52 protein-coding genes (1 of these 52 running past the window's edge) are annotated in these 57,671 nt (G+C 63.2%); 22 read left to right on the top strand and 30 right to left on the bottom strand.

Annotated features, from left to right (window positions below):
* Positions 1-614, bottom strand: partial view of an Atxe2 family lasso peptide isopeptidase gene (locus B0E50_RS01640; protein WP_139350712.1) — the beginning only. 1,537 nt of this gene lie to the left of the window's left edge; 614 of the gene's 2,151 nt are visible here — the first part of the coding sequence; the start codon lies at positions 612-614; its stop codon lies off the left edge, out of view.
* On the bottom strand, positions 614-3,004 hold the full coding sequence (locus tag B0E50_RS01635; RefSeq protein ID WP_077439348.1) for a TonB-dependent receptor: 2,391 nt from the start codon (positions 3,002-3,004) through the stop codon (positions 614-616). Before B0E50_RS01635 ends, B0E50_RS01640 begins: the two co-directional genes overlap by 1 nt.
* Positions 3,005-3,409: 405 nt before the next feature.
* On the opposite strand from B0E50_RS01635, the gene B0E50_RS01630 reads away from it, so the two are divergent.
* From B0E50_RS01630 to B0E50_RS01620, 3 genes are all read left to right on the top strand, one after another.
* Entirely contained in the window at positions 3,410-3,733 is a 324-nt protein-coding gene (locus B0E50_RS01630; RefSeq protein WP_256364082.1) for a helix-turn-helix transcriptional regulator, read from the top strand.
* A gap of 545 nt (positions 3,734-4,278) precedes the next feature.
* Positions 4,279-4,680: a hypothetical protein gene (locus tag B0E50_RS01625; protein ID WP_077439530.1), complete on the top strand. Its 402-nt coding sequence runs from the start codon at positions 4,279-4,281 to the stop codon at positions 4,678-4,680.
* A gap of 72 nt (positions 4,681-4,752) precedes the next feature.
* Positions 4,753-5,649 carry an RES family NAD+ phosphorylase gene (locus tag B0E50_RS01620; RefSeq protein ID WP_139350710.1) on the top strand — a complete coding sequence of 299 codons (897 nt, stop codon included), beginning with the start codon at positions 4,753-4,755 and terminating at the stop codon, positions 5,647-5,649.
* 211 nt (positions 5,650-5,860) lie between these two features.
* On the opposite strand, the gene B0E50_RS01615 is transcribed toward B0E50_RS01620, so the two are convergent.
* The 5 genes from B0E50_RS01615 to B0E50_RS01600 all read right to left on the bottom strand — a co-directional run bounded on the left by B0E50_RS01615 (position 5,861) and on the right by B0E50_RS01600 (position 8,327).
* On the bottom strand, positions 5,861-6,904 hold the full coding sequence (locus tag B0E50_RS01615) for a hypothetical protein (RefSeq protein WP_077439345.1): 1,044 nt from the start codon (positions 6,902-6,904) through the stop codon (positions 5,861-5,863).
* 84 nt (positions 6,905-6,988) lie between these two features.
* A complete protein-coding gene (locus tag B0E50_RS17800; RefSeq protein WP_139350709.1) occupies positions 6,989-7,171 on the bottom strand; it encodes a hypothetical protein in 183 nt (60 codons plus the stop codon).
* 263 nt (positions 7,172-7,434) lie between these two features.
* Entirely contained in the window at positions 7,435-7,731 is a 297-nt protein-coding gene (locus B0E50_RS01610; protein WP_256364084.1) for a DUF6232 family protein, read from the bottom strand.
* Positions 7,732-7,901: 170 nt separating this feature from the next.
* Positions 7,902-8,087 (bottom strand): DUF3606 domain-containing protein, encoded by a 186-nt coding sequence (locus B0E50_RS01605; protein WP_077439343.1) that lies wholly within the window; start codon positions 8,085-8,087, stop codon positions 7,902-7,904.
* Between the two features lie 9 nt (positions 8,088-8,096).
* Positions 8,097-8,327, bottom strand: a complete 231-nt coding sequence (locus B0E50_RS01600) for a hypothetical protein (protein ID WP_077439342.1) — start codon at positions 8,325-8,327, stop codon at positions 8,097-8,099.
* A gap of 584 nt (positions 8,328-8,911) precedes the next feature.
* Here B0E50_RS01600 and B0E50_RS01595 point away from each other — a divergent pair.
* Positions 8,912-9,205, top strand: a complete 294-nt coding sequence (locus B0E50_RS01595; protein WP_077439341.1) for a hypothetical protein — start codon at positions 8,912-8,914, stop codon at positions 9,203-9,205.
* 15 nt (positions 9,206-9,220) lie between these two features.
* Here B0E50_RS01595 and B0E50_RS01590 read toward each other — a convergent pair whose 3' ends face one another.
* From B0E50_RS01590 to B0E50_RS01575, 4 genes are read right to left on the bottom strand one after another with little or no spacing between them, the layout of a single operon-like run.
* Positions 9,221-9,784: a GNAT family N-acetyltransferase gene (locus B0E50_RS01590; protein ID WP_077439340.1), complete on the bottom strand. Its 564-nt coding sequence runs from the start codon at positions 9,782-9,784 to the stop codon at positions 9,221-9,223.
* A complete protein-coding gene (locus B0E50_RS01585; RefSeq protein ID WP_077439339.1) occupies positions 9,784-10,314 on the bottom strand; it encodes a tail fiber protein in 531 nt (176 codons plus the stop codon). Before B0E50_RS01585 ends, B0E50_RS01590 begins: the two co-directional genes overlap by 1 nt.
* Positions 10,315-10,368: 54 nt before the next feature.
* Positions 10,369-10,902 (bottom strand): tail fiber protein, encoded by a 534-nt coding sequence (locus B0E50_RS01580; RefSeq protein WP_077439338.1) that lies wholly within the window; start codon positions 10,900-10,902, stop codon positions 10,369-10,371.
* 38 nt (positions 10,903-10,940) lie between these two features.
* The gene (locus B0E50_RS01575; RefSeq protein ID WP_077439337.1) at positions 10,941-11,471 is read right to left on the bottom strand and encodes a tail fiber protein; all 531 of its coding nucleotides are present in this window, start codon (positions 11,469-11,471) and stop codon (positions 10,941-10,943) included.
* 313 nt (positions 11,472-11,784) lie between these two features.
* Here B0E50_RS01575 and B0E50_RS01570 point away from each other — a divergent pair, with 313 nt between their 5' ends.
* Positions 11,785-16,974, top strand: coding sequence for a putative Ig domain-containing protein (locus tag B0E50_RS01570; protein ID WP_168170772.1), 5,190 nt, complete (start codon positions 11,785-11,787; stop codon positions 16,972-16,974).
* A 278-nt stretch (positions 16,975-17,252) separates the two neighbouring features.
* On the opposite strand, the gene B0E50_RS01565 is transcribed toward B0E50_RS01570, so the two are convergent.
* Together B0E50_RS01565 and B0E50_RS01560 are read right to left on the bottom strand one after the other, a co-directional pair.
* A complete protein-coding gene (locus B0E50_RS01565) occupies positions 17,253-18,005 on the bottom strand; it encodes a LytTR family DNA-binding domain-containing protein (RefSeq protein WP_077439335.1) in 753 nt (250 codons plus the stop codon).
* On the bottom strand, positions 18,002-19,201 hold the full coding sequence (locus B0E50_RS01560) for a histidine kinase (RefSeq protein ID WP_168170771.1): 1,200 nt from the start codon (positions 19,199-19,201) through the stop codon (positions 18,002-18,004). Before B0E50_RS01560 ends, B0E50_RS01565 begins: the two co-directional genes overlap by 4 nt.
* A 153-nt stretch (positions 19,202-19,354) precedes the next feature.
* Here B0E50_RS01560 and B0E50_RS01555 point away from each other — a divergent pair, with 153 nt between their 5' ends.
* The 9 genes from B0E50_RS01555 (at position 19,355) to B0E50_RS01515 (ending at position 25,187) form a co-directional block, all read left to right on the top strand.
* Positions 19,355-20,266 (top strand): rhodanese-like domain-containing protein, encoded by a 912-nt coding sequence (locus B0E50_RS01555; protein WP_077439333.1) that lies wholly within the window; start codon positions 19,355-19,357, stop codon positions 20,264-20,266.
* A 2-nt stretch (positions 20,267-20,268) separates the two neighbouring features.
* Complete coding sequence (locus B0E50_RS01550; RefSeq protein WP_077439332.1) at positions 20,269-20,778, top strand: YeeE/YedE thiosulfate transporter family protein; 510 nt, start codon at positions 20,269-20,271, stop codon at positions 20,776-20,778.
* A complete protein-coding gene (locus tag B0E50_RS01545) occupies positions 20,775-21,314 on the top strand; it encodes a YeeE/YedE thiosulfate transporter family protein (RefSeq protein ID WP_077439331.1) in 540 nt (179 codons plus the stop codon). Before B0E50_RS01550 ends, B0E50_RS01545 begins: the two co-directional genes overlap by 4 nt.
* Positions 21,284-21,895, top strand: a complete 612-nt coding sequence (locus tag B0E50_RS01540; protein WP_139350707.1) for a rhodanese-like domain-containing protein — start codon at positions 21,284-21,286, stop codon at positions 21,893-21,895. The genes B0E50_RS01545 and B0E50_RS01540 overlap by 31 nt, the downstream gene beginning before the upstream one ends.
* Before the next feature lie 8 nt (positions 21,896-21,903).
* Positions 21,904-23,265, top strand: a complete 1,362-nt coding sequence (locus tag B0E50_RS01535; protein WP_168170770.1) for an aminotransferase class V-fold PLP-dependent enzyme — start codon at positions 21,904-21,906, stop codon at positions 23,263-23,265.
* 64 nt (positions 23,266-23,329) lie between these two features.
* Positions 23,330-23,578 (top strand): hypothetical protein, encoded by a 249-nt coding sequence (locus B0E50_RS01530; protein WP_077439328.1) that lies wholly within the window; start codon positions 23,330-23,332, stop codon positions 23,576-23,578.
* A gap of 238 nt (positions 23,579-23,816) precedes the next feature.
* On the top strand, positions 23,817-24,152 hold the full coding sequence (locus B0E50_RS01525) for a hypothetical protein (RefSeq protein WP_077439327.1): 336 nt from the start codon (positions 23,817-23,819) through the stop codon (positions 24,150-24,152).
* Positions 24,153-24,219: 67 nt separating this feature from the next.
* Positions 24,220-24,555 (top strand): antibiotic biosynthesis monooxygenase, encoded by a 336-nt coding sequence (locus tag B0E50_RS01520; protein ID WP_077439529.1) that lies wholly within the window; start codon positions 24,220-24,222, stop codon positions 24,553-24,555.
* Positions 24,552-25,187, top strand: a complete 636-nt coding sequence (locus B0E50_RS01515) for a hypothetical protein (RefSeq protein ID WP_077439326.1) — start codon at positions 24,552-24,554, stop codon at positions 25,185-25,187. The genes B0E50_RS01520 and B0E50_RS01515 overlap by 4 nt, the downstream gene beginning before the upstream one ends.
* Positions 25,188-26,106: 919 nt before the next feature.
* Here the strand turns inward: B0E50_RS01515 and B0E50_RS01505 are convergent.
* The 3 genes from B0E50_RS01505 to B0E50_RS01495 form a co-directional block, all read right to left on the bottom strand.
* Positions 26,107-26,847: an NrdJb gene (locus tag B0E50_RS01505; RefSeq protein ID WP_077439324.1), complete on the bottom strand. Its 741-nt coding sequence runs from the start codon at positions 26,845-26,847 to the stop codon at positions 26,107-26,109.
* Positions 26,848-26,945: 98 nt separating this feature from the next.
* Positions 26,946-27,578 (bottom strand): hypothetical protein, encoded by a 633-nt coding sequence (locus tag B0E50_RS01500; protein ID WP_077439323.1) that lies wholly within the window; start codon positions 27,576-27,578, stop codon positions 26,946-26,948.
* Positions 27,579-27,672: 94 nt separating this feature from the next.
* A complete protein-coding gene (locus B0E50_RS01495) occupies positions 27,673-29,799 on the bottom strand; it encodes an adenosylcobalamin-dependent ribonucleoside-diphosphate reductase (protein ID WP_077439322.1) in 2,127 nt (708 codons plus the stop codon).
* On the opposite strand from B0E50_RS01495, the gene B0E50_RS18110 reads away from it, so the two are divergent.
* From B0E50_RS18110 to B0E50_RS01475, 5 genes are all read left to right on the top strand, one after another.
* Positions 29,798-29,956, top strand: a complete 159-nt coding sequence (locus tag B0E50_RS18110) for a hypothetical protein (RefSeq protein ID WP_168170768.1) — start codon at positions 29,798-29,800, stop codon at positions 29,954-29,956. The genes B0E50_RS01495 and B0E50_RS18110 overlap by 2 nt on opposite strands.
* A 319-nt stretch (positions 29,957-30,275) precedes the next feature.
* Positions 30,276-31,676: a Do family serine endopeptidase gene (locus B0E50_RS01490; protein WP_077439321.1), complete on the top strand. Its 1,401-nt coding sequence runs from the start codon at positions 30,276-30,278 to the stop codon at positions 31,674-31,676.
* A 227-nt stretch (positions 31,677-31,903) separates the two neighbouring features.
* The gene (locus tag B0E50_RS01485) at positions 31,904-33,121 is read left to right on the top strand and encodes a substrate-binding domain-containing protein (RefSeq protein ID WP_077439320.1); all 1,218 of its coding nucleotides are present in this window, start codon (positions 31,904-31,906) and stop codon (positions 33,119-33,121) included.
* A 12-nt stretch (positions 33,122-33,133) separates the two neighbouring features.
* On the top strand, positions 33,134-33,832 hold the full coding sequence (locus B0E50_RS01480; protein ID WP_077439319.1) for an HAD family hydrolase: 699 nt from the start codon (positions 33,134-33,136) through the stop codon (positions 33,830-33,832).
* Between the two features lie 88 nt (positions 33,833-33,920).
* Complete coding sequence (locus B0E50_RS01475; RefSeq protein ID WP_077439318.1) at positions 33,921-35,300, top strand: leucyl aminopeptidase family protein; 1,380 nt, start codon at positions 33,921-33,923, stop codon at positions 35,298-35,300.
* Here B0E50_RS01475 and B0E50_RS01470 read toward each other — a convergent pair.
* On the bottom strand, positions 35,288-35,905 hold the full coding sequence (locus tag B0E50_RS01470) for a DUF4126 domain-containing protein (protein WP_077439317.1): 618 nt from the start codon (positions 35,903-35,905) through the stop codon (positions 35,288-35,290). The two genes, B0E50_RS01475 and B0E50_RS01470, sit on opposite strands and share 13 nt — an antisense overlap.
* 438 nt (positions 35,906-36,343) lie before the next feature.
* Here B0E50_RS01470 and B0E50_RS01465 point away from each other — a divergent pair, with 438 nt between their 5' ends.
* Together B0E50_RS01465 and B0E50_RS01460 are read left to right on the top strand one after the other, a co-directional pair.
* Positions 36,344-39,274, top strand: coding sequence for a TonB-dependent receptor (locus B0E50_RS01465; RefSeq protein ID WP_254427137.1), 2,931 nt, complete (start codon positions 36,344-36,346; stop codon positions 39,272-39,274).
* Between the two features lie 100 nt (positions 39,275-39,374).
* Positions 39,375-41,237, top strand: a complete 1,863-nt coding sequence (locus B0E50_RS01460) for a sulfotransferase family protein (protein WP_077439316.1) — start codon at positions 39,375-39,377, stop codon at positions 41,235-41,237.
* A 63-nt stretch (positions 41,238-41,300) separates the two neighbouring features.
* Here the strand turns inward: B0E50_RS01460 and B0E50_RS01455 are convergent, their stop codons facing one another.
* The 12 genes from B0E50_RS01455 to B0E50_RS01400 form a co-directional block, all read right to left on the bottom strand.
* Positions 41,301-43,553, bottom strand: a complete 2,253-nt coding sequence (locus B0E50_RS01455; RefSeq protein ID WP_077439315.1) for a carboxy terminal-processing peptidase — start codon at positions 43,551-43,553, stop codon at positions 41,301-41,303.
* Between the two features lie 8 nt (positions 43,554-43,561).
* Positions 43,562-44,566, bottom strand: a complete 1,005-nt coding sequence (gene lipA / locus B0E50_RS01450; protein WP_077439314.1) for a lipoyl synthase — start codon at positions 44,564-44,566, stop codon at positions 43,562-43,564.
* A gap of 9 nt (positions 44,567-44,575) precedes the next feature.
* The gene (lipB, locus tag B0E50_RS01445) at positions 44,576-45,244 is read right to left on the bottom strand and encodes a lipoyl(octanoyl) transferase LipB (RefSeq protein ID WP_077439313.1); all 669 of its coding nucleotides are present in this window, start codon (positions 45,242-45,244) and stop codon (positions 44,576-44,578) included.
* Between the two features lie 47 nt (positions 45,245-45,291).
* Complete coding sequence (locus B0E50_RS01440) at positions 45,292-45,582, bottom strand: DUF493 family protein (RefSeq protein ID WP_077439312.1); 291 nt, start codon at positions 45,580-45,582, stop codon at positions 45,292-45,294.
* Positions 45,582-46,862 (bottom strand): D-alanyl-D-alanine carboxypeptidase family protein, encoded by a 1,281-nt coding sequence (locus B0E50_RS01435; protein WP_077439311.1) that lies wholly within the window; start codon positions 46,860-46,862, stop codon positions 45,582-45,584. Before B0E50_RS01435 ends, B0E50_RS01440 begins: the two co-directional genes overlap by 1 nt.
* Before the next feature lie 73 nt (positions 46,863-46,935).
* Entirely contained in the window at positions 46,936-47,853 is a 918-nt protein-coding gene (locus B0E50_RS01430) for a septal ring lytic transglycosylase RlpA family protein (protein ID WP_077439310.1), read from the bottom strand.
* Positions 47,850-48,860 carry a lytic murein transglycosylase B gene (gene mltB, locus B0E50_RS01425; protein WP_077439309.1) on the bottom strand — a complete coding sequence of 337 codons (1,011 nt, stop codon included), beginning with the start codon at positions 48,858-48,860 and terminating at the stop codon, positions 47,850-47,852. The genes B0E50_RS01430 and mltB overlap by 4 nt, the downstream gene beginning before the upstream one ends.
* A gap of 109 nt (positions 48,861-48,969) precedes the next feature.
* Complete coding sequence (gene rodA / locus B0E50_RS01420; RefSeq protein ID WP_077439308.1) at positions 48,970-50,085, bottom strand: rod shape-determining protein RodA; 1,116 nt, start codon at positions 50,083-50,085, stop codon at positions 48,970-48,972.
* On the bottom strand, positions 50,082-52,070 hold the full coding sequence (gene mrdA, locus B0E50_RS01415; RefSeq protein ID WP_077439307.1) for a penicillin-binding protein 2: 1,989 nt from the start codon (positions 52,068-52,070) through the stop codon (positions 50,082-50,084). The genes rodA and mrdA overlap by 4 nt, the downstream gene beginning before the upstream one ends.
* Positions 52,071-52,086: 16 nt before the next feature.
* The gene (gene mreD, locus B0E50_RS01410) at positions 52,087-52,572 is read right to left on the bottom strand and encodes a rod shape-determining protein MreD (protein WP_077439306.1); all 486 of its coding nucleotides are present in this window, start codon (positions 52,570-52,572) and stop codon (positions 52,087-52,089) included.
* Complete coding sequence (gene mreC, locus B0E50_RS01405; RefSeq protein ID WP_077439305.1) at positions 52,569-53,570, bottom strand: rod shape-determining protein MreC; 1,002 nt, start codon at positions 53,568-53,570, stop codon at positions 52,569-52,571. Before mreC ends, mreD begins: the two co-directional genes overlap by 4 nt.
* A gap of 9 nt (positions 53,571-53,579) precedes the next feature.
* Positions 53,580-54,626 (bottom strand): rod shape-determining protein, encoded by a 1,047-nt coding sequence (locus B0E50_RS01400; RefSeq protein WP_077439304.1) that lies wholly within the window; start codon positions 54,624-54,626, stop codon positions 53,580-53,582.
* A 273-nt stretch (positions 54,627-54,899) separates the two neighbouring features.
* On the opposite strand from B0E50_RS01400, the gene B0E50_RS01395 reads away from it, so the two are divergent.
* Positions 54,900-55,835 (top strand): carbohydrate kinase family protein, encoded by a 936-nt coding sequence (locus B0E50_RS01395; RefSeq protein WP_077439303.1) that lies wholly within the window; start codon positions 54,900-54,902, stop codon positions 55,833-55,835.
* Positions 55,836-55,887: 52 nt separating this feature from the next.
* On the opposite strand, the gene glpK is transcribed toward B0E50_RS01395, so the two are convergent.
* Positions 55,888-57,387: a glycerol kinase GlpK gene (gene glpK, locus B0E50_RS01390; RefSeq protein WP_077439302.1), complete on the bottom strand. Its 1,500-nt coding sequence runs from the start codon at positions 57,385-57,387 to the stop codon at positions 55,888-55,890.
* Between the last annotated feature and the right edge of the window lie 284 nt (positions 57,388-57,671).

Below are 57,671 nucleotides of genomic sequence, written 5' to 3'. Positions count from 1 at the left end.
GTGGATCGGTCGACACGAATGCCGCGGTCGTACTCAGCCTGTTCCGCCGCAACCACCTCCTCGCGGGTTGGTCCGATGCTGTACTTCAGCGTCTTGCCGTCATCGCTCAACGCAAAGTCCCGCACATCGGCGTCGCCACCGGTCACGCGTTCGGCGGCACCAACGACCGAAGCGCGCCAAACGTCGATGCGGCCATCCATACGGGCGCGGTAATAGATCGCGTGCCCGTCCGGCGACCAGATTGCCGTAGCCGGCAATGCGACACCGGCCGAATCGCGCAGGGGAACACCACCGTCGCTCACGCGCTGCGGTGGCAACGATCCATCCATCAGCTGGATGTACCACGTGCTGTCGTACGTGTTGCGGTCGATCGATGCCCGAGACACCCGAAACGCCACATGCGTGCCGTCGGGCGACACCAAAGGACTGCTGAAATCCGCAACCTCCACCAGCTGCCGTGGTGACGTCGCAAACACTTGATGGACAACAGCAAGCCCGCTCAGCAACATCCCGACGCTCAAGATGCGCCTGACGGCGGCGTAGAAAGGAAAAGACATCATGACCTCACTCCCGTATCGGTATGGCAGTGCACGGCTTTGCTCACCGCGCGGCATCACCAGTGCTTGGATACGGAAAGGCTCAGGAAGCGACCGACCGCTGAATAATTGGTCGAGTCATAAGGGGCATTGGTCAACGAGGTGACCACATACAACGGCGGCGCACGGTTGAGCAGGTTCTGCGCCGACAACTCCAACGCCACGTTCGACCAGGCGTCATCGCGTGCGCCGGTGTCGTAGCGCAGCGCAGCGTCGAAGGTGGTGAACGAGGCACCCTTCCTGCCATCGGCCGTGTCGGTCACTCCGCTCTTGTAATTCCCGAACAGCGAAGCGCTGAACCCGCCCTGCTGCCAGACCGCCCCTATTCGGCTGTTGATCCTGGCTGGGTAGAACAACGTACCGGCCAGGTTGTAAGGGCTCTGCGCCACCGTCAGGGATTGTGCGCTGTTCAACCAACTGACCGAGCCACGGACCGTCAACCCTCCTACCCCCAAGTCGACGTGGTACGACCCCGACAGATCGACCCCATTGATCCGCTGCCGAGCCGCATTGACATACCGGCCATCGACGATCGCCACGACCTTGCTGGCGTCGTAAGGCGTGCCCACGTAGTTGTAGAAGTTGCTGGCGTTTGCAAGCGCCGCCGCCTGCGCGGCCCCGGTGGGATCGTAATCGACGAACTCCGCATAGATCGGATTGCCGAGGACAGCGCTCCCGGTGATGGGTTGCAGGACCCGCTGGGTGTAGTCGATATCGAACCAGGTCAGCTCCGTCTCGAGTCCGGTCAGGCTCTCCGGATGGAATGCCAGCGAGGCACTCCATGTCCGGGCCCGTTCCGGACGCAGGTCTGGCCTACCTCCCGACAGAAACAACGCCGTAGCATCCGTCGGATAACCAGCACCAAAGTGCCCCGCGGGGTAATAGAGAGCGTTCTGGGCTAAATAGCGTTGCAGGAGTGTGGGTGCCTTGAACGACTTGCCCCATGAAGCCTTCAACGAGAAATCGGTACTGGGCGAATAGATCACCCCCAGCTTGGGCGTGGTCACCCTCCCATAATCCCCATCCTCGGTGCGGGCGGCGCCTGTCAGCGCAAGTCGCTCAATCCCGCCAATGCCCTGCTCTGGCCCGACCAACGGCAGGCTCAACTCGGCATAGGCAAAGCGGCCGCTCTGGCCATCATCGGCGTAGGTTGTGTTACCGCTCTTGTACAGAAAATCGTTGTATCGATAGCCTGCGCCGGTAGCCAGCCTTGCTTCACCGCCAGGCAGTGTGAACAACGGCCCTTCTGCACCGATCTCGTAAGTCAGGCTCTTATTGCGGTACTCGCCGAGGCCGCTGGCGGTGACCGCCCCGCTTGCACTGCTCACCGTCGGCTGAGCATAAGACGTATGGTCTTTTCCGACCGCCCCGCCAAGCGTGAGCGTCCAATCTCCCGGCAGCCATACTTCGATACTGGGCGCCGCCAAGGTGGTATTGGTCTCCGCCTTGCGGAGATAGTAGACGCTGCCGTAGCCCGTCGCTGTATCCATATCCCGCTCGCTACTGAGCGCATCCAGATGCAGTTCAACGGCATCGCCCAACGACTGATGCAGGCTGAACAAACCGCTGCGAAGATCGTTGCCCTGCCACAGCGTGGAAGGCCGATACATCGACTGGGTGTAGTCGCGCTGGTCCGAGTAGATCGGATCGTTGGAGGTTTTCTCTCCCGTCACAATCAAGCCACCCGTGGTCCAGGTGGTGCCGGCGGTAGCGTTGTACTCGCGTGTGGTCAGTCCACCACCAGTGGCACCGCCATAGCGCGTGCCCACGGTCACACCATCGAAGTCGCGCCTGAGGATCACATTGGCTACGCCCCCCACCGCATCGGAGCCATAGATGGCCGAAGCACCATCCGGGACGATCTCAAGGCGTTCTATCGCATCAACAGGAATGGCACTGATATCGACCGCCTGCACAGCCCCGCCATAGGACATGCGACGACCATCGAGCAGGGTCAAAGTGGCATCCGGCCCCAGACCGCGCAGATTGAGGCCCGAGCCACCCGTCAGGTTTTGATTGCTTTGCCCACCTTGCCCTGCGCCTGCCGCAACACCCGGGTTCTGCCCACCCGAGAAGTTCTGCGGCACGCTCCGGATCACGTCCCCGAGATCCGCGAAACCTTCCTGCTGGATCTGCTCGCTATTGATCGTGATGACCGGCGATGGCGTGGTGCCACCGCGGATGCGTGTGCCGGTGACGGTCACGGTCTGCAGATTGGTTGCCGTCGGCGCTGCGGACGTGTCGGTCGGCTTTTTCGGCTGCGCCTTGGCCGGCGCCTTGGTCATCGGCGCCCTACTCTGCGTGGCCGTGTCTGTCGTGGCGTCCTGGGCCATGGCCCACTCGCCCGTGCCGGGGCCGGCGATGAGCAAGGCGATGGAAATGGCGTTGCGTAGCGTGCTTGTCTTCATGCTGCGTCCTTTGCTTTCCCCTGGGTTGGCCCTCTTCGCGTGTCTTCCGGTCCTGTTCCGGCGTTGGCACGGTCGTCGGGCGAAATCTGTCTCGCGTTTGGCTTGCGCAGGCGACGGGTGCGGCATCACCGACGAGGAGTACCTGGCGTTGCGCCATCCCGCCGCCGTTGTCGAAAAGCTCTGCGGAGAATCATCCTCACAGCTACATTAAATGTAGCAATTCAGATAAAGCTACGCTCCTCTGTGCTCAGCTGACCATTACTAGAATCCCGGCTTCAACATGGCGGGCGCCTCAGCATTGCTCCTGAAAGCCGCCACACACGAAATGCTACATATAATGTAGCATACGATCTAAGCTAAGCAAGCCATTCTGTAAGGAATTACAGGAATGGCTTTCTACGGCTCATGTCGCCTCCCAACTCCCGCAGCATGTTCACCAAGCGCCTGAAGGAGGCGCGCTTGGCTTTGGACATCTCCCAGCGAGAGCTTGGCAGGAGAATTGGGCTTTCGGAGGACGTCGTGTCCAGCAGGGTTACAAGGTACGAACTCGGAACTTCTGAGCCAGATTTCGTGACGGCGAGCAAGCTGGCCAAGGAACTTGGTGTCCCGTTGGCCTACCTACTGGCAGACAACGATGCACTGGCGGACATCATTCTTGCAGTAGCAGGTATGTCGCCGGCAGAGCAACGACGGATGGCTGCCGAGCTGAAGGCGAAGGCAAAGCGCTGAGCTATCTGCACGTATTCCAAGGGTTCGAACAAACGCAAGCGCTGATGGAACAGATATTTGCGAGAATGACTAAAATTCCTGCGATTCCACGCGCCATCGCTGAGTGCAGATTGCCAGCTTGTTAACCAATCATTCTCAGCACAACTGACCAGGCTCGCCATACAACTCGACCGGCATCGCCAGCCAATTGACCGTCCGATTGAAGGTCGTTTGTCGACCCTTAGCAGACTAACGAAATTTGTCTTCGGCTCTGCAACGACGAGGGAATCGACCTTTAAGTTTGAGGTCGGCTCGAAGCGTATTGCCACACTGATTGGCAAGATCCTCTCCCAGCGCGAAGCCCATCGAACCCCTAGCTATCCCTTCACATTCCGCATACAACTTGGGATCCCATGGGGCAAGGTTTGGGCATAGCCCACTAGACATGTTGACGGGCTGGTTCGGTATTGGTTAAAATGTGGTCGACCTATGGTTCGTATTAACGAATTCGTCAGCATCGAGTGCTAGACTTTATGGCCCCCAAGTAGATAGATATGTCCTTAGTCATGAACGCAGCCAGCCTGTTCAGCAATATCCCTGACACGGACGCCCTGCAGTTCGGTATGGGGGCCGAATTCAAGCCAGAACTCGTCTCGAAGTGGCTCGACCTCCGAAAAGCGGACGTTGCCAAGGTAGCCGATGTATCTCCATCGTCCGTCCGCTACGACAAGAACGCCCCCGCAGCGGTTATCGAACGCCTCCAGGAGATTGCCATCACCATCAACCTGGTCGCCAAGATCTTCGACGGCGATGTGCAAAAGACGGCGGTGTGGTTCAAAGCCAAGAACCCGAACCTTGGCGACATCTCACCGCGAGACATGGTGCGGCTAGGTCGATTCGACCGCTTGCGCAAAGTCATCGTCAACGCCATGGCTGACCCGAGCAACAAGTCGGTCGGCGCCCGCTAAGTGACCAAGCGTAAGCTGCAACCCCTCCCGACAACGCTATCAGCGAGCTCTGGAGTAAGGGCCAGCCTGCACGTGCTCGATCGCTTCTCCGAGGTGGATCTGAAGCATTGGCGGCGCGTCTCGTCCGACTTGGACGAGCTCAATAACGATCTGTACTTCGGAATCGAGCCGCAGCGCCGACGGTACCAGCCCGAGATGCTTGCTGCACTGCAGAGCGTGGCGCCCGTACAAGTCGCCATTAATAGTTGGGTGCGCAACGTCAGCTTTCGCTTTAGCAATTCGCCCCTGTCTGCAGCGGGGAGCCTCACTGGGTTCGGCGGTCGGTTCAACATCGGCACCGATGTCGAACAAGCGCTCTACAAGCCCTGGCCAGCGCTCTACCTGGCCGAGGATCTGGAGACAGCATTTCGCGAGAAATTTCAGCTCGATCGCGGCGAACGCGTGGATGGACTCACGCCTGAGGACTTGGCCCTAGTACCGAAGGACGATTTTTCGGTCATCCATTTCAATGGCTACCTTGACCGCGTCTTCGACCTTGATCAAAAGGACTGTCTTAAGGCGTTATGCGCAGTGCTAGGGAAAATGCGGCTGCCAGCTGAGGCGCGCAAGATTCAGAGGCGCCTGCAGATCCCGGAGAAATCTATCTTCATGATCCGCACGCCGAGTCAACTGCGTAAAGAGGTCCTCGACAAGAATTGGCGCGTGTCGCCAGCACAATTCGGTCTGCCCGCCGTCAGCCAAATCTTGGCGGGGCTCATTCTTGATGCCGGGTTCGAAGGCATTCTCTACCCGTCGACCAAAGCCGGCGGCCGATGCCTCGCCGTGTTTCCACATAACTTGGCCAGCGACCGTTCCCGTGTCGAGCTGACCAACCCGGGACCCGCGAATGTGATCCTTACACGCCTCGATCTCAATACAGCCGACCAACTATGCGGATGGGAAATGCTCCGGCCGAGCCAGCGGCCCTAGGTCCCCTTTCGACGACAATAGCAGACGCTCAGCCTCTCGCTTAATCGCTGACTCCATCGGCAGAGGCGTCCATCTCGAAAGAAGAATACAACGGACTCTAGAAAAATAGGGGCAGGTTCACTTTCTGACAAAGGCGAGTGGCCAGCACGCACAGAGCGCCGCGATCAGGAAAACTACCGCAGCGGCATGCTCAAAGAGCGCACACACCGTATTAGACGATCGAAGGTTCATCGATGTGCAGTCGGCGCGTCAAAGCGGCATAAGCTTCGCTGGAGCGAAACCTCGCCATGGTGAGCGAAGCGTCTTCGACCACTGAGTAGTCGCGCGCGCCTGCAGCCAGAAACGAAGCCACCATGCGCATGACCCCGATGTCCGGAATCATGTCTTCCAGAAACAAGAATTGCCCGGCCTGATTGATTTCCAGGAACTGATACGCACCATCGGCATCGACCACAAAGTCGAGGCAACCGAAAACCAACCCTAGCGACGCCATCAAGGCTTGAATGCCCTGCTCCAGCGCAGCGGGCAGCGTTATCCGCTCGGCGAAAAAATCCTGCTCAAGCACATGCATGCGCCAATCGACGTAGGCCTCTCCGGAACGTCGCTGCAGGCGGACCGCCAGCAACCGGTTACCGGCCACCGTGACGCGAATATCGGCGGTCTTCTCCACATAGCGCTGGTAGATGCCCGGGCAAAACTCGATTACCTGAGCATCGGGCAAGTGGTCGTTATCCAGTATGGTCGTCCCCGCGCTGAGCCCGCCCTCTTCCTGCCATGCGTTCGGACGAAATGGCTTGAATACGACGCGACCTTCTTGCGCCAGCCGCCGCACCGCACCCGCGTTGTTGCCCATCACCGTCTCGGGAAACGTCAATCCGATCTCACGCGCCGCTACCAATTGCACCAGCTTGTTCTCGGCACGCCAAGCTGCGGCTGGTGCATTGATCCATAACGAAGGCAGCAGCTGCGGCGCAGTCGCGACGAGGTTATCGTAAAAAGAGCGCCACTCGCCGGCGAGGAAAGCCTGATCCTCCGGCAAGCCGGGCTTGGGCTTCGGCGCTTGCGGGCGGCGATTCCACACCGAGACAGGCGCGTTGCCCATGTCGCGCAGCCCCGCGTGTCCGGGCCCTATTTCGACGGCGACGTCATGGCCCCGCCATTGCGCCAGCCCAGGGCTGAGCGCGACCTGCACGCCCATCCTTTCAAGCGCCCAGCGCAATGCCAAAGCATGCGGATCGTCCTCCCAGGCAAGCATGTGGACTGTATGTGTCACAAATGGAGATCTCCTGATACGACAAAGCGCCTCGTCGCCAAGGCGCTTTGAGTCAGCCGGTTGAAATCACAGAGGATCGTAATCCAGAGCGCCATCCGCCGGAGAGTGAATGGTTGCCGTCATGGTTATCATTGTAAGGAAGTGGCCTCTACCCGGATCCGCCCACTCCGAACCGAAGGCGGTGGCACAAAGCCGCGCCAGTGGGCGAATCGTTGGTGCCAGTTCGGTTTCGACGTTGAGTTGACTCATGATCATCTACTCCATCATTGGCCGCGCATCGCGGCTCGGTCAATGTGTCATCAGAAGACATGTCGAAGAACTGGCAGAACCTACAGGTTCGTCCGAAAGATCATTTCCATGCCAAAACATGGTCCAAAACCAGGGTCAGAGTGGACTTCTAAAGTCGTAGTATCGAGAAAGTGCTTTCTGACTCCGGCTTACCCACTTCTTCGTGAGTCCGATCAGCACTTGGCAGCGCCATGAACGCGAGACGATCGCGTTGTTGACGGCAGTCAGGGTATCCCGTCCTGCGAACTGATCGCCCGCACCTCGCCCGATGAGCTGTGCAGAATCAGATGATGCGTTGCCTTCTGGGACTTGGCGACCAAGATGCCAGCCACCAAGACGATCACTCCCCGAGCAATACCAAGCACCCACGCATTCAATAACGCGATCAACAGAACGATGGCGCCGAGAATCGCCCAACCCACTGCGGTTGATTTAGCTGGTTCCACAATCGCCTTAACCGAAGTAACCCCAGCGATGGCGTATGTGTGCCCGCTTGATACGAGCCTGGCATTAGCGACCAGTACGTCACTTTAGGAAAAAACGTGCACTCCGCGATCGGTGGCGGCGGCATTGCATCTGGCATGTGATCCCCTGTGGCATTCCCTTGCTCCCCTCGACCAGCACACGACAACCGATGGCACACGACATATCGGGCATATCAGAGCGTGGAACGCGCAAAGGTCATTCAGCCTCAGGAATCACCCGAAGTCTCGAAGGCCTCCAGTGAGTGCCGGGTGGCGAGGTACAACCCGACCGCACCGACTTCGTCGCTATCCGTGGCCCGTACTGCCTCCATCAACTCCTGATCGCTGCAGCTGAAGCAGCCGCACCAGTGCGCGCGGCTCAGGGGGTCGCCAAGGTCGATCCTTTCATCCATGGCAAGCGCTCATGCCGCGGTGGTGCCCGCGGCCCGGTCGAAGTGCGCCAATCTCATCAGCGAACCCAGCCCACGCATTTCGACGCTGGTCGGCTGGCCGTTGCGGTGATGCTCGTCGCGGGCCACTTCGCGCGCCAGCTTGATGGCGGGACTGAGCTGCATCTGGGTGAACAGCGGCATGCCCAGGCGGCAGATGCTCCACTGTCCGTCATCGGCTTGCTTGAGGGTATAGACGACCATGCAGGGCACCACGGCATAGAGAAAGGCCCCCTTTCGGGGGCCAGTGAGCCGTGCAAGGGGGTTGCGGCAGCTCGGGGCGCTCGGTGCATCGGCGAGGAACCAGACTTCCCGGGCCACATCAATGTGCAGCCAAGGCGACAGGACGGCTATCGGGAAATGGCTGGCGGCTGTGTAGGCGAACGCTGATGCATGTCGGCGAGCGCTGGCTATATTGCTTTGGGTTCTGGAACATGCGCTGGCCGGAGCCTAGGCGCGAAGGCGATCGGTTCGAACGCCAACTGTGTCGCCGGGACGACGCCCCACTCGCCAAAATGCAGCTGAGCTGGCTCGGTGATTAGTTGTTCATGGTTCGAGAGATAGGTGCAATCCTGACAAGCGATTTCGTATCCTTTGACGGTGACAGAGCATGTCAACATGCATGGCGTATTGGCAGCTTGCGGCCATCTTGTTGGCCGGCCAAACTACGAGCACTCTGTACCACGAGCGCTCTGTTGTGAGGTGGCCGACTTTGGGTTCCACCCTGCATCATGATCTCTATGCTGTTATGTGAAACTTTGCAGGGAAGGGGCTGAGGGCGGGGGCGTATGCAGATTTTGACGTTGGAGCATTTCGCGTCTCGTCTCAACGAGACGTTCGTCGTGGATGTGGGGCATGGCAATTCGCCATTCACGTTGGTCGAAGCGCGACCCTTGCCGATACAGGCCATGCCTGGCATGACGCGCGCGCCGTTCTCGCTGCTTTTTCATCATGCGTCGGCTGTGCTTTTTCCGCAGCGGATATATCAAATGACGAATGCGAATCTCGGCGAGATCGGCATTTTTCTCGTACCCGTAGCCCGCAACAGCGACGGCTTCATCTATCAGGCCGTTTTCAACTAACCGCACTGCCTGCGGTCAGGCCTGGGCAGCGGTTTGCCAGCGCATGGCGATATACACGCCTTCTCGCGCCGTCTCGACAAAGCCGATGCGCGCGTAAAGGCGACGTGCGCCTGCGTTGCGTTCGTCGACATGCAGATCGATGCCCGCGGCACCCACCGCCCGCGCCTGTTCTTTCGCCCAGTCCATCAATGCATGACCGATACCGCGTCCGCGCCAGCCCGGAACCAGCGCGATGTCCACGACCAGAAAATACGGGGCAGCACGCAGCAGGTAAAACCGGCCGATCGTCACACCGTCATGCTCCACCATCAGGAAATCCGCGTCGGCGTAGTACGTGACGAAGTGCCGATGCTGCAACGCGAACTGACTGTCGAGAAAGGCCCGCTTGACCGCGTCCGGCCACCCGGTCTGATGCAGCTCTTCGGCGCGCAGATCGCCATAGAGCTGCCGGATGAAAGCCATGTCCTCGATCGTGCCGGCACGGACGCGAATGCCTTGCGCCGCCAGCCGTGCATGATGCAAAACGGTATCGGCACGTGCCGGCGGGAATGAGGCCAGGGGCGGGCTAACCGGGTCCATCAACCGAAGCTGGGGAAAGCCCCCGATAACGCCATGCAGAAATTGAGCGCCAGATACGGCTGCTCGTTTTCATGCGGTTGGTTGCCGCCGTTGCTCGCAAGCATGTTGGCGGCGAACGTCGTATTGGGCGCGGCCTGCAGAAACGGCGTGGCCTGCGTCGGCACCACCAGGGAATTGCCGGGGCTGGGCTTGTTGCTGCGCTTGGCCGAATCGGGCTGGTTGTAGATATTGAACCCATGATTGTGCAACGGCATCTGCTGCGAGGTCAGCGCCACCATCGCGTTGCCAAAGGTCTCGCCGATGACACGCGGCGTGAGGCCGGGACCGTTGCCCTGGTTGCAGGCCCCGCGCGCAGCCAGATTGGGCACCTGGAAGGTGGTGGTGCCGTTGCCGCCGTAGTTGACGCCAATCAGCGAATACAGCGCGGTGTTCTGGCTGATCGGCAACGTGGCGCCGTTGCACTGGGTCCACTGGTAAGGCGCAAAGTTGAAGCCGAATACTTGGATCTCACCGACAAAAGGCGTAGTCATCGTGTGCTCCTCGCGCGCTGCGCTTGCGGCGCGCTTGCTGTGTGCATGAGTGGATCAGCTTTGCGACGGGAAAATGCCTGCCCAGGCGATGCAATACGACACCGTCAATGTCGGCATCGTGTTGTCGTGCGGCTGGCTGCCACCCTGCATGCCGACGGCCGCGTTTGCGAGTGGAAACGACGGCGCGCCGGTCACATCGGTCGCGTACATGGTGTCGCTGTTGGCCAGTGCCGCCGGCAACAGCTGATTGCCCGGCTGCGCGGAACTGGCCGGCGTGGCGGTGGCCACCAGCGTATGCGTGTGTGCCGGCAGCTGGTTCGTTTGCAGGGTGACCGTTTCGGTACCGCCCGATGCGCCCAGCACGCGTGGACTGAGCCCCTGGCCGTTCCCCTGATGCACGGGCAGTTGCCCGCGCAGGTCAGGCAGCCCGAAGGTGTTTATGCCGTCGCCGCCGTAGGTGGTGCCGATCAGGACATACAGCGTCTGGTATTCGGCGATGGATTGCAGGCTGCCGTCGCAGGCAAACCAGCCGGTGGGGATGCGCGGGAAGCCGAACAGGCGAATCTCGCCCACATAAGGTGTGCTCATAGGATGCTCCGCAGTAAGCCGTAGGAGGAAACGCCGTGTCAGTTGCGGGAGGGGAAGATTCCGCTGAGCGCGATGTTGAAATTGATGACCCGAAACGGCTGCATGTTCGGATGCGGCAGGTTCCCCCCGGTCATGCCGATCTGGGCAGGATTCAGCGCCACCTGATTGGCGGTGGCGGGTCCATACAGAGACTCCGATGCCGATGCGTAGACCGCATTGGTCGGATTTCTCAAGGTACCGGTCTGCGTCGTGGCCGTGGCCGTGTGCGCGTGTGCCGGCATGTTGCCGGTCAGCAAGGTGACATTTTCCACGCCGCTCATCTGCCCGATGGGGTAGGTCGTGGGCTGCCAGCCCGGATCGACCGAGGAGCCCGCGCCGGTCGGCGTGCGCCCTTGCAGGTTGGGCAGCATGAAAGTCTGGATGCCGTTGCCGCCGTAGGTGATGCCTATCAGCGAGAACAGCGCCTGGTTTTGCTGGATCGACATGGTCTGTCCATTGCACTGGGCAAATCCGCGTGGCGCAAAACCGAACCCGGTGAGCATGATCTGCCCGATATAGAACTCAGACATCGTGAACGTCCTCTGTGTGATGTGTGGTCCAGCGGCGCCACTTTGGCGGAACCGAATGACAGGTTCAATATGCGCATCAGCGCAACACCCCGGTGCAATTTGCGATACAGTTTGCGGCGATGTGAGCTGCGCAGTCGCGTCATACGGATGGCACAAGCCTTGCTAGATCTGTAGCTGGATCGAGTTGCCGGGTGCAGCAGGCAACCGGGGCGGATTGCCGATTACAGGGAACAGGGGAAGGGATATGTGGCATTGGCTATCGCCGCGCACGCGCGGTCCGGTGTCGGGCAGTACCTCGTCTTTTCTGGTTCGCATGCTGCCCCTCTTGCTGTTCGGCGGCATGCTCGTGCCCAAGCTGGCCTACGCCAACGAGTGCCCGAACATGTCGATCCAGGACACCTCGGGTGGCACGACCACCTTCGCGGTGCCGGCCTGTTCGCCATTTGGCACCAATGTGCCACCGATTGCGGTGCAACCTTCTCACGGCACGGTGTCGGTCAGCGCCAACGATTACGACATCACCTATGTCAACAACGGCGATGGCGCGACCTCCGATTCCTTCGCCTGGTATGACGACGAAGGCGAAGCCATCACGGTCACGGTCACCATCACCTCCAGCGCACCCACGCCCATCGTGCTGAGCCCGACGACGGCACCCAGCGGACACGTCGGCACGGCCTATTCCCTGCAGTTCAGCGCCACCGGCGGCAATGGCGGTCGGTATACCTATGTAATCAACACCGGAACTTTGCCGGCAGGCATATCGGACAACAGCGCCGGCCTGATCAGCGGCACGCCGACTGAAAGCGGCACTTTCAGCTTCACCGAAACGGCGACCGACAGCAACGGTGAAGTGGGCACGCAGAACATCACGCTGACCATTACCGGCGCGATCGCGATAGCACCGACGACTTTGCCCACCGCCACCGCGTATGTGGCCTACAGCCAGAGCTTGAGCGCCAGCGGCGGCACGGCGCCTTATACGTTCAGTCGTGCCTCGGGCAGCAATGCGCTGCCGCCAGGCATCAATCTTTCGGCAAGCGGCACGCTTTCCGGCACACCGACAGCGACGGGCAACACGACGATTACCCTGGTGGTGACGGATTCCACCGGCAGCAGCGATCAGCAGAACTTTACGTTCACCGTGGCCGCACCCACCATCACGCTGTCGCCTGCCTCGCTGGCCAGTGGCACGGCCGGTTCGGCCTACGCCGCCACGACATTGTCGGCCATTGGCGGCACGTCGCCGTATACGTTCTCCGCGACGGGATTGCCGTCGGGCATGACGCTTTCGTCCGCGGGTGTTCTCAGCGGCACGCCGAACTCGCAGGGGAACGACGCGATCATGGTGACCGCGACCGACGCGCACGGTTTCACTGGCACGCAGAACTACAACCTGACCATCGACGCGCCGTTGGCCCTGGGCACGATCAACCTGCCCAACGGAACCGTGGCGGTTGCCTACAGCGGCGGCGTGAGCGCATCGGGTGGCGCCAGCCCGCTGACCTACAGCGTGGCCAGCGGCGCGTTGCCGGCCGGATTGAGCCTCAACAGCAGCACCGGTGCGATCAGCGGTACGCCCACGGCGGGCGGTTCGTTTCCGGTGACCTTCAAGGTGACCGATGCCAACGGTGCGTCGACGCAGTCGAGCGCGCAAACCCTCGTCATCGCCAGCCCCACGCTGACGATATCGCCCGGCGCCTTGCCCAACGGCAACCAGAACCAGGCGTATTCGCAGACCATCGGCACCAGCGGCGGCACGGCGCCCTACACGTACTCGACCTCAAGCACGCTGCCCACCGGAATGACCCTGAGCAGTGGCGGCGTGCTCAGCGGCACGCCCACCAACTACGGCGCGTTCAGCATTACCGTTACCGCGCAGGACAGCAGCACGGGCACCGGGCCATTCAGCAAATCCATCACCTACAGCCTCACCATCACACCGTCCTCGCCGGTCATCACCACCTCGTCGCTGGCATCGGGCACGGTCGGCACGGCGTATTCGCAAACGATAGCCGTGCAAGGAGGTACCGCGCCTTACAGCTATGCGATCTCCGCCGGCAGTTTGCCGCCCGGACTGCTGCTGGGCAGCGGCAGCGTGAGTGGTACGCCGACGGCAGGTGGCAGCTATTCGTTTACCGTGCAGGTCACCGATGCCAACGGCAAGACCGGCTCGCAGGCGTATACGGTCACCATTGCCGCGGCCACCATAACGCTGTCCCCTGGCACGCTTTCGGGCATGACCGATGGCTTGGCGACGAGCCAGGCGATCAGCTCGGCCGGTGGCACCGGTCCTTACAGTTTCAGCGTGACCGGCGGCAGCTTGCCGCCCGGCCTGTCGCTGTCGAGCACCGGCACGCTATCGGGCACGCCGACCGCCGCCGGACCCTACAGCTTTACCGTCCAGGCCAAGGACAGCAGCACCGGTACCGGTCCTTACTACGGCACGCAAACCTATAGCGGCACCATCGGCACGCCGACGATTACGCTATCGCCATCGGGTACGTTGAATGCCGCTTATGCCGGGGCGTTCAGCCAGAGCTTCACGGCCACTGGCGGCGTTGCGCCGTACACGTATGCGCTGAGTGGCACGTTGCCTACGGGTCTGAGTTTCAACGCGGCGACCGGCACGCTGTCGGGCACCCCCGCGCAATCGGGCACGTTCTCTTTCACGGTGACCGCGACGGATCACAGCACCGGTACGGGACCCTTCATCGGCACGCAAAACTACACGCTCAACGTGAGCGCGGCGGCGATCACGTTCACGCCGGCCAGCATTCCATCGGGTACCGACGGGACGGCGTACGCGGCGGTGACCTTTACGGCGACGGGCGGCATCGCCCCTTACCACTTCGCGATCGCCGGTGGCGGCAGTCTTCCCGCAGGCATGAGCTTGAGCTCATCGGGCACGCTGAGCGGCACGCCCAGCGCCAGCGGCACGTTCTCTTTCAACGTGCAGGCGACCGATGCGGATGGCGCCACCGCAACGCAGGGCTATTCCATCGCGATCGGCATCCCGACGCTGTCGTTGTCGCCCGCAACGCTGCCGGCTCCGACGGCCGAAACGGCGTATTCGCAAACCTTCACCGCCAGCGGTGGCACGCCGGGCTACAGCTTCAAGATCAATAATGGCGCCCTGCCCGCCGGCCTGTCGCTCAGCAGCAGCGGCGTGCTCTCGGGTGCGCCCACCGCGGCGGGCACCTATACCTTCAGCGTGCTCGCCACCGACAGCAGCACCGGTACCGGCGCACCGTTTACCGTCGGTCGCTCCTATACCGTAACGGTGGCTGCGCCCAGCATTACGGTTAGCCCGAACAGCCTGCCCGGCTCGCAGGTGGGCGTCGCCTACAGCCAGCAGCTCAGTGCCGGCGGCGGCAACGGCAGCTACCTTTTCAGCATCAGCGCGGGCGCGCTTCCTGCCGGCCTGACCCTGAGCCAGAACGGCCTGCTGTCCGGCACACCGACCGCCGCCGGCACGTACAGCTTCACGGTGACGGCGGCCGATGGCCTGGGCTTCACCGGGTCGCAGGCGTATTCGATGAGCACGCAACAGGCCAAGCCCGTCGCGGTGAACGACCATGCCTCGACCATGGCCAACCAGGCGGTGACGGTGAATGTGACCTCGGTCGATACCGGGCCGATCACCAGCATCGCCCTTACGTCCACACCCGCGCATGGCACCGCGACGGTCAGCGGGCTGTCGGTGGTCTATACGCCGGCGCACGACTTTTTCGGCACGGACAGCTTTGCCTACACGGCCACCGGGCCGGGCGGCACATCTGCACCGGCGACGGTCACCATCACCGTCACGCCACTGGCGGTGCCTACGGTGCCAGCGCAAAAGGTCACCGTGCTGGCGGGCAATACGGTGGCGATCAGTGCCACGACCGGAGCCACCGGCGCACCGTTCACCACGGTGGCGATCGTGCAGTCGCCGGCATCGGGCACCGCCACGGTCAGCGGCACCACCATCAACTACACGGCCGCGGCCAATGCCAGCGGCACGGTCGCCTTCACCTACACCCTCAGCAATCCTTTCGGCGTGTCGACGCCGGCCACCGTAACGGTGACGGTCGATCCGCGGCCGGTGGCGGTCTCCAGGAACATCGCCACCGTCGCCGGGCGCGAGGTACAGGTAAATTTGACTGATGGCGCCAGCGGTGGTCCGTTCACGGCGGCGGCGGTTACCGGCATCACGCCGGCAGCGGCCGGTACGGCGCGGATCGTGCCGAGCGCCAGCGGTTATGAACTCGATTTCCTCGCCAGCGCGACGTTCAACGGCACCGCCACCGTCACCTTTACGCTGAGCAACGCATTCGCCACCTCCGCGCCGGCGACGCTGACCATCGCGGTGGCGGCGCGGCCGGACCCATCGAAGGACCCGGAGGTGATGGGCGTGCTTACCGCCCAGGTCAATGCCACGCGTGAATTCGCACAAGGCCAGATCGACAACTTCCAGCAGCGTCTGGAGGCCCTGCACGGTGGTGGCGGCAACAGCGGGTTCCAAAACGGCATGACGGTCATGTCCGACGATGGCATGACGCCCACCATGCGCGGGCCTTCGGCGTACATGACTGACGCCGGTCCGTCCGGCCTGCTCGATCGTCGCGACATGATGGCGTCGCAAGCACCCGCCGATCCGCAGGCATCGTCCGGCACGCCGCTGCCCGACGGCTACACGGTATGGACCGGGGGCGCGGTGAATTTCGGTTCGCGTGATACCACCACCACGGTCAACGGCTTCGACTTCACCACCGCCGGCATCAGCGTCGGCGTGGACAAGCGGTATGGCAGCAATTTTGCGATGGGCCTTGGTGCAGGTTACGGACACGACAGCACGGACATCGGCCACAACGGCAGCCAGAGTACCGCCGACAGTTACAACGTGGCCTGGTACGGCAGCTTCAGTCCAAGCGCATCCACCTTCGTGGATGGCCTGGTGGGCTACCAGTGGCTGTCGTTCGACGCGCGCCGCTACGTCACCGCCGACGGCAGCACGGTCGACGGCAGCCGCGACGGGCACCAGCTGTTTGCATCGCTTTCGGGCGGCTACGAATACCACGCTGGCCAGCTGATGGTCTCCCCGTACGGCCGGCTGGATGCGGCATTGGCCCATCTCAACGGCTACACCGAGCAAGGCGATGCGATCTACGCCCTGACCTACGGCAACCAGGCGGTGCACACCACTACCGGCAGCCTGGGCGTGCGCATCAACTACCTGATCAAGAACGACGACAGCGTGCTGATGCCGCAGCTGCGACTGGAATACGGCCATGACTTCGAAGGGTCGAGCCAGGCCACCATGACCTATGCGGATCTGCTGGCCGGTCCGGTGTATCGGGCCCAGATCTATCCACTGGCGCAGAATCACGTGCTCATCGGCCTTGGCGTGAACTGGCAAATGGCGCATCAATTGCTGTTGCGGGTGGACTACCAGAACCAGTTCAACACCGGCGAACCCAACGACCAGTCGATCCTGATCAACGTCCAGAAGAAATTCTGACTAGTTAAAACGGTGCCAGGTTCACTTCCTCGTAGTTGAAGAAGTGAATCCGGGCTGGCCCCCTTTAGTGGCCAGGAAGAGGCTTCCACCGGGCCAACTCCACTCAGCTTTTCCACCGCTGGAAGTGAACTCGCTGCGCGTACCACCACCAGCCAAAAAAAGACTTGCGACAACGACCAAAAGCACGTCAAAGAACATGGCTGGCATGTGCGTAATGCCCAGGTCATCGCGAGATTGGCAAACGGTCGCTTCAGGCGATCTTTGCCCTGCACGCCTCATCACATGGCACGGAAACGATGGCGGAACGCGTCGCTCACGCGAAGCGGCTCGGCAACGCCATGGAGCCAGACCAGCAAGCGACCATCTCCATCCGGCCTGACCTGCCGGATCGCCGACACGCGAACGATGGCATTGCGGTGGATCCTCCAGAAGACTTCCGGGTCGAGCTTGAGCATCAGATCCTTCAGCGGCGTCCGGATGAATGCGGCATCGGCGGCGGTGGCTACGCGGGTGTACTTTTCCTCGGACTGGAAAAAAACGACGTCTTCGATGGGTATCATCCGGACGGTATCGCCGATGCTGGCGGTAATCCAGGTGATCGTCTCCGCTCGCGTCAACCGGCCGGCGAGGCTGTCGATCAATGCCGTCAGATCGACTTGCGTGGCGGGCTGGCGGCTGCGCAAACGTGCCACCGTTTCGGTGAGGCGATCGGTGCGGATCGGTTTCAGCAGGTAGTCGATGGCGCCGGCGTCAAAGGCCTTCACCGCGAATTCGTCATGCGCGGTGATGAAGACGACCTGGGCTGGACTTGCGGCCTGCCGCGCCACCTCGAGGCCGCCCAGTCCCGGCATGCGGATGTCGAGGAAGGCAATGTCCGGTTTCTTCGATGACCACGCATCGAGCGCGCTGATGCCATCCTCGCATTCCGCGACGACGATCAGTTCCGGCCACAGGGTTGCCAGCATGCCGCGCAGCTCCGTTCGCTGCGGCTCCTCGTCTTCGGCGATAAGGGCCGTGATGGGTGTGGTCATGGGAACGTAAGCGGAATGTGGATGCATGCGCTCACCCCGCCTCCGGCGCGTGATGCGATGTCGAAGCGCGCGCTTGTTCCGAAACGATCGCGGAGCTGGGCGCGAACATTCGCGAGGCCCAGGCCAGGCGTGGTGCCGGGCTGCAATCCCTGGCCATCGTCCTCGACGCTCACGCTCAGGCATCCATCCGCGGTACCGGCGATGATCGCGATCATGCCGGGGCCGGGTTTCGGCTCGATGCCGTGGGTCATCGCGTTCTCCACCAGTGTCAGCAGGATCAAGGGAGGGAACGGCAGCGCCCGGACCTCGTCGCTTGCATCGACGCGAACCTCGATGCGGCCGGCCGTACGGACATTCATGATCTCAAGATAGCCCAGGCAGAGATCGATCTGGCGACCGAGCGTGGCTTCCTCGATGCCTGTGGTACGGATGCGCGGCAACGCGACGCGCAGATACGTCGCAAGCGTGTCGATGGTTCTCGCCGCGCGCTCGGGTTCGCTGGCGATCAGTGAACGCACCGACGCCAGCGTATTGAAGAGAAAATGCGGTTCGACCTGCGCCTGCAGGATGGCCAGTCGCATGTCGGCTGCATTCCGTTCCGCGCGCAGGCTTTCGATCTGGCGACTGGCTGCGTACTGGGCAACGCGTCGCTGTTCGCCGAGATAGTAGATGGCTGCGAAGCCTCCACCCGCGACGATCAGTACAAAGAGGGACGCGTTGATGGTCGCGGCGAGAAAGTTCGAAACGGCCTGGCCGAGCAGGTTGGGTCCCATGGGGCGCCCGGCATAGGCCTGCATGAGATGCGCGTGATAGGTGCCCGCCCAGTCCAGGGCGATGATCCCGATCCAGAGCCCGAACAGGATCGCCAGAAGCACCAGCGCGCGCTCCACGACGAGCGGCAGACGCCAATGCCGAATCAATGTGGCGAGCAAGGGGCCGGCCGAGACTGCGATCAGCGACGCGACGCAAGCCCGGAGCGCAAGCCCCGGCCAGTCGCCCCATGCATCCATGCCCGACGCATGCCAGGTGGCATACGTGCAACCGGCAAGGACCGCCAACGGCCAGAACACGATTCCCCGGCGCAGCAACCAGGGCCACGTGAAGGTGCGGAAATTCTGGTAAAGCGTCCAGCCGCCGAGATCCGACAGCACGCTTCGTGGCAGTCGGGCATGCAAGTCGTCGTTGGGCAAATTCATGCATGACACGTTAGCAAAGCACACGCAGTCGCGCACACGAACCATCCGCGCCTGGACCGTTTCATCGCATCGCCGACCGGTTCCGTCGCATGCCCATCCCGTCGCTCTCCTGCGTGCCCTATATCTGTCGCACACACGACATCGGGAGAGACCATGCAGATCAGGATTCTGGCGAAGGCGGCCGTTGCGTTTGCGATCCTCGTCGGATCGACGACCATGCCGTACCGCGCGCACGCGCAAGCCACAGCGCAAGCCGAGCCATGGGTATCCACGGCGTGGCTGGCAAGTCACCTGCACGACCCGAACCTCGTGCTGCTGCAGGTCGGCGAAGAGTCGCAGTACAAGTCCGCGCACATTCCCGGCGCGCGCTTCGTCCGGCTTGCCGACGTCGCCGCCACGTCGGGCGAGCTTTCACTGGAAATGCCGACGGCGCCGGAATTGCGCCAGCGACTGCAGGGCCTCGGCATCTCCGACGGCTCCCGCGTCGTGGTGTACTTCGGAAACGATCAAGTCTCCGTGGCGACACGGGTGTGGTTCACGCTGCAATCGGCCGGACTGGGAGCGCATGCCGACCTGCTCGACGGCGGCATGCCGAAGTGGCACCGCGAGGGCCGCGCCCTGACCGACCAGGCCACCGCAGCCATGCACCCGGGAACCCTGGCGCCCTTCAACCTTCAGCCAACCATCGTCGATGCCACGTTCGTGCGCGCGCACGTCGGGCAACCGGGTTACACGCTCATCGACGCGCGTGCCGCGATGTACTACGACGGCGTCGAAGAGAGCGGCGCGGATGGCCACCCCCGCCGCGGGCATATTCCCGGTGCACACAACCTGCCCTTCACCAGCATCACCAATGACGACCTGACCCTGAAGCAGCCGGGCGAACTGCTGGCCTTGTTCCGCAAGGCTGGCGTCAAGCCGGGCGATCGGGTGATCGCCTACTGCCACATCGGTCAGCAGGCGACGGCGGTGCTGTTCGCGGCGCGTGCCGTGGGGATCGATGCCGTGCTGTACGACGGCTCATTCGAAGACTGGACTATGCGCGATCTGCCGGTCGAGCTCTGACGATGCGCCCACTCCGTCGCTATACCGAACCCCATGCGACCGGCGTGTGCCTGGGCCTGGTGCTGCTCGCCTGCTTCGCGCTGACCGGGCAGGGGCTGGGAGCATCGGGCGCTTTCGCAAGCGTGGCAAGTGGCGTCATCGGCGCAATCTCGCCGGAAACTGCCGTGCACAGCGCCTACTTCCGGAGCTATCTCCAGGACGGTTCGCCGTGGACCGCCTGGCTTGTCGTCGAAATCATGGGCGTGCTGGTCGGCGCCGCCGCATCGGCGGCTCTGGCAGGTCGAACACGGCTGACGTTCGTCCGCGCCGCCCATCCATCCGGCGGCAGGCTCTTCGCCGGCGTCGCAGGCGGCATGTTGATGGGCGTCGGGGCCGCACTGGCGCGAGGCTGCACCAGCGGCCTCGCATTGAGTGGCGGTGCGCTGCTGAGCGTCGGCGCCTGGGTCTTCATGGTGGCACTGTTCCTCGCCGGCTTCCTCGCCGCGCCGCTCGTGCGCAGGCTCTGGCCATGAACGATCTGCTGATCGCGGGAGGTATCGGCGTGGCGTTCGGATGGGCACTGGAATGCGCCGGCTTGGGCGATCCGCCGAAGCTCGCCGGCCAGTTCTACCTGCGGGACTTCACCGTCCTCAAGGTGATGCTGAGCGCGATGCTGACCGCCATGCTCGGTGTCTTCTGGGGCGGGCGACTGGGCATGTTTGATCCCGCTGCGTTCTACGTGCCCGAAACGTATCTGCTGCCGCAACTCGTCGGCGGCCTGGTCTTCGGGCTCGGCTTCGTGCTCAGCGGCCTGTGTCCGGGCACCTCCTGCGTGGCGCTGGCCAGCGGCCGCATCGAAGGCGCCGCGACGATGCTCGGGCTGTTCGCTGGCGTGCTGCTTGTCGGCCTGGCCTTTCCCGCGATCGAAGCTTTCTACCGCTCGACGCCACACGGCCCGTTGACACTCCAGCGCCTCACGGGCCTGCCTTACGGGGTCGTGATCGCGCTGGTCACGGTAGTCGCCGTTTCGATGTTGGCGTGGATCGCGAAGCGGGAGGCCGCACGATGAGACTTGTGCAAGGGTTGGGCATCGGTGCGCTTGCGTTGGGCCTGGTGGCGCCTTTCGCAGGCAGCCCCTCCCGCACGCAGCAGCGGGGGCTTGATCTGGATTCGATCGCCCGAGCGATCGACGAGGGCTCCGACCATGTCAGCGCACGCCAGCTTGCCGAGTGGATACGCGATCGCCGACCGGGACTTCGCGTCATCGACGTGCGCTCGCCTGCCGAGTTCCACGACGACGCCATTCCGACGGCGGAGAACTTGCCGATCGACCAGTTGGTGAGGTCGCGCTTTGCGCCCGACCAGACCATCGTCCTTTACTCGCAGGAAGGAGCGCATGCCGGCCAGGCCTGGGTCATGTTGCGCTCGCTCGGCGTGACCCAGGCGGTGTTCGTGCCGGGTGGTCTTGCCGACTGGCGCGAGGAGGTTCTGAGTCCGTTGTTGCCGGTGAACGGTTCTCCGGCGGAACGTGCACGGATCGCGGAATTGAGCCACTACTTTGGTGGCTCCCCCCGGATCGGGGGAAAACAGGATGGTGAGGTTGCGGGCGTGACGCAGACCGGACGCAATTTGCGGAGGCGCGGATGCTAGCGCCTGCCATGGAACCTACCGATGCGGCCGATACGTTCGACTTCGCCGCTCTTCGCGCCAGCGAATTCGCGCGTCTCGATACCGCCGGCATCGCCTATCTCGATTACGCGGCGAGCGCGTTGTACGGCGCCTCGCAGGCACGAGCGCAGGGTGACCGGCTGGCGCACGGGATTTTCGGCAATCCCCACTCGGAGCATCTGGCGTCCCGCCATAGCGCCGCCGCGCAGGCGGTCGCCCGTGCCGCAACGCTCGCCTTCTTCGATGCCGATCCGGACGTCCACGATGTCTGCTTCACCGCCAACGCGACGGCAGCCATCAAGCTCGTCGCCGAGAGCTACCGATTTTCGCTGCGGCGCGGACTCATTCTCTCGGCCGACAACCACAATTCCGTCAACGGCATTCGGGAGTTTGCCCGGCGCGCACAGGCGCCCGTGAGCGTGCTGCCGCTGGATACGGAACTTCGGCTCTATCGCGGATCGGCGAGCCTGCGGGCAAGCGTCGAGCGACACGGCGGTGGCCTGTTCGCCTTCCCGCAGCAGTCCAACTTTTCCGGAGTGCTTCACGACCTGTCGCTCATCGAAGAAGCCAAGGCGCTTGGATGCGATGTCCTGGTCGATGCGGCGGCGGCCGGCCCATGCGGCGCGCTCAGTCTGAGGGAGCATTCCGCGGACTTCGTCGTGTGTTCGTTCTACAAGCTATTCGGCTTGCCGACCGGTGTCGGAGCATTGATCGCGAAAAAGTCGGCCCTGACCCGCCTTCGGAGGCCGTGGTTTTCGGGCGGAACCGTGGAGTTCGTGTCCGTTGCGCATGGACGGCATGCCCTCAGGACGGGCCACGAGGGATTCGAGGACGGAACTCCCAACTTTCTCGATCTCGCCGCCATCGAATCCGGATTCGCCTTTCTCGCCCGCATGCCGCGCCCGTGCTTGCGTGCCCATATCCAGTCCCTGACGCAGCATTTCCTGACACTGGCAACGACACTGCGACACCGTAATGGCGCACCGCTGGTGCGTCTGTATGGCCCTCGGGATATGGAGCAGCGAGGCGGTATCGTCGCCTTCAATGTAGTGCAGAACGACGGTTGCGTGCTGCCCTACGAGCATGTCGAACAGCTGGCGCGCGAGCATGGCGTCGCCATTCGGGGTGGTTGCTTCTGCAATCCCGGGGCGGCCGAAAAGGCATTCGGATTCGATGCCTTGGGAGTGGAACGTTGCTTCGACCAACTCGAGGGCCGCTTCAGCATCGAGGCGTTCCGGAGCTGCGCGGGGCGTGCCGCCACCGTGGGTGCGCTGCGCTTGTCCGTCAGCGCCCCCACGACGTACAACGACATCGAGCGTGCCGTGGCATTGATCGCTGCCTGCGGCGAATAGGTTCGGCGCGGCGGTAACCCGTGTCACGGATCGAACCTCAGCGATTCGCAGGCCTGCTGAAGAGATGTCGCTGTTGGCGATCGACACTTTGAATGTCGACGACCCAAGGCTAACCGGCTTCACGACATCGCTCGCCATGCGCAGCGAACACATCATGCACCTCACCTGCATCAATGCGATGATCATTCCATGGAATAACAAAGCTGCACGCGATGCCGACCGACTCGGATCGATCGACGTTGCGAAGCAACGGACTCCATTCGTTCACGACGATCCAGGTCGCCAGTGCTGGCCAACGAATGTCTGCCTTTAGGCATCGCATTGAGCGCAGCGAATATCCCTAACTAGCCGAAAGCGACCTATCGACTGCCGCCCTTGGCCAAGCTGGCCAACGGCTGTGGCCAAGGTGCGCTGACGGGCTCTGACCCAGCTAGCTGGCTAGCATTCGGATCAGTACGTTACGCTGGGACTTCCAAACGTGATTGGGGATGTATAACCACCCACGGACTCGTATTTTGGATAGTCGGGCGGCACAAGACAGGAGATCGCACATGGGCCGTTTTGTGATCGTCGCGTACAAACCCAAACCCGGCATGGATGAGGCGTTGCTGGCCGCGGTCAAGAAACATGTGGCGGTGCTCCGGTCTGAGCAGTTGGTTAGTGATCGCGCACCCTATGCCATGCGTGCTGCAGACGGGACCATCGTCGAGGTATTTGAATGGCGGTCGGCTGACGCAATCCATCAGGCGCACGCCAATGCGGCCGTCCAAGCCCTCTGGGATGAGTTTGGTGCGGCTTGTGATTATGTGCCGCTCGCCAATCTGGCGGAGGCGCAGCAAATGTTTGCCGAGTTTGATTCAGTGGACTTGTCGCCCGGTGCCATCTAATCATTCATTCGAGGCGGATGCCTCCGGCACCGCTTGATACCAGCGCTAGACAGCATTGGAGAGTCCCATGATCTGCCGCATATGGCACGGGGTCACACCACGCTCAAAGGCCGACGCCTATACGAGCTTCCTTGAGCAGCGGGCTGTTCCAGACTACCGCTCGGTTCCTGGCAATCTAAGTGTTGCCGTACTTCGGCGAGACGAGGCTGAGGTCACGCACTTTCTGACCGTGACGCACTGGGAGTCGGTGGAGAGCATTCGTGCTTTCGCTGGCGATGAGCTGCTCAAGGCCAAGTACTACCCTGAAGATCAAGATTACTTGTCGGAGTTTGAGCCGCTGGTTCAGCATTTCGTTGTGGCGGCCATCGAAGATTCCGTCGCGAGGCACCGAGGTGGTGCATGAAGTGGACGATTCTCTGCGCGCTGCCGCTGTTTTGGCTGTCGTGGTCGCCAAGGGTAGCTGCCATCACTGATGCCACGCCGGTGACCCTCGGCCATGAGACCCTCACGCTCAACGGCCCCTGGAAGTTTCACACCGGCGATGATCCGAGCTGGGCGGATCCAGGCTTCGATGATTCAGGCTGGGAGAGCGTGGATCTCACGGCGCCCCCGGGCGCGAACGATGGGGACGTGGGGATCACGCCCTATACCTCGGGTTGGAACGCGAAGGGACATCCCGGTTATCACGGTTATGCCTGGTATCACCTGCGGTTCGCGGTGATACCGCCGGCGGGCGAGCGGTTGGCGCTGCTCGGCCCGTGGGCGGTGGACAGCTCTTACCAGATCTACGCCAACGGCAGGCTGCTTGGGGGCGTCGGGGATTTTTCAGGGGCGACCCCAACCGCCCATGGTTACCACTACCCACGCTACTTCGCGCTGCCGCCGGGCATGGCGAGCAGCGGACCGTTGGTACTGACGGTGCGGGTAGTACCTATCGCGTACGAAAGAAAACTTTTCTCAATCGAGAATAGTTCGTTGTTTCGATCATATGAAGCACCGTTGATAGAAACCTTAAAGCCCGGATCGCGCGCCTGAGACTGATCTCTTTCTTTATCCTCAATGCGGTACGGTGGCTGCAGAAGAAGTACGGAGCGCCATACTCTCTGCAGCGAGGCATCAGACCATGGGTCCCTCAGATCCTTGATCCGCAGCGTGGTTCCGTCTTCTTGGCCTGAACGGTCAAAGCGCTCGATTCGACTGAAGACATCGACGAGATTCAAACCTTCCGTGAAGTCTCGATCCCAGTCAAACTCGACACGCAGCCCAAGCGCTTCGCCTCCCGGGAAGCACCCAAGCCATCCTGCCACCGTCTCGTAAAAAACTCGCGCTGTGCAAGACAAAGTGAACCCACAAGCTGGGGCGACCGGTCAGCTTGAACGACTGAGCATTTTGCCAGTCGCGAACAGAAACACGCTGGGTACTTGAGAGCTTTTCATGAGAGATGTACGGCGGATTGCCGACGACTGCGTCGAATTCCCTTCCGCCGAGCGCGGCAGAACTCAGCGTAAGGAAGTCCGCTTTAGCAAATCGCAGACCCTCACGGGTTCCAGGCAACCGTTCTCGAAGATGGATAAAAGCATCATCTGATATGTCGCAACCGAAAACGTTCTCTTCAGGTTGCTCACACCCCAGCGCAGCCAATGTCTCAAGCGACGCATCGAGGAACCCACACCCCCCAAAGGAAGGCTCGAGAACTTTGTCCGTAGCCGCTCTAATTGCCCAACCGCACAGCACCGTAGTGACATCGTTACGGGTGTAGAACGCACCAATGCTCTTGCGGGCGGCAAGAGTCGTCGCAAGTTGTGGTTCTCGGAAGGTCACAGTGGCACAAGCTTGAAGGTGAAGTGCACCATTATGTAGCCTGCGACGTGCATCTAGTATTGTTTGCCTTCGTAGGAGAACCCCGAACGGCGTTCCCGGCGGGCTGACTGCACCGATCTGGACCTCTGACGAATCACCCGCACTTCGAATACCCGCAATTCAAGCACGTCTGACACCCATCCATCAGCACCAGCGCCTGCGTATTGCACTTCACGCACAGCGTGGCGCCAGGCGGGAAGCCGGAGTCGTTGATCTCGCCCTTGCTGCCGGATGCCGCGGCTACGTCAGAGTTTTTTTTTGCCCCGGCCGCCTCGTAGGCAGCGCGCTTGTCGGCGATCAGCTGGCGCGTGGCGGCGTCCATTTCCGGGTCGTGGATCATGCCGATGTTCTTCATGTGCTGCTCGATCACCGCGCCGATCTCGGCGACGATGCTGGGCATGTACACGCCGCCGGCCTTGAAGTAGCCGCCGCGCGGATCGAACACGGCCTTGAGCTCTTCCACGATGAAGGTGACGTCGCCGCCCTTGCGGAACACGGCGGACAGGATGCGGGTGAGCGCCACGATCCACTGGAAGTGGTCCATGTTCTTCGAGTTGATGAAAACCTCGAACGGACGGCGCTGTTCGTGCGCGGTGCCGGCGTTGAGCACGATGTCGTTGATGGTGACGTACAGCGCGTGCTCGAACAGCGGCGACTTGACCTTGAAGGTGGAGCCGACCAGGGTCTCGGGACGCTCCACGCTTTCGTGCATCTGGATCACTTCGGCCTTCGGCGGCTCTTTCGGCGCGATGGCTGTGACCGTGGGGGCGGCAACCTTGTCTTCGGGTTTGACCACGTTGTAGCCGGTGATCTTCTTTTCGATCTTGATTGCCATGCGGTTCGCTTCTTTTTTTAGTGTTGGTGCCGGAATGGACACGGCCTGGTGCATGGATCATCCGGCCCGGCGCAAGGCCGGGCCGGATGCAGTGGTGCTTACTTCTTTTTTGCGGCAGTCTTTTTCCTGGCGACGACTTTCTTCTTTGCCGCCTTGACTACCTTCTTGCTGGCAGTGGACCTCTTGGCCGTCTTGGCGACGGCCTTCTTGCTTGCACCTTTCCTGGTGCCGGCGGACTTCTTCGCTGCCGCCTTCTTCGGTGCGGCCTTCTTCTTGCTGGCCGACTTTTTGCTGCTGACCTTCTTTGCGACCTTGGCGACCTTCTTCTTGGCCACCTTGGCGACTTTCTTTGCCACCTTCTTCACCGCTTTCTTCGCGGCGGAGGCTTTCTTGGCAACTTTCTTGACGGCCTTCTTCGCGACCTTCTTGGCCGGAGCCTTCTTGGCAGTCTTCTTGGCAGCTTTCTTCGCTACTTTCTTGGCAGCCTTCTTGGCGGTTTTCTTGGCAGCCGCCTTCTTCGGTGCAGCCTTCTTGGCAGCGGCTTTCTTCGGTGCTGCTTTCTTTGCTGCAGCCTTCTTCGGCGCAGCCTTCTTCTTGACCGCCGGCTTTTTCTTCGCCGGCGCAGGCGCAGCAGCCACCGGTGCCACGTCCGGCAGAACCGGCAGGGCGACGGCTGGCGCTTCGGTGACAACCGGTGTGCTGCTCACTTCAATTTCGTTATCGATGGACATGCTGGTGTTCCCCTCCGATGGATTTCTTGAATGTCACACGCCCGAGACGGGCGACGTTTCAAAACTTGCCGAGACCCTGCGGGTGTACGCGTTCCTAGAACTTGCCGTAATACCCTTCCTTCAAGGCATCGAAGAGGTTGGCGGCGGAATGCATTTCGCCGTCGTACTCCACCTGCTCGTTGCCTTTCAGTTCGACAACACTACCGTCCTCCAGCTCGAAGCGGTAGAGGGTATTTTCCAGGTCGGATTCCTTGACCAGCACGCCCTGGAATGCGGCGGGGTTGAAGCGGAACGTGGTGCACCCTTTCAGGCCCTGCTTGTAGGCGTAGAAATAGATGTCCTTGAAGTCTTCGTAGGGGTAATCGGTGGGCACGTTGGCGGTCTTGGAGATCGATGAATCGATCCACAACTGCGAGGCGGCCTGGATATCGACGTGCTGCTTCGGGCTGATGTCGTCGGCGGCCACGAAGTAGTCCGGCAGCTTGTTGGCCGCCTCGTCGGTGAACGCCTTGGCGTCGGCATTGATCAGCGCGCGGTAGGCGAGCAGCTCGTAGCTGAGCACCTCGACCTTCTCCTTCGACTTCTTGCCCTCGCGGATCACGTTGCGCGAATAGCTGTGCGCGAAGCTCGGCTCGATGCCGTTGCTGGCGTTGTTGGCCAGCGACAGCGAGATTGTGCCCGTCGGCGCGATCGAGCTGTGGTGGGTGAAGCGCGCGCCGGTCTCGGCCAGTTCGGCCACCAGGTTCGGCGCCACCGTGGCGATGCGCTGCATGTAGCGGCTGTACTTGGCGTGCAGCACGCGACCGGGGATGCTGTCGCCGACCTTGTAACCGTCGGCAACCATTTCCGGGCGCTTGCGCAGCATGTCGCCGGTGACGGTGAAGTCGCGCAGCAGGATCGGCGCCGCACCCTTCTCCTTGGCCAGATCCAGCGCCATTTCCCAGCCGGCCACGGCCATCTCGCGCGAGACGTCCTCGGTGAAGCTCACCGCGTCGGCGCTGCCGTAACGCATCTTGAGCATGGTCACGGTGGAGCCGAGGCCGAGGAAGCCCATGCCATGGCGGCGCTTGGACATGATCTCGTGGCGCTGCTGTTCCAGCGGCAGGCCGTTGATCTCGACCACGTTGTCGAGCATGCGGGTGAACACCTTCACCACTTCGCGGTACTCGTCCCAGTCGAAACGCGCCTTGGGGCCGAACGGGTCACGCACGAAAGTGGTCAGGTTGATCGAGCCGAGCAGGCACGACCCGTAAGGGGGCAAGGGCTGTTCACCACACGGATTGGTGGCGCGGATGTGCTCGCACCACCAGTTGTTGTTCATCTCGTTGACCTTGTCGATCAGGATGAAACCAGGCTCGGCGTAGTCATACGTCGAGACCATGATCATGTCCCACAGGTGCCGCGCGCGGATGTGGCTGTAGATCTTGCAGGCGACCAGGCCGTCCTCGCGGTCGACGTAGTTCTCGTGGGTCGGCCATTCGCGCCAGACCACCTTCGCGGAATCGGTCAGGTCGACCTCGTCCTTCTCCTTGACGTGTACCGGGAACACCAGCGGCCAGTCCTGGTCGTGCTCGACCGCTTCCATGAAGCCGTCGGTGATCAGCAGCGACAGGTTGAACTGGCGCAGGCGGCCATCCTCGCGCTTGGCGCGGATGAATTCCTTGGCGTCCGGATGGCTGATGTCGAACGTGCCCATCTGCGCGCCGCGGCGGCCGCCAGCGGACGACACCGTGAAACACATCTTGTCGTAGATATCCATGAACGACAGCGGGCCGCTGGTGTACGCACCGGCGCCCGACACGTACGCGCCACGCGGACGCAGCGTGGAGAATTCGTAGCCGATGCCGCAGCCGGCCTTCAGCGTGAGGCCGGCCTCGTGCACTTTCTCCAGGATGTCGTCCATCGAATCGCGGATGGTGCCGGAGACGGTGCAGTTGATCGTGGAGGTGGCCGGCTTGTGCGCCAGCGCGCCGGCGTTGGAGGTGATGCGGCCGGCGGGGATCGCACCGCGGCGCAGCGCCCACAGGAAGCGCTCGTACCAGTGGCCACGCAACTCGTCGCTCGCTTCCACGTCGGACAAGGCACGCGCCACGCGCTGGTAGGTCTCGTCGATGCTGCCATCGACGGGCTCGCCGGACTTCGCCTTGAGGCGGTATTTCTTGTCCCAGATATCCCAGGACGCGGGTTGCAGCGGAATTTCCACGGCGGCATCACGACTCATGCTGGCGTTCTGGACTGGGTTCTGGTTTGAGCCTGGGGCTGAATTTGTGACTGGCGCACGCACTGTGCTCATCGGCTTCCTGACCTCCCGGTGCGGCCTCGCGGCGCCCGTTGCTTATATTTATTTGATCGACGGCGTTGTTACGCCGCATCTGTGACTGTCGACAGGCCACGGAAGATTGCCCTCCGGCCCATGCGCCAGCTACTTTCCGACGACAACGACTCCCCCTCAAGAGTACGCTAGTCAGCACCAGCACTTGTTACAGCGTCAGCACCCAGCCACAAGATGTTGTGGTTGTGATCGGGTAGGAAAGTTAACCCTGCTGCCGTCGGATGTAAAGTGCCAGGCACGGCAAACGCCAACGAAAACTGACGCCGCGCCCGCGGCTGGCCGGATGGAACCGGCAAGCCGCCGCCAGGTCGAATCAGCAGCCTGCATCACCCTGAAACCATCGCCCTGTCCCCAAGGAGGATTCCATGTCGCCCCGCCTTCCCCGCCTTTCGCACTGGCTGACCGGCCTGCTGGCCGCCATCGTCATCGGCCTCGTGCCGGGCACCAGCTCCGCCGCCGCGCTGCCGGCAGCCGTCGATGGCCAGCCAATGCCGTCGCTGGCACCGATGCTGGAACGCGTGACGCCAGCGGTGGTGAACATCTCGACGAAGACGCGGGTGGCGGTCAGCAATCCGTATTTTAGCGACCCGGTACTGCGCCAGCTGTTCGGCCTGCCCGACACGCCGCAGGAGCGCACCGAACAGAGCCTCGGCTCGGGCGTGATCGTGGACGCGGCCAAGGGCTACGTGCTGACCAACAACCATGTGGTCGGCAGCGCCGACGACATCACGGTGACCCTGCAGGACGGACGCAACTTCAAGGCGAAGTTGATCGGCACCGATCCGGCGACCGACGTGGCGGTGGTGCAGATCCCCGCGCAGAACCTGCAGGCGCTGCCACTGGCCGACTCGACCAAACTTCGCGTGGGCGACTATGTGGTCGCGGTGGGCGACCCGTTCGGGCTCGGCCAGACGGTGACCTCCGGCATCGTCTCCGCACTGGGCCGATCGGGGCTGGGTAGCTCGGATTCGGACAGTACCGGCTACCAGAACTTCATCCAGACCGACGCCTCGATCAATCCCGGCAATTCCGGCGGTGCGCTGGTGAACCTGCGCGGCGAGCTGGTCGGCATCAACACGATGATCCTTTCGCCTTCGGGCGGTAACGTCGGCATCGGCTTCGCGATCCCCACCGCCATCACCGGCGAGGTGATGGCGCAACTGGTGGCGCACGGCAAGGTGCAGCGCGGCAGCTTTGGCGTGCAGACGCAGGCGATTACGCCGCGGATTGCCCAGCTGCTCAAACTGAAGGACAGCAACGGCGTGGTGGTAACCAGCGTCAGTGCCGGCTCCGCCGCCGAGCAGGCCGGCCTGCAACCCGGCGACGTGCTGACCACGCTCAATGGCAAACCGCTGCGCAGCGTTCAGGAGCTGCGCAATGCCGAGGGCCTGCTGCCGCTGGGCAGCACGGTACAGCTGGGCGTATTGCGCGACGGCCAGAGCCACCAGCTCGGCGTCAGCCTGAGTCCGCTCAAGCTGGCCAGCGTCGAAGGTGGCCAGCTCGATGCGCGCCTGGCCGGCGTGCGCTTCAGCGACCTCAGCGACGACCAGCGCGCCCAAGGTATGTTTGGCGTGGCGATCAGCGCGGTGCAGCCGGGCAGCCGGGCTGCACGTGCCGGCCTGAGTGCCGGCGACCTGCTGATTGGCATCGGCAACCAGCGCATCACCAGCCTGAACATGCTGCGCGGCCTGGCCAAGGTGCACCTGCGTCAGCTGGCGCTGGTGGTGGCAGACGACAACGGCAGTCATTACGTGTTGATCAACTGAATGGGAAATCGCCGATCCGTGGCAGAGGCGCAAATCGCGCCACGGACCGGCCACTGGCGTGCGCCGGCGCACAACCTGACCGCATATCCCGGCGCAAACACATGAAAGTGCTTGATGTTTTGTATTCAGGCCGATGAAATACCCTGCTGCATTCACGTATGAAAGCCCACAAGGCGACATACTCGCGTCTTCACCGTACTCAAATCACGCCGGGGTTCCCCAACACCATGTCTGTTCGTCTTACCCGCCTGCTGTCCGTCGCCCTGATCGGGGCCTGCTTCATCACGGCACCCGCGTTCGCCGCCAAGACCCACCCGCGCACGCACGCCAAGTCCACTCCAGCGAAAGGCCCCACCCTGATCTGGCGCGGCGATGTGGCCACGGCCACCGGTGTCGTCGACGAAGTGGCGCTCGCCTGGCAGAAGAGCGGCAAGGGCAATCTCGAGCTGCAGCCATTCAACACGGCCTCGGGCATCGATGCGGTATCCATCGGCACCGCCGATCTGGCCGGTAGCCTGCGCGCCAGCGACGGCAGCGCGGAAAACACCAACCTCGCGTTCACTCCGGTGGCCTGGGATGCGCTGGTGATCATCACCAATGCCTCCAATCCGGTGCGCAGCCTCACGCTGAAGCAGGTGCACGACATCTACTACGGCAAGATCACCAACTGGAGCGAGGTCGGTGGCAACAACACGCCGATCGATGTCTACGCGGTGGCCAGCCCTGGCGACGGCGTGGAATACAGCCTGCGCAACCTGCTGTTCGGACGCGGCAACCAGCCGGTCGCCGCACCACGTCTGTACGTCAATACGCACAAGCTCGAGGAAGGTATCGAGCTCAACCCGAACGGTCTGGGTGCAGCCACACTGGCCGACATCAGCGGCAATCCCAAGCTCAAGGCCGTGGCGATCAACGGCATCGCACCGAACGCCACCAGCATCGGCAATGGCACCTATCTGCTGTACACCCCGGTCTACCTGGTGACCAATCCGCGCAGCCCGAAGGCCGTCCAGGTCCAGGCCTTCATCGACTTCCTGCAAACCGATGCCGCCAAGGCCGCGATGCGCGTGCACGCGGTGCTGCCGTATCAGGACGGTATCGCCCTGGCCTCGATGGAGGACGCGCGCAGCAACCAGATCTTTGCCGAGCTGGGTGTGCGGCCAGGTCACATCGTCACCACGCCAAGCACGATGGCTGCGGCGCCGGCTCCCGCCACGAGCAGCCACGCCGTCGCGAGTGCCGCCAAGGTCAGTGAACCGGACACCGCCAGCAAGGTGGCCAGCAACGAGAGCAAGGCCGGCGCCACGTATACCGTGGTCAAGGGCGATACCTTGTCGTTGATTGCGAAGAACAATACCGTCACCGTGGCCCAATTGCGCGAGTGGAACCACCTCAAGGGCGACCAGATCAAGCTCGGCCAGGTACTCCGCGTCAGCGACCACTGAGCAAGCGGTGTCGTGCAGATACTCGCGCTGACGCTGGATCTGGACGACACCCTGTGGCCGGTGCTGCCGGCCCTGGAACGCGCCGACCTGGCGGTCGACGCGTGGCTGCAGCAGCACTATCCCGATGTCGCACGCGCATGGCCGGTTGCGGCCATGCGCGAATTGCGCGCCCGGGTCGCCGCCGAACGGCTCGACTTGGCGCATGACTTCACCACCCAGCGCCAGCTCACCCTTGAGCACGTATTCACCAGCTGCGGCATCGTCGCGGCGCCAGTGGATGCGTTGTGGGAAATCTACTTCGCCGCACGCAACAGCGTGGAGCTGTATCCGGACAGCCTGCCCGCACTCGAACGCATCACCGCGCGCTGGCCGCTGGCGAGCCTGACCAACGGCAACGCCGACCTGCAGCGCATCGGCATCCATACTCATTTCGCCCACCACATCTGCGCGCGAGACAGTGGCGTGGCCAAGCCCGATCCGCGCATCTTTCTGGCTGCCGCCGAACAGCTCGGCGTGCTGCCTGCGCAGATACTGCACGTGGGCGACGACCCGGTGATGGATGTGGCCGGTGCACGCGATGCAGGCCTGCGCACGGCGTGGATCAACCGCAATGGCGAATCCTGGCCGAACGAACTGGGCGCACCGCCTGAGCTGGACCTGCCCGATCTGGCCACGCTCGCCGACTGGCTCGAAGCACAGCAGCCACCATAGGCAGCGCACGGCAAAACGCGCGATCATTGCCGATCGACTGTCACGCAGTCGCATGACATACCGCACCTGCACGCCTGAAGGATTCCGCATGTCCGCCCTGATCGAACGCCAGCCCGGCAACCGCCACAGCATCGCCATCGAGACCACCGACGCGGCGCACTACGCGGCCACGCGTCGGCGACTTACCGCCGCGCAACGTCGCTGGCTGAGCGACAGCGGCTTCGAGGCTGCCCCGGGCACCTTTGCGTTGCTGTCCGATGCCGGCGGCAAGCTGGTACGCGTGCTGGCCGGCGTCGATGCGCACGATGCGCTTGGCGCGCTGGCTGCGCTGCCATGCAGCCTGCCCGATGCGAGCTACCATCTCGCCGCCGAAGGCGTGCTGGCCGATACCGCCCAGGCCGCACTCGGCTGGGCGCTGGGCGCCTATCAGTTCATCCGTTATCGCCAGCCGAAGCGCGCACCGGCGCGGCTTGCCGTGTCCGCCGCCGAGCTGCAGCAGCTGGCTCCCCTGGTGCAGGCCACCGGCCAGGTACGCGACCTGGTCAACACACCGACCGAGGACATGGGGCCGCAGCAGCTTGCCCATGCGATCAAGCAGCTGGGCAAGACACACAAGGCCAAGGTGCGCGAATGGGTTGGCGACGAATTGCTAAAGGCCAACTTTCCGACCATTCATGCCGTCGGCCGTGCCAGCCATCGCGCACCGCGCCTGGTCGAACTGAACTGGGGCAAGGCCAGCCATCCGAAACTGGTGGTGATCGGCAAGGGCGTGTGCTTCGACACCGGCGGCCTCGACCTGAAATCCTCCGACGGCATGCGCTGGATGAAGAAGGACATGGGCGGCGCCGCGCACGCCATCGCGCTGGCCGGATTGATCATGCAGGCGAAGCTGCCGGTGCGCCTGACCCTGCTGGTTCCGGCGGTGGAGAATGCGGTGGCCGGCAACGCGATGCGTCCGGGCGAAGTGATCACCACCCGCGCCGGCCACACCGTCGAGATCGACAACACCGACGCCGAAGGGCGGCTGGTGCTGTGCGATGCGCTGGCCTACGGCGCCGAGCAGCAGCCGGAACTGATTGTCGATTTCGCCACGCTCACCGGCGCCGCGCGCGTGGCGCTGGGGCCGGACCTGCCGGCGCTGTTCACCAACGACGAGACTGTCGCCGCGACCGCACTGGCCGCCGGTCATGCAGTCAACGATCCGCTGTGGCGGTTGCCGCTGTGGCGTCCGTACCGCCGGATGCTTGATTCCTACCTGGCCGACTTCGCCAATGCCGGCCCCTCGCGGCATGCCGGTGCGATCACCGCGGCGCTGTACCTGGAACGCTTCGTGCCGGACGGCACGCCGTGGCTGCATCTGGACACCTATGCCTGGAACGACAGCGATCGTCCGGGCCGGCCACGCGGTGGCGAGGCGATGGGCCTGCGCGCGCTGTTCGCCTTCCTGCAGCAGCGCTATCGCGGCTGAGCGTCGCCGGACAGCGTCAGACGCAGGCGCTGCAAGCGCTGTCGCAACGTGCGCAGTCCGCGCACGATCCGCGGCAGCATCCAGCACATCAGCAGCACGAACAGTCCGAGCAGGACCAGCAACACCAGCGGGTGCCGCCACATCAGGTACATCGCACCGAGCCAGCCAACGTCCTCGCCCGCGCTGGCGCCCCAGTTGCTGAAAGGTTCAGGCGACGTGTTGATCAAGGCCCGCGTGCCGGCCTTGGTCAGATGCGTGCCGGCGACCAGGGCACCACCAAGCAAGGCCGCCGCCAGCTGCGTGCCGGCACCGGAATCCTTGAACACCCCCCATGCGAGCAGGGTGCCGAGCGGGATGCGGATGAAGGTGTGGATCGCATCCCAGGCGCTGTCGAAGGCCGGCACCTTGTCGGCCAGGAATTCGCACAGCATCAGCACGCCGGACACGGCCAGCACCCAGGTATCGGTCAGCGGCAGCAGGCCGTCCGGCAGGTGCACGTAGCCGAACCGGCCCAGCATGCCGGCCACGAAGATCGTGGCATAGAGTCGGATGCCACTGGCCCAGGCCAGCCCACCGGCGAGTGCGACGTTCGGCAACATGTCCATGCGGATCCTCCGTGCGGGGCCGGCTGCAAACCGTGTTTACGCGCGATCCCGTGGTCTGTCCAGCCTTGCCGCCAGCCGTCGAGGTGCGGGTACGGTGCCATGGTGCAACCTGCAAGAAAATATCGCGCAAGCGCGACGGCTATCGAAAAACACTGCCGTGACGCTGTTTTTTTCAACGGTCCCGTGTGATGCTGCTAGCCGATCCGTGCTTTCCTTCGACTGTATCAACCATCGTCCAGCACCATGCAGCCAACATGCCATGGGAGGAATGACGGATCACCGCGTTTGCAATTGCAGTAGCTCACAGCACCGGATCATGGTGGCAGGGGTACCCTTGGGAGAGGGTCGCATTGAAGCGCTCGTTTGGATGTATCTGCCGGAGAAGCGCCGCCACCATGAATATTCCGCCATCATCAATCAGAGATCGGGGAGAATTTCATGCATCGTGTACTGCCTCACAACCGGCTAGCGCTGGCACTTTCCAGCGCACTCTTCGCCACCATGTCATTCGGGGCGACCGCGGCATTTGCACAAGGTCAGCCCGCAGATAGCCAGCCAGGCACCAACGCGACTCCCTCCGCTTCCGGCGAGGCACCACAGTCGACATCTTCCGCCACCGACCAGACCACGGCTCCGGCGACGACGGACAAGGCAAAGACCCTGAAAGCAGTGGTCGTCACCGGTTCGCTGATCCGCCGCGTCGACGCCGAGACGTCCAGCCCGGTGGTGACGGTGGACCGCACCGCGATCAGCAACAACGGCAGCCCGGTCCTCGGCAACGTGCTGCAGGCGCTACCCAGCATCTCGGGCGCCGCGACCAACCCTCAGAACAACAGTAACGGCGGCGGCGTCGCCAGCCCCTTGCTGGAAGGTGGCGACGGTGCATCGCGCATCTCGTTGCGTGGCCTGGGCGTCGACCGCACGCTGGTGCTGATCGACGGCCAGCGCATGGCGAATGCCGATGTGAACATGATCCCGCAGAACATGATCGATCGGGTCGACGTGCTGGCCGAAGGCGCCTCGACGGTTTACGGCTCCGACGCCATCGGCGGCGTGGTCAACTTCATCCTGCGCAAGGACTACCAGGGTGCCGAAGCCAGCATCAACGACGGCATTTCCGGCCATGGCGACGGCCAGCGGCACGGCATCAGCCTGACCGCTGGCGCGAGCGGCGACAACTTCAACATCGTCGGCGGCCTCAACTACAACAAGTACGACGCCGTGCTGGCCACTCAGCGCAAATACTCCGCACACCAGCTTTATCTGTCGAGCGGCGTGGCGTCGCCGGCCGGCTCCAGCACCATCCCGACCGGCAAGATCCAGACGCCCGCGTCGATCGCCGCCAACGCGGCAGGCACCTGCCCGACGCAGTACATCACCCTGGCAGGGGGCAACGGTTCGAGCGTGAGCGACTACCGCTGCGACCGCGGCGCCCCGGATGCCTACAACTACAACGCCTACAACTACATCCAGACCCAGCAGCAACGCACCGATGCCTTTGTGCTCGGCAGCTACAAGCTGGCCGACAACCTGACCTTCTTCACCGATGCGTTCTTCAACCACACCCAGTCGAGCGGCCAGGATGCACCGGCGCCGACCAGCGTCGGCGATGGCTGGTACGTCCTTGCCAGCAATCCGATCAATCCGTTCGGCGTCACGTTCAGCGCGAATCCGATCCCCGGCGTCGCGAACAGTGGCTATCAGTTCAACACCCGGCTGACCGGCCTCGGTACCCGCCTGCACACCTTCGATACCAAGAACGTGCAGGTGAACTCCGGCCTGCGCGGCGCATTCGGCCAGAGCAGCTGGGCCTGGGACGCCTCGTTCGACTATGGCTACTCCAACCGCGTGCAGCGCGATTACAACGAAGTCAACATCGCCGACTTCCAGAACGCGATCAACAGCGGCGTGAACATCTTCAACCAGGCCGATCCAACCGTGTCGGCCGCGTTGCGGAATGGCGTGGACACGCCGGAATACGTGTATACCAACACCACCAAGCAGGTCCAGTTCAACGCCAATGGCGAATTGTGGGATCTGCCGGCAGGTGCCATCCAGCTGGCCGCCGGCGCCCTGTATCGCCAGCAATCGATGAACTACACGGTCACTCCCGACGCCGTCCTCAACCTCACCACCGGCACCTGCGAGGTACTGCAGGAGGCCTGCGGCTCGCCCGGCCGGGGCAGCGACAACGTCAAGGAACTCTATGCCGAATCGCTGATCCCGCTGCTCTCGCAGCAGCCATGGGCATATTCGTTGAACGTCGACGTGGGTATCCGCGCTTCCGACTACAGCACCTCCGGCACCACCACCAACAAGAAGATCGCGGTCGAATGGAAGCCGATCGCCGACCTGCTGGTCCGCGGCACGATATCCCAGGTGTTCCGCGCGCCCAACCTGGATGAACTCCACGATGGCGTGACCCTGGTCCAGCCGACCCTGACCGATCCCTGCGCCCATCTCTCGGCCGCCGAGCTCGCGCAGCATACCGCCGCCTGCCAGTACGTTCCGGTCAACTGGGCGGGTAATTCGCCGGCGCAGGTCAACACCTACTACTCGGGTGCCAGCACGGTCGGCAACACGCTCAAACCGGAACAGGGCAAATCGATCGACCTCGGCATGGTCTATGACCCCAGCTGGGCAGAAGGTGTGTCCACCAGCGTCGACTTCTGGCACATCTACCTGAGCGATCTGCTGACGCCGATCGCCGCATCGACCGTGGTCAATGCCTGCTTCGCCAACAACAGCAGCCCGTACTGTTCGTTGATCAGTCGCTACGATACCTCCACCCTGCAACCGGGACAGGTGAAGGTCATCAACACGCCGGTGGTCAACCTGGGCAACCTGAGCACCAGCGGCGTCGACTTCACGCTGAACTACAAGCTCCCGCACTTCGACCTGGGCAGCGTCGACCCCGGCAACTTCAAGGCGGGTTTCTCCACCACCTATACCTCCACCTACAAGAACGATTCCGCCCCGGGCCAGCCTGGCGCAAAAACGATCGATTACGCCGGCACCTATACCCAACAGTTCGGCAACCTCGCACGCTGGCGCGGCACCCTCACACTGAACTGGGAGAGGGGCAACTGGAGTGCGCAGTGGCAATCGCGCTACATCAACCATCTGACCAACCTCAACGCTGACGTCGTCACCGGGGCAAATGCGCCGATGGGTTCGGTGATCTATCACTCGATCCAGCTCGGTTATGCGATCCCGTCGTGGCATACCCGGCTCGACTTCGGCGTGGACAACTTGACCAACAAGGCTCCACCGCTGGTCTACCAGAACGGCCTGAACTACAACGTGGACACTGCCACCTACGACACGATGGGACGCTATTACTGGCTGCGTGCCACGTTCAAGCTCTGACACCTGACCACACTGCAAAGCGTCACGCTGCAAGAGGGCCGCGAGATAGTCTCGCGGCCCTCTTGCATAATGGAACCGAGCAGACGATCGATCGAGAAGCATGCCTACCCCACCCAGCGATCTCGCCAACGCCATGGCCGCCGCCTACCACGCCGGCGAGATGGAGCACGTGGTCGCGCTCGCGGCGCAGGCGCAAGAAGACGACGACGCGGATGAAAGCATCCTGTTCTGGCTTGGCCTGGCGCAGCAGGCGTCCCACCGCCATGAACAGGCGGTGGCAGCGTTCCGTCGACTGACTCAGATACGGCCGGATGTCTCCGCGTACTGGAACAATCTTGCGCTTGCCTGTCGGCAGTCGGGCGACACTCTGGCCTCTGAACAAGCCTTCATGACCGCACGGTCGCTGGCGCCGGATGATGCCGAGGTGCTCTACAACCTGGGACTGCTCTACATCCAGCAGCGACGCTGGCTGCCGGCCCGGGAGACCCTGATGGATGCCGTGGAGCTCTTGCCGCACTTCATCGAGGCGCGGTTGCAGGCCGCGCATGCCTGTCATGTCTGCGGCGACAACAGCAGCCAGGAGGCGATGCTGGCCGGCGCCGTCGACTGGCCACCGCAACCCGCCGAGCAGGCCCTGCTCCTGGCCGCGATGCTGGCCGTCCAGGGCGACCTGGATGCCGCACTGCACACGCTGGCACGCGCGGAACTCCCTGCCGGCCCTGCGGCCGACATCATGCGGCTGCGTCTTGCCACGCAACGGACCGCCTTGCACGAAAGAAGCAATCGGCTCGAACTTGCGCAGGAGGAGTTGCGCAAGCTGCCACTGAGTACGCTCGACCTGCTGCCGCCCGAGGCACAGTACGCACGCGCAGAAGGCTGGAGCATTCATGCCGCACTGGCCATGCGCGCGGCTGACCATGCCGGCGCCGGCGCGCTGTACCAGCGCGTACTCGCGCTCGCCATTGACGACCAGAGCCGGGCCGGCGCCGCCTTTGGCCTCGCCGCAGCGTGTGACAAGCAAGGCCAACCCGACGAGGCATGGCAGGCTCTGCAAGTCGCGCATGCGGCACAACTGGATATCGCGCGGGATGTGCTGCCGGAACTGCTGGCACCAGACAGCCAGCCGCTGCAAATGGCCAGCCGCGTCGTCAGTCGGGCTGACTACGAATCCTGGCATCCGCTGCCCTCGCCTTCCGCACGTCAAAGCCCGCTATTCGTGGTCGGCTTTCCGCGTTCCGGTACCACCTTGCTGGAACAGATGCTCGATGCCCATCCGGATTTCCGCTCGATGGACGAGCGTGCCTTTGTACATGAGCTGATCGAGGGCATGGAACTGGTCGGCCAGCGCTATCCCGAGGATCTGGCCAGCCTGACCCCGATGGAAGCCGATCAGTTGCGCGCCGTCTATTTCCGCCGGGTCGATCACGTACTCCCGGATCGGGGACAACGCAGGCTGGTGGACAAGAATCCGCTCAACATGCTGTGCCTGCCGATGATCAGGCGGCTGTTCCCCGAGGCGCGCATCATCCTGTGCCTGCGTCACCCTTGCGACGTGCTGCTGAGCTGCTACATGCAGCCGTTTCGTTCACCGGCCTTCATGGTGCTGTGTTCGTCGCTGCAACGTCTGGCGCAGGGTTACGTGCAGGCCTTCGAGCAGTGGCAGCGGCAGGTCGATGCACTCGCGCCGCACGTACTGGAATGGCGCTATGAGTCCGTCGTCAGCCATTTCGACGATCACGTCGCGCAGCTGGGACAGTTCCTCGACATCGCCGATGCCTCGCCGATGGCGCGCTTCTCCGAGCATGCGCGCAACAAGGGCTTCATCAGCACGCCCAGCTATGCCCAGGTCACGCAGGGCATTCATCCGCGCGCGGTCAACCGCTGGCATGCCTATCGGCATCGCTTCGAACCCGTGCTGCCGATCCTGCGCCCCTTGATCGAACGTCTCGGCTACACGGCATAAGGGTGCCGAATAAAAAAAGCAGCGCGAATGCGCTGCTTTTTTATCTGCGGGTACCGGCAGCACTCAATGCGTGGCTGTCGGCACTACAGGAGCCGTCACGGGTATCGCGGGCTTCACCGCCGCCACGTCGGAGTACTTGCCGCCATACGGCAGCACCTGGACAGCAAGCCTCGGATCAGTCTTGATCAGGCCGAGCGCATCGAACAGGATGTGCGCGGTTTCGTTGAGCTCCACGTCCTTCGCCTTCTTGGCATCCTTTTCCTGCTTGAGCTCGCTCTTCAGGCTGCGCTCGTTCGCATCGAGACCATCGTCCAGCGCACTGTCGTCGTCGCTCAGCGCGGCGTCGGTGCCGTCGATGGCCTTGTGCCTGTCACGGAATTCGGTCTGCAGCGCATCCTGCTGCTTGCGCTCGGCCTCGCGCGTGGCGAGGTTCAGCGAAACCGAAGTCTTGTCGCGCATGATCTTGTACTGCGCCAGTTCGTCCAGCATCAGCTTCCATGCCGGCGACTTCGCCGCGCGCTGCTCATGCATGGTCTGCAGCTGCGGCAGATAGGCATTGAGATTGGCCACCGGCTGGTAGTCGGCCGGCGCGATCTGCGTCCACTTCAGCGCGTTATCATAGGTCGACTCGCCGAAGTCCTTGGCGTCACCGTTCTGCGGGAACTCGATATCCGGCGTCACGCCCTTCAGCTGGGTGGAGCCGCCATTGATGCGGAAGAATTCCTGGATGGTCATCTTCAGCTCGCCGAACTGCGGCTTCTCGCTGTCGCCGCTGGTGAAGCGGTCGAGATCGACCAGGTTCTGCACGGTGCCCTTGCCAAAGGTGGGCTCGCCGATGATCAGGCCGCGATGGTAATCCTGGATCGCCGCGGCGAAGATTTCCGAGGCCGAGGCCGAACCACGGTTGACCAGCACGGCCAGCGGGCCGCTCCACGCCATGCCCGGATCATCGTCGCCCTGCACTTCGACGTGCCCCTTGGAATCGCGTACCTGCACCACCGGCCCCTTGTCGATGAACAGTCCGGTCATGGAGATGGCCTCGGCCAGTGAGCCACCGCCGTTGTTGCGCAGGTCCACGATCACACCCTGCACGCCTTCAGCCTTCAGCTCGCCGAGCAGCTTGGCGACGTCTCGGGTGGCGCTCTTGAAGTCCTTGTCGCCCTCGCTGCGCGCACCGAAATCGGAATAGAACGTGGGCAGGTCGATCACGCCGATCTTGCGGCTGACATCGCCATCCTTGATGTCGATGATCTTCTTCTTCGCCGCCTGCTCCTCGATGCTGACCTTCTGGCGCACCAGGCTGACGATCTCGTGCTTGCCGTCCACGCCGGCATCGGCCGGAATGATTTCCAGCCGCACGGTGGTGTCCTTCTTGCCGCGGATGCGGTTGACCACGTCGTCCAGGCGCCAGCCGATCACGTCGGTGATCGGGCCGTTGTCACCCTGGCCGACGCCGACGACGAGATCGCCGACATGGATCTTGCCCGACTTGCCGGCCGGTCCGGCCGGCACCAGCTCACGGATCTGGGTGTAGTCGTCACGTGCCTGGAGCACCGCGCCGATGCCTTCCAGCGAGAGCTTCATCGCGATGTCGAAGTTCTCCGCCGCGCGTGGCCCGAGGTAATCGGTGTGCGGATCGGTGGTCTCGGCGTATGCGGTCATGAAGGTCTGGAACGCGTCCTCGCTGTCGAGCTGCTTCACCCGTTCGATGTAACCGGCGTAGCGCTTGTCCAGCGTCTTGCGGATCTCGGCGTCATCCTTGCCGGCGAGCTTCAGACGCAGCCAGTCGTTCATGGTCCGCTTGCGCCACAGGTCGTCCAGCGCCGCCTGGCCCTTCGGCCAGTCGGCATCCTTGCGATCGAACGTGTAGTTCTCATTGGCGGAAAAATCGAAGCCCTGCTTGAGCAGGCCGCGCGCGTAGTTCATGCGCTCGACGGCGCGCTGCACGTAGGCATTGAAGATCGTGAACGGCGCCGTCAGATCCTGGTTCCAGATGGCATCGTCGAGCTGGGTCTTCAGCGGCGCGAACCCGGCCATGTCGGCCTGGGTGAAGAACACCTTCTCGCCATCGAGCAGCTTGAAATAGGCCTTGTAGATCCGCGCCGACATCGCATCGTCGAGCGGCTGCGCGTCGTAGTGGAAGCGGGTCAGGAAGCGCGCCGACAGCTGTGCGGCCTGCGCTTCGGTAGTGGTGGGCTTGAGCGGCCAGCTGGCCGCCTTGCGGCCGCTGCCGGCACCGAGATCGGCGGCCGACTGTGCAAAGACACAGGTCGCAGTGAAGGCAAGCAGGAACACCAGCGCGGGGCGAAATTTCATGTAGGTTCTCAGGCTGACTCGGTGACACCGGCTGCATGGGCCTGCAGGTCGGCGTGATAGGACGAACGCACCAGCGGACCGGAGGCGACGTGATGGAAACCCATCGCCTCACCGGCTTCGCGCAGTGCATCGAATTCTTCGGGAGTCCAGTAGCGCACCACCGGATGATGGTGCGGCGTGGGCTGCAGATACTGGCCGATGGTGATCATCTCGACGTCATGGGCGCGTAAATCGCGCATCGTCTCGAGCACCTGCTCCAGGGTTTCACCCAGTCCCAGCATGATGCCGGACTTGGTCGGCACCTGCGGATGCTGCGCCTTGAAGCGCTTGAGCAGGTCCAGCGACCACTGGTAGTCCGCGCCCGGCCGCACTTCGCGATACAGGTGCGGCACGGTTTCCAGGTTGTGGTTGAACACGTCCGGCGGGAAATCCTTGAGCACTTCCAGCGCGCGCTCCATGCGACCCTTGCCGCGGAAATCAGGCGTGAGGATCTCGATTCTGATGTTCGGGCTGGCATGACGCGTCGCGCGAATGCACGCGGCGAAATGTTCCGCACCGCCATCGCGCAGGTCGTCGCGATCGACCGAAGTGATCACCACGTACTTCAGGCGCATGTCGCGGATCGTCTCGGCCAGGCGCGCCGGTTCCAGTGGATCGGGTGCGGCCGGGCGGCCATGCGCCACATCGCAGAACGAGCAGCGGCGAGTGCATACCTCACCGAGGATCATGAAGGTGGCGGTGCCCTTGCTGAAGCACTCGTGGATGTTCGGACACGAGGCCTCTTCGCACACCGTCACCAGCGCGTTCTCGCGCAGGCGCGCCTTCAGCTGCTGCACGGCGTTGCCCTGCGGCAGGCGCACGCGGATCCAGCTCGGCTTGCGCAGGGTCGGCACGGTCGTGTCGAAACCGGCGCGGTTCAGCGCGATCTTGTCGTTGCCCTGCAGTTTCTCGGGAACGTTGGCAACGACACTGATCGGGATGACCTTGGACGGAGATGCGGACGTTTCGCTCATGTAGACAGCTCAGACCGCTGCGCGAGCGGGGAGTTCGGGGATCAAGGGTGCAGCTGGCTCGGCAACGAAGTCGAACTGGCGGCAGAACTCCTCCACCAGCACGTCCTCGACCGTGGCCAACTGCGACGGGCCGCCCAAGTCTACCATTTGCGTGACCGCCAAACCCTTGTAACCGCAAGGGTTGATGCGATGAAACGGTTCCAGGTCCATGTTCACGTCGAGGGCCAGGCCGTGGAAACTGCAGCCGCGACGCACGCGCAACCCCAGCGCCGCCACCTTGGCGCCGCCGACGTAGACACCCGGGGCCCCTTCCAGCCGTTCCGCACCGATGCTCCAGTGCGCCAGCGTATCGATGATCGACTGCTCGATCCGGTTGACCAGCTCGCGCACGCCCACACCGGCACGACGCAGGTCGATCAACGGATAACCGACGATCTGGCCCGGCCCGTGATAGGTCACCTGACCGCCGCGATCGACCGGCACCACCGGGATATCGCCCGGCGCCAGCACATGCTCCAGCTTGCCGGCCTGGCCCAGGGTGAACACCGGATCGTGTTCCAGCAACCATAGCTCGTCGACCGTATCCGCCGTGCGGTTGTCGGTGAACGCGCTCATCGCCCGCCACACCGGCTCATAGGGCTGGCGGCCAAGGCGACGGATTTTCAACGGCAACGACATGGCGGAACCTTGAGACAGGGGATCGCAGGAGCGCGCCTGCGGAGGGGCTACATCGTGTAACGGATGTCCGGGCTGGCGCGCAACGCGACATGCGCCGCCTCGTACTGCTCGCGATTGTCGCAGTGGAAGCTCACCGTCACCGAAACGAAATTGCCGGCCCCGGAATGCCGGTGCCGCACGCTCTCGTGCAGCACACGCAGGCCGGCGCGCTCCAGCAGCTGCGGCACATGGGTCGGCAGGTTCGCGCTGGCGCTGCCGACCGCGGTGATCTCGAACTCACCGGGAAACTGGAAACCCTTGCCGTCCTGCGTGGCCTTGCTGAAGTCGATCGGTTGCATTACTTCGTACCCGGGGCACTCGGAGCCTGTGAGGGAGTCGGAGCCTGTTCGCTGCTGCCCTTGCTGCTGTGGAACCACAGCATGATGCTGTCCCACAGGCGCGAGAAGAAACCGCCCTGCGGTGCAGCGTCCAGCGCGATCAACGGCACCGTCTGCACCGGCTGGCCGGCCAGCGTGACGCGCAAGGTACCGACCTGCTGGCCCTTGGTGAACGGCGCGATCAGCGTGGCCGGAATATCCATGGTGGCCTTGAGCTGGTCGTACTCGCCGCGCTTGACGGTAACCAGCACGTCCTCGGCGACGCCGATCGGCAACTGGTTCGCTACGCCCTTCCACAGCCGCGGCGTGGCCTGCGGCTTGCCGGCGTCATACAGCTTGTGCGTCTCGTAGAAGCGGAAGCCGTAGTTGAGCAGGGCCATCGCCGAATCGGCACGCGCCTTCTCGCTGCTGGCACCCATCACGATCGCGATCATGCGCGACTGGCCCTGCTTGGCCGATGCCGCGAGACAGAAACCGGCGGCCGCGGTATGGCCGGTCTTGATGCCGTCCACGCTCGGGTCACGCCACAGCAGCGTGTTGCGGTTGCCCTGCTTGATGCCGTTCCATTCGAACTGCTTGATCGCGGAGATCGCGTAGTCCTCGGGGAAATCATGGATCAGCGCGCGCGACAGGATCGCGATGTCGTGCGCGGTGGTGTAGTGGTTCGCGATCGGGTAGCCGGAGGCATTCTCGAAGTTCGTGTTCACCATGCCGAGCTGCTTGGCATACGCGTTCATCAGTCCGGCAAAGGCCTGCTCCGAACCGGCGGCATGTTCAGCCAGCGCGATCGCGGCGTCATTGCCGGACTGGATGATCAGGCCGTACAGCAGATCCTTCAGTGGCACCTGGCTGTTGAGCTTGAGAAAGCTGGTGGAACCGTCGGTGCCGGCACCACCGCCGCGCCACGCGTTCTCGCTGATGGTGACCGGATCGGTCATGTGCAGCTTGCCGTTGGCGACCTCGGCCGAGATCACGTAATCGGTCATGATCTTGGTGATCGAAGCCGGCTCCACGCGCAGATCAGGCTCCTTGCTGGCCAGGATCTGGCCAGTGGCGTAATCCATCAACACCCAGGCCTTGCCGTCGACGTCCGGCGGCGGTGGCACCGGCGCGTCAGGAACGACCGGGCGGGGCACCGGCGACGGGTGCGGCGGTGCCGGCGTTGGTGTCTGGGCAACGGCAACACCGAACAGCAAGGCGGCAGCGGCAAACGGAATCAGGGTGCGGCGGAAAAAATTCATCGTGGTCTTCAATCCAGTCTTGGATGCGGGCGTGGCAGGCGCCAGCAAGGTGTATGTGTTCAAACAAACCCGTTCAGTCTACCGCGACCTGCGGTCGAGGCAGACCCATGTCCTCGATCCGGGCGCTCACCTGATCGGCACTGTTCACATCCGCCAGTGGTCCGACTCTGACCCGGCGCACATGCTGGCCGTTGATTTCGGCGTCGGTCACCTGCACCGTGCCCAGCCCGGCCTGGCGCAGACGCTGGGCCACGCGCTCGGCATTGTCCGCATCGGAAAACGCACCGACCTGCAGGTAGATGCCCGGGTGTGCGTCTGTGACCACGGCGGGCGGCGGCAGTTCCGACGCCGGTTCGCCCGGATCGATGCCGCGCACCTCGACCAGCCCGGTGCCCTTGGGCCAGATGCCGATCTTCACCGCCGCCGCATACGACAGGTCGATCACCCGGTCCTCGTGGAACGGGCCGCGATCGTTGACCCGCACGATCACGCTCTTGCCGTTCTGCAGGTTGGTGACCCGCGCATAGCTGGGCAACGGCAAGGTCTTGCTGGCCGCGGTGAACGCGTACATGTCGTAGGTTTCCAGGCTGGAGGTCTTGTAGCCATGGAACTTGTTGCCGTAGAACGAGGCAATGCCACGTTCGTCGTAACCACGCGCGCTGGGCAGCACGCGATAGGTCTGCCCGAGCACGCTGTAGGGTGACTTGTTGCCGTACAGTGCGCGCGGCTCGACCTTCGGTACCGGCTCGACCAGCTTGCTGATGTCCGGTGGTGGCCCGCCCGGCACGCTGTCGCTGCTGTCGCGATAACGACTGTCCTGGGATCGGCTGATGTCATCGTTGAATGGCGTGCTGCCGGCAGCGCTCGATCCCGACGATGCGTGACCATAACTGCGCAATGTGCCGGGTGCCGCAGGCCGCGTCTTCGTACCACTGCAACCGGCCAGCAGCACGACCAGCAGCATCGCCGCAGCACAGCCGCTTTTCTTCATCGGGCCTGATCCGCTTGGTGCACGCCGGAAATGATTTCCTGTGCCAGCTGGTTGACGGCCATCGCGTACAACGGACTGCGGTTGTAACGGGTGATCACGTAGAAATTCTGGAAGGTGAACCAGTATTCCGGCCCGTAGACGCCATCAAGCTTCTGCAGGCTGCTTGGCCGCCCCGGATTCATCGGCTGCAGCGGCGTGTATCCCCACGCCTCAAGCTGTTCCAGCGGCCATTGCGGCGTGGAGTCCTTCACCGTGATCGGCTTTGCGGCCGCATCCGGCTGCGCCCATGCCGCTACCGGGCCACCGTTGACCCAGCCGTGCTTCGCAAAGTAGTTGGCGACACTGGCCAGGATGTCCGGCAACGAGTTCTGCAGGTCGATATGGCCGTCGCCATCCGCATCCACGCCGTAATCGCGAATGCTCGACGGCATGAACTGGCCCCATCCCTGCGCGCCGGCGTACGAGCCGGTAAGCGTATCGAGCGGCCCGGCCAGATGGTTGTCGGGCAGCTCCAGCAGGGTTTTCAACTCGCTGCGGAAGAACGTGGCACGCGGCGGGTAGTACAGGCCCAGCGTGACCAGGGCATCGATCACCTTGTACTTGCCGGTGATCCTGCCGTAGCTGGTTTCCACACCGATGATGGCGACGATGTATTCCGGCGCCACGCCGTACTGGCGGCCGATGCGCTCGACCAGGTCACGATGCGCGAGATAGAACGCGATGCCGTCGTTGACCCGCTGGTCAGTGACGAAGATCGGCCGGTAGTCCTTCCACGGTTTGCCCTCGGCCGGGCGACTGATCGCATCGAGGATGCTCTGCTGTCTCTTCGCGCCATCGAGCAGTGCATTCAGCGCCTGCGGATCCTTGCCGGTATCGCGTGCCACCTCGCTCACCAGCTCGGCCTGGCCGGGATGGGTGTCGGCCATGGCCGGGGCCAGCAGGCCCAGCCAGCACAGGCCCAGGGTGGCAAGGAAACGGACCGGACATGGCACGGAAGGGACGGTCATGAAGAGGCTTCGCTGGCAGTGATGGCGGCTTCGTCGAAAGCCTAACACGCACGTCGCTGCGGACCTGTTCTGCAGCGGGTCATCCGCTGAACGACAGATGGCATCACGTTCATTCGTGCGTCTTGCGGTTGGCGTGGATCGACATCAGCACGCCGAAGCCCACCAGCAGCGACACCGCCGAGGTGCCGCCATAACTGATCATCGGCATCGGCACGCCGACCACCGGCAGCATGCCGGCGACCATGCCTCCGTTGACGAAGACATACACGAAGAAGCTCATGCCGATCGCACCGGCGAGCAGGCGCGAGTAGGTATCGCGCGCCTCCATCGCGATCCACAGGCAACGGCCGATGATGAAGGCGTACAGCAGCATGATGCCGATCACGCCGATCAGGCCGAACTCCTCGGAAAACACCGCGAAGATGAAGTCGGTGGTGTGCTCGGGCAGGAAGTCCAGCCGCGATTGCGTACTGTGCTGCCAGCCCTTGCCGAACACGCCGCCGGAGCCCACCGCGATCTGCGACTGGATGATGTGCCAGCCGTTGCCGAGCGGATCGGATTCCGGGTTGAGCAGGGTCAGCACGCGATCGCGCTGGTACTGATGCAGGAAATGCCAGCCGACCGGAATCATGCCGCCGACGGCGCCGACCAGCAGACCGATGCGCCACCACGCCATGCCGGACAGGAACAGCGCGAACGCGCCGGCCGCGGAGACCAGCAACGCCGTGCCCAGATCCGGTTGCTTGGCGATCAAGGCGGCAGGTATCGCAATCAGCACGCCGACCACGGCGATATCCTTCCACTTCGGTGGCAGCTGGCGCGGGTGTAGATACCAGGCCACCATCATCGGCATGGTCAGCTTGAGCAATTCGGACGGCTGGAATCGCATCACGCCCAGATTGAGCCAACGATCGGCACCGCGCCCCTCGCCCAATACCGCCACCACCACCAGCAAGGCCGTGCTGCCGGCGTACAGCCATGGCGTCCAGTTGCGCAATACCGATGGCGGGATGCGCGAGATCAGCAGCAGCAGCGCGGCACCCAGCACGAAGCGCCCGGCCTGGCCACCGACCAGCGCCATGTTTTCATCGCCGGCGCTATAGAGCGTGATCAGACCCACCGTCGCCAGTGCGAACAAGCCGAGGGCCAGCGGCAGATCGATCCGCGGCCGGGTAAGCGTGCGGCGCAGGAAACGACTCAAGCGGACGTGCATGGTTTCGATCATGGTGTCGCCCCGTCGCTGCTGGATGCGTCTGCCGGAACGTCTTCGGCAGGAACCGATTGAGCGGGAGCCGCCTGATCGGGCGCCGCATTGCCCGGCGGCGCCCCCGGTTTGGGCAACGGCACATCCACCGGCGGCGGACCACCCTTGGCATACACCACCCACGCATCGAAAATCTTGCGCACGATCGGCCCGGCATCCTGCGCGCCCCATGCTCCCGATTCAAGGACAACAGCAGCAGCGATTTGCGGATCATCCGTCGGCGTGTAGGCCTCGAACCATGCGCGATGGCGTGCCGCCAGGTAGGCGGAGTTCTTGTTGGTGTTGTATGCCTCCGTCGTGCGCGAAAAGCGCTCGGCGGTACCGCTCTTGCCGGCAATCAGATACGGAAAACCGTTGTTCAAGCCCTTGCCGGTGCCCCCGGTAATCACCGCGCGCATGCCTTCGTTGATCACGTCCCAGTTGGAGTCCTTGCTGATCAACGATGGGCCGGCGGCCGGATTGGCCAGCGGCTGTGGTTGTGCTTCGGTAACGGCCTTGGTGGCCATCACCAGCCGTGGCTGGTAGGGCACGCCATGCCCCGCCAGCGTGGCCACCGCATGCCCGAGCTGCAAGGGAGTCACCGCCCAGAAACCCTGACCGATGCCTGAAATCACCGTGTCACCAGGGAACCAGGGGACCTTGTAATGGGCGGCTTTCCATTCGCGCGAGGGCAGGATGCCTTCGGATTCACCGACCAGATCGATGCCGGTCTTGCCACCGAAACTGAAGCGGCTCATCCATTCACTCAATCGGTCGATGCCCAGATCCAGCGCCAGCTTGTAGAAATAGGTATTGGTCGACAATTCGATCGCCCGCACCATGTTCACCGTGCCATTGCCATAGCGCTCATCGTCGCGATAGCAACGCGCATGTCCTGGCAGACAGAACTGGCCCGTGGACAACACCGTGTCCCCAGGCTTGCGTACACCATCTTCGAGTCCGCCCAGCGCGAGCAGCGGCTTCACCGTCGAGCCGGGCGGATAGACACCTTTCAGCGCACGGTTGACCAGCGGCTTGGCCGGATCATTGGTCAACGCACTGTAATCGGCCTGGCTGATGCCATTGACGAACAGATTGGGATCGAATGCGGGGACACTGACCATTGCCAACACCTGGCCATTGCGCGGATCGATCGCCACGGCGGCACCAGGCCTGCCGTCGAAGGCCGCCTCGGCGGCCTTCTGGATGCGCGCATCGATGCTCAGGTACAGATTCCTGCCGGGTATGGGCGGATGCGTTTCCAGCACCTGCTGGATGCGCCCATCGGCATTCACCTCGTCCAGTTCGTAGCCCGGCGTACCGTGCAGCATATCCTCGTAGGATCGCTCGAGACCGGTGCGGCCGACATGGCTGGTGCCCTTGTAACGGATCGGGTCGAGCCGGTCGAGATCATCGGCATCGATGCGACTGACATAGCCCACCACATGCGCAAACAGCGCGCCCAGCGGATAGCGCCGGGTCAGGTAAGGCACCACATCCACGCCGGGGAAACGCCAGCGGTTCACTGCGAAGCGATCGATCTCGTCCTCGGTCAGGCGCATCTTCAACGGCACGCTGTCGAAGCGCCGGCTCTGCTTGAGCTGCTTCCGGAACGCGTCCAGGTCGTCCTGCCCCAGCGGCACCACCTTGCCAAGCTCGGCCAGCAGGGCCGGCATGTCGCTGATCTTGTCGGGTATCACCTCGAGACGGAACGCCGGCACATTGTCGGCCAGCAGCACGCCGTTGCGGTCGTAGATCAACCCGCGCGCCGGCGGGATCACTCGCGGCTTGACGCTGTTGTTGGTCGAGCGGATGGCGAACTCGTCATGGCGCGTCACCTGCAGGAAGTGGAAGCGACTGACCAGCACGCACAATCCCAGCAGGATCAGCACGAAACCCGCCAGCGCGCGGCGCCGGAACAAGGCTCCTTCGCCACGGGTGTCCTTGATCGAACGCCGTATCCTCATGTCACTGGTTCATGTCTCATTGAATCCGCAGACGCATGCGCAGGTCATCGAGCAGCAGGAACAGGAACGGCCACAGCGCCGCACCGACGAACGGCGAAATCCACCAGCTGGCAGGTGGCAGCATTCCACCTGCCAGCATGCGCACGATCAGCAGCAGGATGCGGTCGTTCAATAGCAGGGCCAGTACGGCGAGAGTCTGCTGCCACATCGGGAAGAAGCGCAGCCGCGAGCGAAAGCGCAACGCGATGAACACCAGTGCGCACAGACGCAACGCCTGCTCACCCAGCACCACGCCATTGAGCAGATCCGCACCCAATCCGATCACGAAGGCCAGTCCCAGCGTGACCCGATCCTCCGATTCAAGCGACCAGTACAGCAGGAACAGGGCCGGCCAGTACGGCTTGAACGGTTCCAGCACGTTGGGCAGCGGCACCAGCATCGACAGCAACGCAAACACCAGCGTGCCGACAAACCACCACAGGCTCAGGCGCTGCCGGTTCATCGCGGTACCCCGCCGCTCGTTGCCGGCGTCGGCAACTGGGTGGCTGCAGGAAGCGCACCGGCCTTGCTCGCTGGCGTGATCGGCGCCTCGGCTGCGGGTGGCGCCAGGTCGCGCGGCGGCCCCATCGGCTTCACCGGTGCCGGCGGACCATCCGGCTCGGCCTGATCATGCAGCAGCAGTACATCCTCGCTGCGATCGATATCTGCTGCCGGCCGCGCCTGCGCCATCAGGAACATGCCCGTGACCGCCGGTGCCACCGCCGTGATCTCGCCGACCGGAAAGCCGGACGGGAAGCGCCCGCCAAGCCCGGAGGTCAACAGACGGTCACCGACACGCACATCCGCGGCAAGCGGAATGTTCGGCAGCGTCAGCTGGCCGCCATCGCGCGAGCCGTAGGCCACCGTGCGCAGACCGGAGCGCTCGATCACCACCGGAACGGCATGGGCCGGATCGGTCACCAGCATCACCACCGACGTGGTCGGCAGGACCTCCTTGATCTGCCCCATCACGCCATGCGCGTCGATCACTGGCTGGCCCGGCTTCACGCCATCACGCGCACCCAGGTTCAAAGTCAGCCGGTAACGGTAGGCACCCAGGTCCACGTCGATCACGTGAGCCAGTTGCACGTTCAACTCGAGACTGTGCTGGGTATCGAGCAGTTCCTTCAGGTGCTGATTCTGTTCGGCCACTGCAGACATGCGGTTCAACTTGGCATTGGCCAGCAACAGATCCTCGCGCAGGCGCTGGTTCTGCTCGGTCAGACGCTGGCGATCGGCGAAGGCCACGCTCAGGGTGCGTACGCTAGCCGCCGGCAGACCGGCGAGTCGGTATACCGGCTCCACCACGGCCGCCGCGCCATAGCGCAGCCGCCACAGCCAGCCATTGCGCTGGTCGAGCACCATCAGCACCATGGCCAATGCAAGATAGAAAATCAGCCGTAACGTGCCAGCCGCATTGCCGGCAAACAGTGGCGAGGACTCATCGCGCGCGCGCGCCATGGTCCGGCCTTACTCTGGTGCGAAGAAATCGCTGCCGTGCTGATCGATCAGCTCCAGCGCCTTGCCGCCGCCACGTGCCACACAGGTGAGCGGGTCATCCGCCACCTGCACGTGCAGGCCGGTTTCCTCCGAGATCAGACGATCCAGATCACGCAGCAACGCGCCACCGCCGGTCAGCACGATGCCACGCTCGGCGACGTCGGAACACAGTTCCGGCGGGGTCTGCTCCAGTGCCGACTTGACCGCGGCCACGATGCCGGCGAGCGGCTCGTGCAGCGCCTCGAGGATTTCGTTGGAGTTGATCGTGAACATGCGCGGCACACCTTCGGCGAGGTTGCGGCCGGAGATCTCGATTTCCTTCACGTTCGTCTGCGGGAAGGCACAGCCGATCTCGAGCTTGATTCGCTCGGCGGTGGACTCGCCGATCAGGGTGCCGTGGTTGCGGCGCACATAGTTGATGATCGCCTCGTCGAAACGGTCGCCACCGACGCGCACCGACTGCGAGTAGACAATGCCGTTGAGCGAGATCACCGCCACTTCGGAGGTGCCGCCACCGATGTCCAGCACCATCGCGCCACGTGCCTCGTGCACCGGGATGCCGGCACCGATCGCCGCGGCCATCGGCTCCTCGATCAGGAACACGTCGCGCGCGCCGGCGCCCTCGGCCGATTCCTTGATCGCACGGCGCTCGACCTGCGTCGAACCGCACGGCACGCAAACCAGCACGCGCGGACTCGGCCGCAGGAAGCGCGACTTGTGCACCTGCTTTATGAAGTGCTGCAGCATCGCCTCGGTCATGGTGAAGTCGGCGATCACGCCGTCCTTCATCGGTCGTATCGTGATGATCGAGCCCGGTGTGCGGCCAAGCATGCGCTTGGCGTCGCCGCCGACGGCCTCGATCCTGCGCGGACCGGCGGGACCACGATCCTGACGAATCGCCACCACGGACGGTTCATTCAGCACGATGCCTTGGCCGCGTACATAGATCAGCGTGTTGGCCGTGCCGAGGTCGATGGAGATGTCGTTGGAAAAGATCCCGCGAAACTTCTTGAACATGGGTCCGCCGTGGGTCGGCTTGGCTAAAAAGTAAGCTCGCCAGTCTAGTCAGCGTGGCCCGCATGCGCAAGGACAAAAACGTTAAGAAACCCTTCTACAACACGACGATATGCGCATTTTCGACGTGTCCGGATGAACTGTGCGACGGCGCAAGAAGTCGCCAACGCAAGCAGATGACGGTACGATTCCACCCTTTGGCCGGAACTACCGGTTCGGCTTCGGGCCGAACGCGGCTGTCGCGACCTTTCACCTTGCCCGGGGCTCTCGCACATCATGCCTGCCGTCATCTGCGGATCGCTGGCCTACGACACCATCATGGTGTTCCAGGACCAGTTCAAGAACCACATCCTGCCTGATCAGATGCACATCCTGAATGTGTCGTTCCTGGTGCCACGGATGCGTCGCGAGTTCGGTGGTTGCGCGGGCAACATCGCCTACAACCTCAGACTGCTCGGTGGTGATCCGCTGCCGGTAGCGGCTGTGGGCCAGGACTTCGCGCCATATCGCAAGCACATGGAGCAATGCGGCATCCGGCTCGACTGCGTGCGCGAATTCGACGATCAGTTCACGCCGCAATGCTTCATCACCACCGATCTGGACAACAACCAGATCACCGCCTTCCATCCGGGCGCCATGTCCAGTGCACAGGAAAACCATGTGCGCGACATTCCGCAGATCGATTTTGCGATCGTCGCGCCCGATGGCCGCGAGGCGATGCTGCAGCATGTGGCCGAATTCGCCGAACGCGACGTACCGTTCATCTTCGATCCTGGCCAGGCGATGCCGTTGTTCAGCGGCGACGAATTCCGCGCGATGATCGACAAGTCGACTTATGTGATCGTCAACGACTACGAATCGCAGCTGCTTCAGGCGCGCACCGGCTGGAGCGCCGCCGAGATCTCGGAACGCGTGACGGCGTACATTGTGACCCAGGGACCGCGTGGATCGATCATCCACGTCGGCAACGAGATACACGAGATCCCGCCGGCACGCGAGCGTCAGGTCGTCGACCCGACCGGCTGCGGCGACGCTTATCGCGCAGGCATGATCTTCGGCATCATGCACGGCAAGGACTGGCCCACCGTGGGCCGCATGGCCTCGCTGATGGGTGCGTTGAAGGTCGAACATCCCGGCACCCAGAATCAGCGTTTCAGCTATGCCGAGTTCGCTGCGGAGTTCCTCGACCAGTTCGGCTACGCGCTGGATTGACCACCGCGCTACCGATTACCCACGGCGAGACCTCCTGCGAGGTCTCGCCGCATCATTCGATGCGAAAGCCCATCGTCGCGCTCACCGCGTCCTGCCAGCCCCGGTAAAGCCGCTCTCGGACCGATTCGTCCATCGCCGGGCGGAAACAGCGATCCATCTGCCAGAGTCCGGCGATCTGCGCCCGACTCTCCCAGAAGCCCACCGCCAGCCCCGCCAGATAGGCAGCGCCCAGCGCCGTGGTTTCCGCCACACGCGGACGCAGCACCGGCACACCGAGCATGTCGCTCTGGAATTGCGCCATGAAGTCGTTCGCAATGGCGCCGCCATCCGCACGCAGCTCCTTCAGCGGAATGCCGGCATCTGCTTCCATCGCGGCAAGCACGTCGCGCGACTGGTAGGCCATCGATTCGAGCGCGGCACGCACCACGTGCTCTTTCGTGGTACCCCGTGACAGACCGAACATCGCGCCACGCACGTCACTGCGCCAGTACGGCGCACCCAGTCCGACGAAAGCCGGCACCAGATAGACACCATCCGTGGACGACACACTGTGCGCCATGGCCTGTGAGTCGCAGGCCTGTTCCAGCATGCGCAGACCATCGCGCAGCCATTGCACCACCGAACCGGCAACGAAGATGCTGCCTTCCAGTGCGTACTCGAGTTTGCCGTCCAGTTCCCATGCGATCGTGGTGAGCAGGCCATGCCGCGAAAGCACCGCCTGCGTGCCGGTGTTCATCAGCATGAAACAGCCAGTGCCATAGGTATTCTTGGCCATGCCGGGTTCGAAGCAGGCTTGGCCGAACAACGCTGCCTGCTGGTCGCCGGCCACCCCACTGATCGGCACGCCGGCTGCAAGGCCCGGCAACGCTGACGTGTGCCCGTAGATCTCGCTGTTTGAATGCACCTGCGGCAGCATGCAACGCGGCACATCCAGCATGCGAAGCAATTCATCGTCCCAGCAACGTCGATGAATATCGAACAGCAGCGTACGTGCGGCATTGCTGACGTCGGTCACGTGCAGCCGGCCGCCACTGAGATTCCAGGTCAGCCAGGTGTCGATCGTACCGAACAGCAGATCCCCGCGCTCCGCTCTCGCCTGTGCGCCGTCAACACGATCGAGAATCCAGCGGATCTTGCTGCCGGAAAAGTAGGCATCGATCAGCAGTCCGGTCTTTTCACGCACCAGCTGGGCATAGCCCTCCGCCTCGAGTCGTTCGCAGACTGCCAGGCTCTGTCGCGATTGCCACACGATTGCGTTGTATATCGGCTGACCGGTATGGCGATCCCAGACCACGGTGGTCTCGCGCTGGTTGGTGATGCCGATGCCAGCCAACGTGCCGGCATCGATCCGTGCCGATGCCAGAACCTCGGCAACTGTCGTGAGTACGCTGACCAGGATTTCGTGCGGATCGTGCTCCACCCAGCCTGGCTGCGGGAAAATCTGCCGGAACTCGCGTTGTGCCGTTCCGGCCACTCCGCCGGCGCGGTCGAACAGCATCGCACGCGAACTGGTCGTGCCCTGATCTATCGCCAGGATGTACTGTTTTTCCAAGTGGTCACCACACGCTTCGAGTTGTATCTGAGTCGAAACCGAAGGTTACCAACAAGCCGCAGCAGCACCACCATGACAAATCGAGGAGCTTGATCTCAGCAACACCCAGCCAAGAAAAAACCCCACCGTTTCCGATGGACGTTTGAGGATAAAGCGTGAGACGGGCTCCGCTGTTGCAGGGTGCGATCCCGACAGCTATCGCTTTCCAGCGCCCCCAAAGACGAAGGCCTCCCCGGATGGGGAGGCCTTCTTGGATAAAGCCCCTGGCGGTGACCTACTCTTGC

Source organism: Rhodanobacter sp. C01 (assembly GCF_002001045.1).
Classification (GTDB): domain Bacteria; phylum Pseudomonadota; class Gammaproteobacteria; order Xanthomonadales; family Rhodanobacteraceae; genus Rhodanobacter.
The sequence above is the reverse complement of the archived record's forward strand: the minus strand, read 5'-3'. Positions and strand labels throughout refer to the sequence as shown.

Coding starts and splice junctions, on each gene's coding strand:
- B0E50_RS01635 (WP_077439348.1), bottom strand. CDS start 3,004: ATGAAGACAAGCACGCTACGCAACGCCATTTCCATCGCCTTGCTCATC.
- B0E50_RS01630 (WP_256364082.1), top strand. CDS start 3,410: ATGTCGCCTCCCAACTCCCGCAGCATGTTCACCAAGCGCCTGAAGGAG.
- B0E50_RS01625 (WP_077439530.1), top strand. CDS start 4,279: ATGAACGCAGCCAGCCTGTTCAGCAATATCCCTGACACGGACGCCCTG.
- B0E50_RS01615 (WP_077439345.1), bottom strand. CDS start 6,904: ATGCTTGCCTGGGAGGACGATCCGCATGCTTTGGCATTGCGCTGGGCG.
- B0E50_RS17800 (WP_139350709.1), bottom strand. CDS start 7,171: ATGAGTCAACTCAACGTCGAAACCGAACTGGCACCAACGATTCGCCCA.
- B0E50_RS01605 (WP_077439343.1), bottom strand. CDS start 8,087: ATGGATGAAAGGATCGACCTTGGCGACCCCCTGAGCCGCGCGCACTGG.
- B0E50_RS01600 (WP_077439342.1), bottom strand. CDS start 8,327: ATGGTCGTCTATACCCTCAAGCAAGCCGATGACGGACAGTGGAGCATC.
- B0E50_RS01595 (WP_077439341.1), top strand. CDS start 8,912: ATGCAGATTTTGACGTTGGAGCATTTCGCGTCTCGTCTCAACGAGACG.
- B0E50_RS01590 (WP_077439340.1), bottom strand. CDS start 9,784: ATGGACCCGGTTAGCCCGCCCCTGGCCTCATTCCCGCCGGCACGTGCC.
- B0E50_RS01585 (WP_077439339.1), bottom strand. CDS start 10,314: ATGACTACGCCTTTTGTCGGTGAGATCCAAGTATTCGGCTTCAACTTT.
- B0E50_RS01580 (WP_077439338.1), bottom strand. CDS start 10,902: ATGAGCACACCTTATGTGGGCGAGATTCGCCTGTTCGGCTTCCCGCGC.
- B0E50_RS01575 (WP_077439337.1), bottom strand. CDS start 11,471: ATGTCTGAGTTCTATATCGGGCAGATCATGCTCACCGGGTTCGGTTTT.
- B0E50_RS01570 (WP_168170772.1), top strand. CDS start 11,785: ATGCTGCCCCTCTTGCTGTTCGGCGGCATGCTCGTGCCCAAGCTGGCC.
- B0E50_RS01565 (WP_077439335.1), bottom strand. CDS start 18,005: ATGACCACACCCATCACGGCCCTTATCGCCGAAGACGAGGAGCCGCAG.
- B0E50_RS01560 (WP_168170771.1), bottom strand. CDS start 19,201: ATGAATTTGCCCAACGACGACTTGCATGCCCGACTGCCACGAAGCGTG.
- B0E50_RS01555 (WP_077439333.1), top strand. CDS start 19,355: ATGCAGATCAGGATTCTGGCGAAGGCGGCCGTTGCGTTTGCGATCCTC.
- B0E50_RS01550 (WP_077439332.1), top strand. CDS start 20,269: ATGCGCCCACTCCGTCGCTATACCGAACCCCATGCGACCGGCGTGTGC.
- B0E50_RS01545 (WP_077439331.1), top strand. CDS start 20,775: ATGAACGATCTGCTGATCGCGGGAGGTATCGGCGTGGCGTTCGGATGG.
- B0E50_RS01535 (WP_168170770.1), top strand. CDS start 21,904: ATGGAACCTACCGATGCGGCCGATACGTTCGACTTCGCCGCTCTTCGC.
- B0E50_RS01530 (WP_077439328.1), top strand. CDS start 23,330: ATGTCGCTGTTGGCGATCGACACTTTGAATGTCGACGACCCAAGGCTA.
- B0E50_RS01525 (WP_077439327.1), top strand. CDS start 23,817: ATGGGCCGTTTTGTGATCGTCGCGTACAAACCCAAACCCGGCATGGAT.
- B0E50_RS01520 (WP_077439529.1), top strand. CDS start 24,220: ATGATCTGCCGCATATGGCACGGGGTCACACCACGCTCAAAGGCCGAC.
- B0E50_RS01515 (WP_077439326.1), top strand. CDS start 24,552: ATGAAGTGGACGATTCTCTGCGCGCTGCCGCTGTTTTGGCTGTCGTGG.
- B0E50_RS01505 (WP_077439324.1), bottom strand. CDS start 26,847: ATGGCAATCAAGATCGAAAAGAAGATCACCGGCTACAACGTGGTCAAA.
- B0E50_RS01500 (WP_077439323.1), bottom strand. CDS start 27,578: ATGTCCATCGATAACGAAATTGAAGTGAGCAGCACACCGGTTGTCACC.
- B0E50_RS18110 (WP_168170768.1), top strand. CDS start 29,798: ATGCTGGCGTTCTGGACTGGGTTCTGGTTTGAGCCTGGGGCTGAATTT.
- B0E50_RS01495 (WP_077439322.1), bottom strand. CDS start 29,799: ATGAGTCGTGATGCCGCCGTGGAAATTCCGCTGCAACCCGCGTCCTGG.
- B0E50_RS01490 (WP_077439321.1), top strand. CDS start 30,276: ATGTCGCCCCGCCTTCCCCGCCTTTCGCACTGGCTGACCGGCCTGCTG.
- B0E50_RS01485 (WP_077439320.1), top strand. CDS start 31,904: ATGTCTGTTCGTCTTACCCGCCTGCTGTCCGTCGCCCTGATCGGGGCC.
- B0E50_RS01475 (WP_077439318.1), top strand. CDS start 33,921: ATGTCCGCCCTGATCGAACGCCAGCCCGGCAACCGCCACAGCATCGCC.
- B0E50_RS01470 (WP_077439317.1), bottom strand. CDS start 35,905: ATGGACATGTTGCCGAACGTCGCACTCGCCGGTGGGCTGGCCTGGGCC.
- B0E50_RS01465 (WP_254427137.1), top strand. CDS start 36,344: ATGCATCGTGTACTGCCTCACAACCGGCTAGCGCTGGCACTTTCCAGC.
- B0E50_RS01460 (WP_077439316.1), top strand. CDS start 39,375: ATGCCTACCCCACCCAGCGATCTCGCCAACGCCATGGCCGCCGCCTAC.
- B0E50_RS01455 (WP_077439315.1), bottom strand. CDS start 43,553: ATGAAATTTCGCCCCGCGCTGGTGTTCCTGCTTGCCTTCACTGCGACC.
- lipA (WP_077439314.1), bottom strand. CDS start 44,566: ATGAGCGAAACGTCCGCATCTCCGTCCAAGGTCATCCCGATCAGTGTC.
- lipB (WP_077439313.1), bottom strand. CDS start 45,244: ATGTCGTTGCCGTTGAAAATCCGTCGCCTTGGCCGCCAGCCCTATGAG.
- B0E50_RS01440 (WP_077439312.1), bottom strand. CDS start 45,582: ATGCAACCGATCGACTTCAGCAAGGCCACGCAGGACGGCAAGGGTTTC.
- B0E50_RS01435 (WP_077439311.1), bottom strand. CDS start 46,862: ATGAATTTTTTCCGCCGCACCCTGATTCCGTTTGCCGCTGCCGCCTTG.
- B0E50_RS01430 (WP_077439310.1), bottom strand. CDS start 47,853: ATGAAGAAAAGCGGCTGTGCTGCGGCGATGCTGCTGGTCGTGCTGCTG.
- mltB (WP_077439309.1), bottom strand. CDS start 48,860: ATGACCGTCCCTTCCGTGCCATGTCCGGTCCGTTTCCTTGCCACCCTG.
- rodA (WP_077439308.1), bottom strand. CDS start 50,085: ATGATCGAAACCATGCACGTCCGCTTGAGTCGTTTCCTGCGCCGCACG.
- mrdA (WP_077439307.1), bottom strand. CDS start 52,070: ATGAGGATACGGCGTTCGATCAAGGACACCCGTGGCGAAGGAGCCTTG.
- mreD (WP_077439306.1), bottom strand. CDS start 52,572: ATGAACCGGCAGCGCCTGAGCCTGTGGTGGTTTGTCGGCACGCTGGTG.
- mreC (WP_077439305.1), bottom strand. CDS start 53,570: ATGGCGCGCGCGCGCGATGAGTCCTCGCCACTGTTTGCCGGCAATGCG.
- B0E50_RS01400 (WP_077439304.1), bottom strand. CDS start 54,626: ATGTTCAAGAAGTTTCGCGGGATCTTTTCCAACGACATCTCCATCGAC.
- B0E50_RS01395 (WP_077439303.1), top strand. CDS start 54,900: ATGCCTGCCGTCATCTGCGGATCGCTGGCCTACGACACCATCATGGTG.